This is a genomic window from Ramlibacter sp. (assembly GCF_036676645.1).
GTDB lineage: Bacteria > Pseudomonadota > Gammaproteobacteria > Burkholderiales > Burkholderiaceae_C > Ramlibacter.
This window is the reverse complement of record NZ_JAKFCM010000104.1, coordinates 166,210-221,846: the sequence shown is the minus strand read 5'-3', so window position 1 is coordinate 221,846 and position 55,637 is coordinate 166,210. Positions and strand designations below refer to the sequence as shown.

The window sequence follows — 55,637 nt, the reverse complement described above, 5'->3', positions numbered from 1 at the left end:
TTTTTATTTTTATACAGACGGCAACTGAACGACCCAGTCGTAAACCCTAGGTCAGCCAAAAAAAAGACGGCCGGTCGAATGGACTCCGCTTGTCCAACGGCGTGCCTTGTGCGTGCAGGTCACCAGAACGGCTGCTGGATCCGGCAACAATCCTTGTAGTGATCGAGCCGACGATCGTAGGCAGCGCGCTTCCTGGCGTCGGTCAGCACACTTTCGGCCTCCTCGAGGAGATCAGCCGAGATTCCGCCCACTCGCACCCAGAGCGTCCGCCAGCTGGCCTGGCAAAGGCACGAGCGCGCGCTCGCGATGGCCTTGCGTATGGCCCCATCGCTCGCGCCCGAGTCGAGGTTCAGCAACGCATAGAAGTCGGGAACGTGGCCGCAAATGGCAGGGACTGCGTGCGGCTCCGCCGCTTTCCGAGTGAAGCGGGACAAGGTGTTCCCCCGTGGGTTCTAGAAGGAAGTGATCTTCCACTCGTACTCGGTGGCGATCTCACCCGCTGCCCGCAGCCGTACGGCCGGGGTGTCCGCCATCGCGTGCAGGGCCTTGTGGCTCATGCGGAGCATCAATCGCTTCGCCGCGTCCACGAACTCTGGGCTCAACTCCTGGTCTTCGTACTTCCGCACGAATGCCTTGGCGATGCTGCCCACGATGAACAGAAGCGCCGCGTTCTCAGGGTCCGAGTTCATCAACTCGAACGACTCGCGGTAGAAAAACTTGAACGAATCCGTCGCGGACGGCGCCTGTTCGAATCTGCGCACCAGGTCTGGGAAACTCATGACGTCTGCTCCACTTCAGTGCTCAATAAGAACCTTTGCCACCATGCTCGAGAGACCAGCGGCGGGGTCCGGCAAGAAAATGCTCGAGTTCGCGTTGCGCTTCGTCGTCCAGCGAGCACGAGCTACGGGCGGCAGCGAGCACGTCGGCCCAGCTGGCCAGCGCGTTGGTCCGCACGCCGAGCGCCTCCAGGACTTCATCTGCGTTGAAGGTGCCGTAATCGAAGATCACGAACACGTCCCGGACCTCGGCGCCGGAGCCCTGGAGTGCGGCAATGAAGTCGACCTTCGTGACACCTGCGGCCATCAGATCGTCCACCAACAGAACCCGTTTGCCTCTCAGCGAAGGGCCTTCGGTGCGCTCGCTTCCGCGTGCCCGCTTGCGGATGATCTGCATCGGCAGGTCGAGTTCCTCTGCGAGCCACGCTGCAATGGGGATGCCGCTCACTTCGCAGCCGACCACGCATTCGACTCCAATCAGAGCTGCGCGTCCGCGCAGCAATTCGATGGCGCGGCGGATCAGGTCCCGGCGAATCCGGGGGAAGGCGGTGAGACGCCGGCAGTCCATGTACACGGGGCTTGCCCAGCCGGACGGAAGGCGGAAGGGCTCACCACGGCGCCCGGAAACGCATCCGGCGTCCAGAAGCATGCGTGCCACTTCGATGGCAGATCCGGCCTGAGGGCTCATGACCGGTCTTCAGCCGTGTCAAGAAGGGTCCAGGGCAGTACAGCCCCGTCGAGGAACACCTTCACGCTGTCGCCGGTCGGCATTTGCACCTCGCCGGGCCCGGAAGCCTCGCGGCGCTCGAACGTGATCCGCTCTTCGTTGAGCGGCAACCCGTAGAAGCGCGCCCCGTTGACACTGGCGAAGCCTTCGAACCGGTCGAGTGCGGATTCCTCTTCAAAGACCATCAGGTAGCTCTCCAGCGCAACCGGGGCATTGAACACACCCGCACAGCCGCAGGCGGCTTCCTTCAGCCTGCGAATGTGCGGCGCCGAGTCAGTGCCGATGAAGATCCGCTCAAATCCCGAGGTGGCCAACCGCCGCAGCGCAAGGCGGTGCCGCTCGCGCTTCAGCACGGGCAGGCAGTACTGGTGTGGCCGCAGCCCACCCATGAAGAGTGCGTTGCGGTTGAAGATCAGGTGCTGCGGGGTGACCGTTGCGGCAAGCCGGCCGCTGCGCTCCCCTGCCACGAAGTCAGCCGCTTCTTCGGTGGTGATGTGCTCGAGCACGACCTTGAGACGGGGGAAGTCACGCAGGAGCGGCTGCAGCGTTTTCTCGATGAAGACCGCTTCACGATCGAAAATGTCCACTGCGGGGTCGGTGCTCTCCCCGTGCAAGAGCAGGGGCATGCCAAGCTCCTGCATCGTTTCGAGCGTCCGCGCCACCCGGGCCATCGAGGTGACGCCGTGTTCCGAGTGTGTCGTCGCCCCCGCGGGGTACAGCTTCACGGCGGCGAGGATCCGCTCTTCGTAGCCGCGCCGGATGTCGGAGGGTTCGGTGGCATCGCAGAGGTAGGCGGTCATCAGAGGCTCGAACTGAGCGCCCGGCGGCAGCGCGGCCAGGATCCGGTTCCGGTAGGCCACGGCGTGGCCCGCGGTGGTGACCGGCGGCTGCAGGTTCGGCATGACGATCGCCCGGGCAAACTGCCTGGCCGAGTACGGCAGGACGACGTTCAGCATGGCACCGTCACGCAGATGCAGATGCCAGTCGTCCGGCCGTCGCAAGGTAATGGTCTGTCGCATATGTTCCAGCTCAGTCGAGCCGTTCCAGCGTGTTGGCGAGCGCTTCGACGCCCAGCATGAAATCTCCGATCTCCATTGCCTCGTGCGGGTTGTGCGACCCGTTGGCATTTCGCACGAACAGCATTCCGCTCGGTATTCCGGCATTCGCGAACAAGGATGCGTCGTGGCCCGCTCCGCTCGGCAGCAAGGCATGCGCCGCTCCCGTTGCTTCGCAGGCGCGGGCCAGCTTCGCGCAGAGTTCCCGATCCATGGTGGCCGGCTCGCTGAGAAGTCGCCTGTCGAATTCGAACTGGACGCCCCGCTGGCGCTCGATCGCGTTGCATTCCGCACGGATCACCTGATAGAAGGCCTCCAGCGTGTCGCTGCTCTTGCTCCGTGCTTCAAGGCTGAAAGACACCTTTCCGGGGATTCGCGAGATCGAGTGCTCCGCCGGATCGGTGGCGACGACACCGGTGGTGACCACCAGATCCGTCCCTCGCTCCAGCAGCGAACGCCAGTGGTCATCCAGCCGCATGACCAGATCGGCGACGGCGAACATGGCGTCTCGACGCAACCACCGGGGCACCACCCCGGAGTGCTGCGCATCGCCGGCGCACACGACGTGGTTGTGCCGGACGTTGCCACGGATGGCCGAAACGACCGCCACGGGAAGTTCGCGCGCGACCATGACCGGACCCTGTTCGATGTGCAGTTCGAGGTAGGCGCGGATCCGCGACGTGTCCACCAGGACCTCCTGCGCCCGGATCGCCTCCACGTCCGCGCCGCAGCGGCGCATGCAATCGGCCAGCGATTCTCCGGTGGACCGATGCGTCAGCAGGAGATCCGCTTCGCTCAGCTTCCCGAGCAAGGCGCCCGAGCCCATGTAAGCCTTGCCGAACCACGCACTTTCCTCGCCGCGGAACGCTACCACTTCGATGGGCAAGCTGCCGTGCGAGCCGCGGCGCTTTCGCTCCAGCAGGCAGAGCAGACCCGCCACCACCCCTGCGAGCCCGTCGTAATTGCCGCCGCGCGGCACCGAATCGATATGCGAGCCTACCCACGCGACAGGGGCATCGGACGGTGTCTCGGTCAGGCTGAACACCAGGTTCCCTGCCCGGTCCGCGCGCACAGCCAGCCCTTCGGCTTCGGCCAGCTTGCCGAGATAGCTCGCGGCCGCACTCTCGCCCGCACCGTAGCTGTCGCGCGTAATGCCCACGCCGTCGAACGCGAGCGCGCGCGTCTCGTCAAAGATTCTTTCGGCCACCGGCCGCAGGCAGGACAGGTTCATTCGCGGCAAGCGCTATTGACGTCATTCGCGATCGAACAGGCTGCCCAGCCTGGAGGCCGGTTCCTTCACTCCCAGGGTCCGGAACATGGACCACAGCATCGCCTGGTTGGTGGAGACCACGGGGCAGCCCAGGTCGTCCTCCAGCCGGGGAATGATTTCCATCGTCCTGAAATTCGTCGCCGCGATGAACACCGCCTTCGCTTCGGGCACCCACGCTTGCCGAGCCATGCGATAGGCCACGTTCGCAGGCTGCAAGTTCGTGTGGTACCAGTCCCGCTTGTCCTTGTACTCCTCGTTGAAATCGCGCCTCACGCTGCTGGCCACCCGGAAGCCCTGGCGCTCCAGGAACGCCTGCATCGCGTCCGCACTCGTTTGCGGATAGGGCGTGACGAGCGCCACGCTGTCCGCCCCGAGTGCCTGGAGAGCCTCGACCATGACACCGCTCGCCGTCACCGCAGGCAGCGAACATGTCTTCTGGATTTGCTCCTTGATGTACGCGTTTCCATCGACGCCCTTGAGGAAGCTGGTTTCGGCGCACGCGTAACCCACTGCATCCACGCCCATTTCGATGAATTGCTCGCTCAGCGCCACGCCGCGGACCGGCATCTGCGCGCGTTCGATGGTGTCCATCCGGACACCGTGGTAGCTGACACCTTCGAGGCCGAGCGAGTAGCACTCGGGCTCCATCACGGTGTTGTCCATTGGCAGAATCAGGCCAACGCGTGCTCTCCAGCCGTACATTCCTGTGCTCCTTAAAGATCGACTTCGATGCCAAGCCCGGCGGCTCGTGCCGCCTCACGCACCTGAACCGCAACCGCAAGATCCTGCGCCGCAAGGCCGACTGACTTGAAAAGCGTGATCGCATCGGCGGAACGCCGCCCCTTGCCCGGATCCGTGGCAATCGCCCCGATTTCCTCGATCTGCTCCAGCCGGATTTCCCCGGCGTGTATCGGCATCGAATAGTCTCCCGGCCTCACCCCGGAGGTGAGCGAATCGACCGAGCGGACCTGGGCGCGCAACACGCCGGCGGAGTCGATCTCGCGCCACTCGGGACGGTGTGCACCCGTGAGGTTCACGTGCGCGCCCTGCTGCAGGACTGCGCCATGGACCACCGGCTCGGGGCTCGCAGTCGCCGCGCAGACCAGCAGTGAATGCGCGACCGCGTCGTCCGGTGTATCCGTCACTTCGACGGCGACCTCCGGGTGCGCACGGGCAAGGCGGTCCGCGAATTCCACGGCGCGCTCGCGGGTGCGGTTCCACACGTAAGCGCGACGCACGGGACGGACCGTACGCATGGCCTGGTACTGGTCCCAGGCCATGCCGCCTGTGCCAAGGATCGCCACGGAGTCGGCGTCCTCGCGTGCCAGGAGGGCCGTGGCCATCCCGCTGCCCGCGCCAGTGCGCACTGCGGTAATGAGGCTGCCGTCCATCAACACCTCCGGCGTCCCCGTACGCGGATCGAGCAGGATGATCGCACCCTGCGTGCTGGGCAGATTGAACTGCCGGTTTCCCGTGAACGTGGAAACGACCTTGAGCCCGAGTGAAGGGAAGCCGGGCAAGTAGCCCGACATGACCAGCATGTCGCCGTCGCATTCGGGCACGTGGACGGCATGCCGCTCCGGCACCGTGGCCTGCTTCTGCGAGACGGCGACATAAGCGCGGCGACAGCCTTCGATGGCCATGGACATGGTGAGGACGCGTTCCACGTCCGTGCGCGTGAGGATGAGCATGAGCAGGCTTTACTGACTGATGAGTTGAACGATCTCGCGCACGCTGGCTTGACCGATTCCCAGTCTGGCCAGGTTCCGCCCCTTCGCGCGGAAGTCGACGCCACAGACGGTTGATCCAAGCGTGACGATCGCATCCAGCAGGGGGGTCTGCACGCCTGCCTTCGCTCCGAGTTCAGCTATCGGAGCCAGCGCGTCGCCGATGTTTTCCATCATGTAGCGCCCTCGGACGTCCCGCGGGCCATCCATCGCAGCGAAACCGGCGGCTCCCTGCGGCGACTCGAAACAGGCCCCTTCCAGGCTGAGCGGGCCATCGAATGCCTCGGACGGGAAGCTCGGGATTTCGCAGTCATAGGCTTTCGCCACCTGCATCATTTCCCCGTAAGCCCCGCGCATGACCGCAGCCACCGCAGGAGTGATGCCTTCCGAAAACAGGAAGAACTCGCCTTTCATGTGCTCGATGCGTGCTGCATTCAGCAGTGCGCCGATGCCATAGACCACCAGCGCCGGGTTGCAGAATGCGGCCGCCAGCACGTTGGCCACGGCCCGCGCTTCGGGGAAGAAGCGGCGCAGCAGGTCCGCCGCTTCCTCGCTGCGGGCGGCCGGTATCGCGCCCGCGATCAGGCGGGTCGATGTATAGAGGATGCGCACGCTGTCCGGCGCGGGCTTGCGCGCGCCGTACGGAAGGGTGTCGACCTCCACGATCAGCGGCAGCTTTCCGCCCGGCGACTGCGCGCGAATGAGCCTCAGCAGTTCGAGCGCGCCGAAGCGCCCGGCCCAGATGACCACCGTCTGCGATGGCCGGACCAGCCGCGCGAGCGCCGAGAGAAACGGTTCCTGCCCAGTGGAGGGAACCACCACGTTGATCAAATCCACCCCGGCGATTGCTGCCTCCAGGTCCGTCGTGACCAGGCGGACGGCAACTTCCTTCTCTCCCAGGGCGCCTGACATGCGGATCACTCGGCGGCCGAGGATGGCCCGGATGCCTTGCGCGAAGTCCGGGTGCTCGTAGAGGTGGACCGCGTGCCCGCGGGCACCCAGGTCCGCCGCCAGGGCGCAGCCACCATTGCCGCCGCCAAGCACGGCCACGGGTTGATCTTTGCTCATCGACATCATCTGCTCTTTTCTGTCCGTTGCCTGTGGATGCTCAAATCAGTGTCTGGCCGCCGTCGATCATGATCGAGGCGCCGACGCAGAACGAGGCCTGCTCCGACGCAAGGAAGATCGTCGCGCCGACGACTTCGTCCGGTTCGCCCAGCCGGCCAATCGGGATCTCGGAGACCCGTTTCGCGAGAAACGCCGGATCGCTCAGGTAGCTGCGATTCAGGTCGGTTTCGATGGTGCCGGGCGCGATGCTGTTGACGCAGATTCCGTGAGGAGCGAGTTCGGCTGCCATCGTGCGGTTCAGCATGTAGATCCCGCCCTTGGACGCGCAGTACGCGGTGTTGCCGTAATTGGCCTGCACCTGCCGGGTCGAACTCACGTTGACGATGCGGCCGTACGAGCGCTTCATCATCTCGCGCGCGCAGACCTGCGCCGCGCGAAAGTACCCCTTCAGGTTGGTATCGAGCACGCGATCCCACTCCCCGTCCGTCAGATCAAGGAATGCAGTCGTGTTCATGACGCCCGCGTTGTTGACCAGAATGTCCAGCCGACCGAAGCGGTCTACCACCCGCCCGGCCATGGCCTCCAGGGAAGGGCGCGAAGCCGTATCGACTTGAACCGCCATGGCACTCCCGCCAGCCGCCGTGATGCGACCGACCACCTCCGCAGCTTCCTGCTCGCCTGAGCGGTAGCACACCGCGACCGTGGCACCCTCCTGCGCAAAGGCCAGCGCGATGGCGCGGCCCAATCCCCTGCTTGCCCCGGTGACTACCGCCACCCTTCCGCCAAGTCTCATACCTGTTCCTACGTGAACTACTCGGGACACGTGATCGGCGCCCTGATTCGGCGCCGCGCCGCCCATGACAGGTGCGCTGGCAGAATGCCGACTCAACAAGGTTTTGCGATCAGTTCTAGTTTTTTGATGCTAATCTACTTTTTGAGACTTGACAAGCAAAGAGCGGCATCGACCGGCATGGGTCCCGGTACCCGTGCAACAGGAGTTCAGTGGGTGGTGTCGTCCCCGGTGCGCGAAAGCATCTCGCGGATCACCTGCGCGCCCGCGGCCCCCTTCTTCGCGTTCCGCCAGAGCCGTCCGATCATGGCCTCATAGAGACGAACGGCCTCGGGCGACGAAGTCACCATGGCGATGCCGTTGTGCATGTTCGGCAGTTCTCCCAAGCGGAACGGGCTGATCGCCAGAACCTTCCGCTCGGCGCTCGAGAAGACCTGGGATGTGGACGCCGGCATGGCGTCGTCGATCAGACCGATCTGCGCGTGGAAGTCGTCGATTTCCATCAGTTCGGCAATATGTTCCACCTCGGCCCGCGCAGCCGCGATCCGGCGCCCACGGATATTGCGGGGCAGCTTCACGCGGCCAGCCATGCCGACGCGCACGAATCGTTCCAGTTCCCGAATGCCCACCAGGCAGATCAGATGCGGCCTGCGTCTCTCGAAAGCCGCCTTGCGCTCGGCCATGATTTCGATGAAGTTTTCGATCTCTTGCAGCCGGCCCTCCTCCCCCTTCACGGGCAACATCTCGGCGAGCATCGCGCGCAAGTGGCGCAGATAATCGGGCGTGGTCAGCAGCAGCGAAAGAGGCTCGAAGTGGGCAATGATCCGGTCGGAGGTCTCCTCGAGCTGCCGATAGCGCTCGAACAATCCCAGTGCGCTGGTGTAGTACTCATGCTCCACCCCCAGCAGGGAGGCCAGAGATGTCCCAAGGAGCTCCGCCAGGCGCTCGAGCGTCTCGATCTTGACGATCTCTCCCTTCTCGAGCCGGTAGACGACCGCCCGCGAGATGCCCATCCGCTCGGCGATATCTTCCGCCAGCAGCGAAGCCCCGATCCGATAGGCACGGAGACGCTGTCCGATGGCAACGTAGTCGATCGAAGTGCGTGAACCCTCCGGCATGTCTCTTTTTCTGGACGAGAATTCCTGATTGTAGACCGCCGAAGGTACTGAGAGACCGGCCATCGAGCACCGGGGCGAATCGAGGTCCGCAATTTGCCCGAGGCTGTGGAAACACGCGCCATCCGCTTGAATCGCACTCCGCCGATCGTCATATCGCGCCGACTGCGCGGAGTTGGTCCAGCTCAGCCCTCGGAATTCCCAGGCGCTCCAGCACGTACTCGGTGTGTTCCCCGACACCGGGGCCACTGCGAGGCACGGCGCAAGCGCTTCCCGAGTAGCGCGGGACGACACAAGGCGCCGGCAGGCTGCCGAGGTCTGGGTCCTCCATGCGGACGATCGCGTTTCGTGCGCGGAACTGTGGCTCCTCGAAAACATCGGCGATCGAGTTCACCTTGTTGAACGGCACTTCGTTCTGCGCGAGCCCCCGGGCTATGGCGTCGAATGGCTGGCTGGCGCACCATGCCGCCACCTCCGAGTCGATGGCCTGCAAGTGTTCCACTCGCAGCTGGAGCGTAGCGAATCGGGGATCCTGGAGCAGGTCCTGACGCTCCATCGCGCAGCAGATCCGCCTGAAGATCGCGTCCGACGAGGCAACGATCGTCACCCAGGTCCCGTCGGCTGTCTTGTAGATATTCGAAGGCGCGGTGTAGGTCGCGCGGGCGCCCGAGCGCTGCCGGACGATGCCCAGTTGCTCGAACTCGGCAGGCAAGGTCTCCAGCAGTCGCAGCATGGCCTCCGTGGCCGACAGGTCGATCTCCCGGCCCGGTGCCTGCGGGCAGCGGCTGTGTTCGACCAGGGCGGCGGTGATCGAGAACGCACCGAAGAGGCCCGCGATCATGTCCCCGAGCGCGTAGTTCATGTGCTGCGGACTGCCGTCCGGCTCGCCGATCAGGTTCGCGAACCCGCTCATCGCCTCGAAGATCCGTGCAAAACCGGGGCGCCGTGCATACGGGCCCGTCTGGCCGAAGCCCGTCACGCGCAGGACGATCAGGCGAGGGTTGGCTGCATGCAAGGTTCTCAGATCCAGCCCCCAGGAGTCCAGAGTCCCCGTCCGGAAGTTCTCGACCAGCACGTCGAACGAGGGCAGCAGTCGCAGGAACACCGCGCGCCCGTCGGGTTTCCTCACGTCGAGCGTGATCCCCAGCTTGCCGCGGTTGCTCACCTTTGAATGGATCGGGAGGTCGCCCTTGACCGGTGCCAATGAGCGCAGCGGGTCCACGCCTGACGGCAGCTCGAGCTTGACGACTTCGGCTCCGAGGTCTGCGCACAGCGTCGCAGCGAACGGCGCGGCCAGGAACGTGGCCATGTCGAGGATGCGAACGCCGCTCAGGACCGGGGGCCGGCTCGAATCGTGGGGCTGTCTATCTTCAGGAAGTGGCATTCAATGCAACTCGCGGTGTTCGTACCGGTTGGCGGTGTGATTCGGAAGCAGCAAGCTCAGCCGCCTGTCCAGCGTGAATAGGCCTCGGCGAAATCGCGGCTGGCTTCGGCTTCAGGAGCACGCGGCTGCGGCGGGACGGTCCGGCTGAAGCGCGGCGCCGGGGCCGGTTGCACGACCCCGGCGACGTCGATCAGCACGCCTCGCGATTGCACGTGGGGATGCGCGGGCGCCTCGTCGAACGTCAGCACCGGCGCGAAGCATGCGTCCGAGCCCTCGAGCAGCTCGCACCACTCGCGCTGGGTGCGCTGCCGGAAGCGTTGCGCCAGCAGCTCCTTGGCCCGAGGCCACGCTGCCCGGTCGTACTGCTCGCCCACGGCTTGCGGATCCAGGTCGAGCTTCTGCAGCAGCTCGCGAAAGAATCGCTTTTCGATGGCACTGACGGAGATCCACTTGCCGTCGCGGCATTCGTAGACTTCGTAGAAGGGTGCGCCGGAATCGAGGATGTTGGTGCCCCGCTCGGTGTTCCACAGCCCGGCCGCCTTCAGGCCGAAGAAGGTGGTTGCCAGCGAGGCGGCGCCATCGACGATGGCGGCGTCGACCACCTGGCCTTCACCGCCCGCGCGCACGGCCATCATCGCCGCCAGCATGCCGAAGGCCAGGTAGAGCGCTCCGCCACCGAAATCACCGACCAGCGCGAGCGGGATCGAAGGGGGCTGGCCCGCCCGTCCGATCGCGTGCAGCGCGCCGGTCAAGGCGATGTAGTTGAGATCGTGGCCGGCTGCATTCGCCAGCGGCCCGGTCTGCCCCCACCCCGTGACCCGCCCATAGACGAGTTTCGGGTTGGCGCGCAGGCAGGCATCGGGCCCCAGGCCCAGGCGTTCGGCAACCCCCGGCCTGAATCCTTCGATCAATCCGTCGGCGGTCTCCAGCAACTGAAGGACCTGCCGGACGGCCTGCGGCTGCTTCAGGTCCAGGGCCAGCCGCTCCCGGTTGCGCAGCAGCGGGTTCAGGTGCGCCGGTCGCGGGATGCCGAGATCGGCTGGCTCGGTGCGCTCGATGCGCAGCACCGTGGCACCGAGGTCGGCCAACAGCATGGCCGCGAACGGCCCCGGGCCGATGCCGGCCAGCTCGACGATCTTGAGACCATGAAGCGGGCCCATCTCAATCCGCCTTGAACCCGATGGATTGCGCGAGCGATCGCCAGGTCTGGATTTCCTTGCGGATCATGGCCTCGGTGTCGGCGGCGCCGAGGAACGTCGGCGCCGCCCCCAGCGTCAGGAGGCGCTCCCGTACATCGGGAGCCGCCATGACCTGCCCGATTTCCCTTTCCAGGCGTTCGACGATGTTCTTCGGCGTCCGGGCCGGGACCATGATGGCGAACCATGGCGACACGCCGGCATCCGGGTAGCCCGCCTCCGCCATCGTGGGCGTGGACGGAAGACCCGGGAGCCGGTCCTTGCTGGCAACCGCCAGGATCTTGATGCGCCCGCTCTGAGCCAGGCTGCTCGCCACCGTGGCCGGGACGAAGGAGGCCGAGAGCCGCCCCTCGGCCAGGTCCGCAAGGATCGGCGGAGCGCCCTTGTAATGAACCGGGTCGACCTTGATGCCGCTCGCTTTCTTCAGCAGTTCGAAACCGAGGAACTGGCTGGAGCCGACGCCGCCGCTGCCGTACAACAGGGTGCCGGGCTGCTTTCTGGCCAGCGCCACGTACTCCTGCACGCTGGTCACCGGCGAACCGGGAGGCACTGCGAACGCATTGACCCCCGAGCCGTACAGTGCCACGGGCAGCAAATCGCGCAGGACGTCCTGGCGGTTGCCCTTCATGAACGTCATGTTGGAGGCGTTGCTGGTCGAGCCGACCAGCCAGGTGTAGCCGTCCGGGGGCGCCTGGATCACGGCATCAGTGCCGATCACGCCTCCGCCACCCGGCTTGTTCTCGACGGTCATGGCAACCTTGAGGGCCGGCTTGAGCTTGTCCACGACGATGCGCGTCATCACGTCGGCCACGCCGCCGGCCGGGTATGGAACCACGACGCGAATCGGTCGCTGCGGAAACTGCTCCTGGGCTCCAACGGCTGCCGGAGACGCCGCAATCAGACAAGCCGCGGTGCAGCGAAGCAATGCGCTCAAGAGTGGCACGTGGGCCATGGGAACATCTCCTGCAAGAGTGATCGATCGATTCCCGCGCCGGCGACGCGGCGCTCCAGGGGGACGGGGTCATCATAGGGAGCGCGGCACGTTCTGCGGACCCTTGTTCCGCTCTGCGGACTTTTGCGCGCCCTAGAATCCAGCCATGCAGCAGAGTCGGCGGAGCGTCCGAGCGGACGATCGAGGGCGCGATTTCGGTGTGGCGATCTCGCGTGCCTTCGACATCCTGCGTTGCTTCACGCCGTCCGATCCATTCCTGGGGCTGACGGACATCGCGCAGCGCACGGGGTTGCCCAAGGCCACCGTCTCACGAATCACGTCCACCCTGGAAGAACTGGGGTACCTGGCGCGGGTCCAGTCCATGCGCAAGTACCGCCTCGGCTGGGGCTTGCTCTCGCTCAACTACCCGCTGCTGTCGCGCCTGCCGATTCGCCAGGTGGTGCGGCCCGCCATGCACGCGCTGGCCACCTATGCCAAGGCCAATGTCAACCTGGCCACGCTGGACCGGACGTCCGTGGTGTTCGTGGAAAGCGTTCGTTTCGACGAGACGCACGTGACGCGGCCGGACATCGGCGCCTCCCGGCCCCTTCTGGTCGGCGCGATCGGACCGGCGCTGCTCAGCGGCATGCCCGAGGCGGCGCGCACCGCAGCGCTGAACCGGCTGAAGGTCGCCGATTCCACCGCTTACGCTTCCGGGCTGCCTCGCGTGGAACGGGCCCGCAAGTCGATTGCGCAGAAGGGCTACTACGTCGTCGCCGACGAGTTCGTGCGGGGCCTGTATTCGGTAGCCACCCCGATGCGAGTGGGTCCCTTCGACGAGCCTCTTGCATTCAACTGCGTCATGTCGGGGCCGCGACCCAGCAAGGAGCGCATCGAGAAGGACATCGCGCCGCGGCTGCTTGCCATGGTGCGCCAGCTCGAACTTCAGCTGGCGATCAATTGAGAGGGTGACGCAGCGCGCGGGAGGATGTCCTTCTTGAAGCTCAGCTCTGCTTCGACGACCGCTCGAGCAATCCCGCCGCGCGGACATTCGCGGCCCTCGAGATCTCGCGCTCATCGGCAATCGCCAGATCGCCCTGGCGGACGAGCACGCGCCCGCCCACCATCGTGAGGCTTGCCGGCCCATCATTGCCGGCGAAGAGCACCGCCCCCAACGGGTCCGTGGCGCCGGCACGCGCGACACGCTCCAGGTCGAACGCGTTCAGGTCGGCAGCCATTCCGGGAGCGAGATGCCCGATGTCGCTGCGCCCGAGGATTCCGGCAGCCTGCCGCGTGGCCATGTACAGGACTTCGTCGGGAAGCATCCAGTCGCTCTCGGGGTCATCGCGGCAGTCGCCATTGACGCGGTGCAGCAGCAGCGCGAGACGCATCTCGCCGATGAAGCTGCCGCCGTCGTTGCTCGCCGATCCATCCACCCCGAGACCGATGCGCACCTGGGCTCGCCGCAACTGCGCGATTCGCGTCATCGGGTAGCCGAGGCGAAGGATGGTGTGCGGGCAATGAACGACCGCCACCCCATGCCATGCGAACTGCGTGATCTCCTCGTCGTCCAGCTGCGTGCAGTGCGCCAGGAAGGTCCGCTCGTGCAGCCACCCCATCTCGCCCAGGAACTCCATCGGTGTCATTCCCAGCAGCTGTCGCACCAGTTCACGCTCGCCCGGACGAGGGTGGAAATGGGTGTGCAGGCCCAGCCCGCCCCCCTTCGCGATCGCCGCAATGCCCTTCATCACGTCGGGCCTGGCATAGGTGGGGGTCGTGGGGCCGAGCGACATCGTCAGGCGCGACAGCGGCCGCGGGTCGTGATAGCGGGCGACGTCGCGCTCCAGCGCCTGCATGATGCGATCTTCCGGGTCGATGATGCGCGCCAGCCGGTGGCCCAAACGCTCTTGCAGATCGCCTTCCACCGTGGGCAGGCAACCGCGTATGAGGTGCAGCCGGATTCCGCTCGCCCGTGCAGCCTCGACATGTTGTGTTCCACGATGAGCAACGTCGCGCCCGTGGCCGAATTCAGCCCGATCAGCAGGTCCGAAATACCCTTGAGTTCTTCCTCGCTCACGCCCGACACGGGCTCGTCCAGCAGCACCACGCGCGGGCGTGAGACGATGGCCCGCGCGATTTCGAGCCGCCTCTGGTTTCCAAGCGACAGTGTGCCTGCGAGTTGGCCAGCCGCATCGGCCAATCCGACGTCGCGCAGCGCTTTCATGGCCAGGTGACCCGGCTCGGGAAGGCCTGCGCGTGGCTGTCCGCTTCGGTGATGGCGAGTGGCCGCATCTGCGGGTCAAGCCGCTGCTTCAGCCTACCGTCTTCCCGGTGTGCAGTCCTGCCTATCTGCAGGAGCACGGACGCATCGGCTCTGTGCAGGACCTGGTGACACACACGCTACTGGACCGGGAGCCGGAAATCGCCGGGTCCTTCGGAATCGGCTGGACCCAGTGGCTGGCGCACGCGGCAGAGGCCGAGGCCTGCACGCGCAACCGGATTTACTTCAACAGCTATGAAATCGTGATCCGCAGCACCTTGGCTGGCCAGGGTGTAGCGCTTGGAGTGGACGTTCTGGTGGCGGACCTGATTCGACAGGGGCTACTGACCTGCGCTGTCGACACCAGGATTGGCTGGAAGGAGGGATACCACCTTGTCTCGCCGAAGAACGAACCGGTCACGAGGCCGATGAAGCTTTTCTCAGACTGGCTGCTTGCGCGGGCAACTGAGGTCACGCAGTGAGTGCCTATTCGATTTGTTGATGGCTGGCGTGACAGCGGCGAGGTTTCGACCGGCTCGATCTCCCATACCCGCACTTCTGGAGGAGAAAGCGGCACTGCGTGTATCACGAGCGGCATTGGGAGATTGCAGCACCAATGTGCGGTGCCGGCTCCAATCCCCGCCAGGCACTCTCCCGGATAGGCTGCGGTTTCAGCCGGCCTTTAGCAGCAGGACCGCGGCCAGGACGATGACCGCAATGAACATCGTCTCCGATGCCAGCATCAGCACGGGCTTCCATCCAAGTTTGAGGAGATCGACGAAGGCCGTCTTGATTCCGGCAGCGGCAATGGCCACGACCAGAAGCGCCTTAGAGGCGTCTCCGGCCAGCGCAGTCAACGACGCAGGAAAGACGTGGGCGCTGCCCAGGAGCATCAAGACGACGAAAGCCACCAGGAAACCTGGAATCAGCGGAATAGCCAGGGGTCTCCTTGTCGGCTGCGCCGGCCCCCGGAATGCCATGGCGACCAGCAGGGCAACTGGCATCAGCAGCACGACACGGAACAGTTTCACCACGGTGGCCACCTCGCCAGCCTCAGGCCCGATCAGCATCCCCGCCGCGACGACTTGCGCGACGTCGTGGATCGTTCCGCCGAGCACGATGCCGGAAGCTTTTTCGCTCAGTTGCAGAAAGCCGAGCGCAAATGGATAGACCACCATGGCGAAAGTCGACAGGACGGTGACGCCGACGATGGTCAGCAATGTGAATCGTTCGTTTTCCCGGGTGGGAGGAAGCACGGACGAGATCGCCAGTGCGGCCGAGGCGCCGCAGATCGCGACCGCCCCGCCAGACAGGACGCCCTGCGAAGGCGCAACGCCCAGAACGCGAGCGAGGGCCAGCCCGAGCAGGATCGTTGCTCCGACTGCGACGCCCATGATCAGCGCCGTCTCGAACCCCAGTCCCAGGACCTGCGATACGGTGATCCGCATGCCCAACAGCGCGACGCCCAGTCGCAGCAGGGTCCGGGAGCAAAAGTCGATGCCAGGCACGATCCTGGACTGATCGACCAGGAAGTGAAGCGAGAGCCCTATGAGGAGCGCGTACAGCAACTGGGGGCCGCCGAACTGCTGCGCCAGGAACGTTGCAGCCATTGCAACCACAACGCAGATCAGTGCCCCGGGGAAAACCGACGCGGTGCCGGCCCACTTTTCACTGAATCGGGCAACGGTCAAAACTCTTGCCTGCATGGACATGGAAGTTTTCAGAAGCGGAGTGCCGCGCGCGGCCCGGTCTTTTCAGGCTTGGCGGAATCGACCTGACAGGGACAGCAGAAGCAGGACTCCGGTAGCCGCGCAGACTGCCGCCACGGCGAACGGCAGTGCGTAGCTTCCGCTGGCGTCCCGGGTGATGCCACCCACCCAGCTGCCCCCGCCCGCGGCAAGGAACGCGAAGAAATAGATCTCCGCAAGGCGCCTTCCGGCCTGAGCGGCAGGAAACAGTTCCCGCACCAGCACGGCGTAGGCAGGGACATAACCTCCGAAGCCGATACCGATCAGCAGCACCGAAAGAATGATCGACGCCTGGCTGTCTGCAAGAGCAAGGAGCACGACGCCCGCGAGATGCACGAGCGAAACGGCGACCAGCGTCCGGAAATGTCCGAAGCGAATCGTCAACGGCCCGATCGACAGGCGCAGCAGCAGGGTGGCGCCGAGCATCACCGACACGAAGGCCGCAGCAGCGGCGGGCGCGAATCCCTTTTCCTCACCGAATGCCGTGAGGTGGCCGATGGCGATGAATGCCGCAAGATTGGACAAGGCCATGCTCGATCCCAGGAGTGCGAACCCCTTGCGGTCGAGAGTCCTGTTCGCCGTCGCCCCGTGCGCCGGGCCCGGAGCCGACAGCCGGGGCGGCGCACGCCGGAATGCGAAGGCGCAGGCGCACAGGACCAGGCCGGCCGCGATGCCGTAGCTTTCGATCGTCTGGCGCCAGCCGTACGCCTCGGCACTCCATCTCAGCACGGGTGGCAGCGCGAGCCCGCCGACGCTCTGGCCGCAGGCGGCAAGCGCGATGGCCAGCGCGCGGTGCCGGTCGAACCACTGGCTGACCGCCGCCGCGAGGGGACTGAAGAACGCCCCCTGCCCAATACCGCCCACCAGGACCCCGTAGGCAAAGTGCAGCGTCAGCAGGTTGCTGGCCGAAGCCGCGAGAACCAGGCCGCCACCGGTCGCTGCCGCAGCCAGCAGCGAAATCCCGAAAAACCCGAACCGGTCCAGCAGGCGGCCGAGCAGCAGGCTGCCCACGCCCGCACCGACCATCGCCGAGGTATGGACCAGCGCGATGGTGCTGGCGCCTGCTTGCCAGTCGCTGGCCAGTGGCTTGAGCAGGACCGGGATGCTGGTCACGGCACCGAAACTGATCGAAGCGATGACGAGGGTGATGCAAGCCACCCACCAGCTGTACAGGCTCTGGATGGAGGCAGGACCGCCCGCCCCGACTGGCTGAAGCCGGGGGCGACCGCGCGTCAGCAGCACGTGGTTCCGCCGTGCCTCAGTCGCTCCATGTTCACCAGGAGCTTGCCGCCCTCCAGGCGAACCGGGGCGACCTTGAGGCGCTCCTCAGCCAGGCCGATCGGGTCGCCGGTGCAGAGATCCCACTGCCACAGGTGTTTGGTGCAGGTGAGGACGTTGCCGTCCACCATCCCGTGGGCCAGGCGCTCCTCCATGTGGGGGCAGAGTGCGGGGCACGCGACAATGCCCTCAGGGGTGCGCACCAGGAGGATGTCCTGGCCGTCCACGCGGCACTCGAGGAACTCCTCTCCTTCGAAGTCTTCCGCATGGCAGGCCATCTGCCAGCTCTCTTGTTCGTTTCGTACGTCCATGTCTCTGCGCTCAGGAAAAACTGTCGTAGCGGATCTTGGTGGGGCTCAGCTTTGCCGTGAGCATCAGCATGCGCAAGCTGGCCTCGACCATCGGTGCCGGCCCCGCGACGAACACCGCCCGCCTCTTCCATTCATCGACGGGCAGGGCCCGGGAGGCGACAACGTGCGCCAACCCCTGTTCGAAGCGCAGCCCCGGCTGCTCGTTCGGCTCCGGCCCGGATGGCTCCGAAAGAGCCACGACGATGCGGACCCTGCCGGGAGCAGCCTCGGCAGCCGCCTCCAATCGCCCGATCACCTGCCTCGAGCCGAGGGTGCGCAGACCGCAGACGATGTCCATGCGATTGCGCGCCAGGTGCCCGCTGGCAGTCGCCCAGTCAAGAAGCGAAAGCGCCACGCCTGCGCCCGAGCCGCCTGCCAGGACTGCAATATCCCGATCCTCCGCCGGGTGCACGTGGGCGGTCCCCAAAGGCCCGAAAACCGTCACCGGCATCCCCATCCCGCGCCCGGAGCAGAGCAGCGGCGACATGCCGCCGCCCTCCTTCTCGCGCACCACGAGGGCGAGTCTGGATACGTCTGCGCCATCATGAGCCGGCGAATAGGCTCGAAAGCCCTGCACCCCGGGCGCCGCCACCAGCACGAACTGGCCTGCATGGAAGCGCATGGGGCGTTGCAGTTTCAGCACGACCCAGGCGAGCCCATCTTCATCACGGTCCACCGAGGACACGTGCCCTTGATAGGACTGTGCGAGCTCGCGCGGATGGTTGCAGCTCCCATCACGTGCCTCGAGGACACAGTCGCTGTGCGGCGTGGACTGGCACAGCAGGATCTCGCCGGGCTTGCGCAGTGCACGGCGGCCCGGCGCATCGTTCCAGGCGGGCTCGACCGAGCCCGCCAGAAGGGTGGCCTTGCAGTTCCCGCAGGTGCCCGTTGCACAGCCGTAGGCCAGGTTGGCCCCGGCACGCAGACCTGCGTACAGCAGGCGTTCGCCACGTGCGCAGCGGAACGACTGCGTTCCCCGGGCGCCACGGATTTCGACCAGCGCGTCCATCATCGCAATCCGCGGCTCAGGCAGCCTTGCGCATTGCCTGAGCGAGTCGCTGCGCTTCCTCGATCACCACGTCTTCTTGCGCCGCGACGACCTTCCGCTCGCCCAGACGCAACACCAGTTCGCGCGGATCGCAGCCGTACTGTTCGGCTGCGTGCCTGACCGGATGGATGTAGCCCCCGTACACGTTGGCGTACCCCATCAAAATCGAATCGTTGTCGATCACGGGCATGGGCTGCGGCGCGACCTGGCGGCTGAACACGTCCGCCGCATCCATGATGCCGAAGAGGTCGGCGTTCACCTGATGGCCCGCCCGCTTGAGCGCGGTGATGGCCACTTCCGTCTGTGCATTGCCCGCACCGCCGCCGAATCCCTTGAGGCTCCCGTCGATGAAACTTGCGCCCTCCTCCACCGCCGCGAGGATGTTGCCGATCGCCAGGCCCAGGTTGTTGTGCGGATGGAATCCGATCGGGATCTTCACCGCCTTGTGCACCGCCCGAACTCGCGCAGCCACTTCGGAGGGTACGAGGTGGCCTTGCGATTCGGCGAGATTGACGTAATCGGCGCCATAGGACTCGAGCTTGGCTGCCTCCTCCGCGAGCTGCTCGGGAGTAGCCATTCCCGCGGAGACAAGATAGCCGACGGTGAACATGCCCAGTTCCTTGGCTCGGCGCAGGTGTTGCTCCGTGATGTCGGCTTCGGTGCAGTGGGTGGCGATGCGCGCCACCTTCACACCCGCGTCGGCCGCCATCTCGAGGTCGCCGAACAGTCCGAAGCCCGGCAGGGCAAGGATGGCGACCTTGGCATTGCGGACCGCCCGGCAGGCCGCTTGCAGCAGGGCCTGGTCGCTGGCGGCGGCGCGGCCCACGTGCAGGCTGCTGCCCCCCAGACCATCGCCGTGGCCCACTTCAATGATGTCGACTCCGGCCCGATCGAGCGCCGCAGCCGTCGCCGAGACGATTTCGGGCGTGAACTGGTGCCGATAGGTGTGGTTGCCGTCGCGCAGCGTGACGTCGACGAAAGTGATGGCGGCCATGGTGTCCTCCTCAATTCAGCGTGGCTGCGTAGCGCTCCGCGACGGCGACGGCCGCTGCGTTGATGATGTCCAGGTTGCCGGCGTAGGGAGGCAGGAAGTCACCCGCGCCTTCGACCTCGACGCCGATCATGAAGTGGTCCCCACGATTGAAAGGCTCGACCGTCAGCCGGTAGCCGGGCACATAGCGCTGAACGGCCTTGACCATCTCCAGGACCGAGTGCTTCACCAGCTGCTCGTCAACCTCGCCATCGACCATCGTGTAGACGGTGTTGCGCATCATGAGCGGTGGATCGGCAGGGTTCACGACAACCAGTGCCTTGCCGCGCCCGGCGCCGCCAACCTCGGCGAGCGCCTTCTGGGTGGTGAGGGTGAATTCCTCGATGTTCTGACGGGTGCCCGGGCCAATGCTGCGACTGGAGACAGTAGCCACGATCTCCGCGTACTTCACGTTGGCGACCCGGCTGACGCCGTGCACGATGGGAATCGTCGCCTGCGCCGCGCAGGAAATGAGATTCACGTTTCCAGCGTCGAAGCTACTGTCGCCGTTGACGCAAGGAACTACGCTGGGCCCCACCTTGGCCGGCGTGAGGTCGATTGCGAAGATGCCGGCCTTCTTGAAGCGCGGCGCATTGGCGATATGGGCACGCGCCGAGGTCGCCTCGAAAACGATCTGCAAGCCCTTTTCCTCGAGGATGGCCTCGGCACCGTCGGTCGAGGTAGGGCAGCCGAGCTCGCGGGCGCGTGCCAGTCCTTCGGACGCCGGGTCGATGCCTGCGAGCAGGCGAAGATCGAACATCGGGTTGCGGCGGATCTTGTACAACAGGTCAGTGCCGATGTTTCCGGAACCGAGAATGGCAACGGGGATAGGCGGAATGGATTGGTTCATATGGGATCCCTGTGTGATGGCCGGCTTCAGCGGCTGGGAAGGAAGGAAAGCGTCAAGTCGGGAGCGGCAACGACGATGGCCCAGGCGATCAGCAGCGGCACAAGGAAGATTGCAATGCGCTTGACGAGCTGCGCATAGGGAACGCCCATCACGGCCGATGTGACGAACAGGTTCAGTCCATAAGGCGGCGTGATGAATCCGATGGACGTGCCGATGACAAATGCAACACCCCAGTGCACCGGGTCGACACCCAACCCCACGGCGACGGGCCCGAGAATGGGCGCCAGGATCAGGACGACGGCGACCGACTCGGTGATGCAACCGACCACGAGGATGATTCCCATCATGGCCACGATCGTCATCGACGGTCCGTGGGTCGCCGCGAGGCCGGACAGGAAATCCTGCACGGCACTCTGGATCTCGAGGACGGAAAGAATCTGCTGGAACTGGAGCGAGAACGCCACCATCGGCGCAATGATTCCGGTCACGGCCGCACTCGCCTGCAGTACCGTGGGGATCTTCCGCCAGCCGATCCTGCGGGTCACGAACAGGCCCACGAGCAAGCAGTAGATGGTGGCAACGCCTGCAGCCTCGGTCGAGCTGAACCAGCCCAGATAGAGCCCGAAGAAGAGCAGTGCAACCGCAATCAGTCCGAGCGTGGCGCCGGCGGCTTCCCGGCCGATGTTCCGCAGCAACGTGAACGGCTCGAAGCGGTCGGCAGGTTCGTTCCGGCGTGTGAGCCAGATACAGAACGCCATCATGAACGACATCATCAGCAGCCCCGGGAGCAGGCCGCCCAGGTTGAGATCGACCGGCGAAACACCCATGGTGATGCCATAGATGATGAAGATCGTGCTCGGCGGAATGACCACCCCGAGCGTCCCCCCGGACGCCACGATCGCGCCCGCGAGGCCATCGGGCACCCCGGCCTTCTTCATTTCCGGTCCGACGAGTTGCCCCATGGTTGCCGCCGTGGCGGCATTGGAGCCGCTCACCGCGGCAAACATGCCGCTCGCGAGCACCGCGGTGGCAGCGGTGCGCCCTGGCAGGAATGCCACCAGACTCTTCGCAAGTCCGATGAGCCGCTGCGACAAGCCACCCGCCGTCAGGAAATCACCCGTGCAGATGAACAGTGGCACCGCCAGGAAGGCGAAGCTCTTGAGCGAGTCCAGGGCCGATAGACCCATGTTGGTCAAAGGGAAGTCGATCACCCAGTACGACGTCGCGGCCACCCACAACGCAATCAGCAGCACGATGGGGGTCCCCAGCACGAACATCAGCACCGCCGCGAGCGAGATGAAGGTCAAAGCCATGAGGTTTCTCCCTTACAGGTTGAGGAAGCCGCCGCTGCGTTCCGTCTTGAGCTGGTTCCAGGCCAGCATCACCATGGCCGCGCGCTGAAGAATGCGCACCATCGAAAAGGCCCACCCCACGGGAACGGCCAGACTGGCCGCTGCGAGCGGAATCCGGGTCCCGAAAACCGTCTGCCCCATCTTGATCTGGTTTTCGACGACGCCCCAGGACGTGACGATGATGATCACACCCACCGCCAGCCACAGCGCGCAATCGATCAGTTCGAGTGCCTGCTGCCAATTCATGGGCAACCGTTGTCGCAACTCGGAGAAGGCGAGATGCGTTCCGTATCGGCCGTGTTTCGCCATTGAAAACCAGGACAACCAGACGAATGCATATAGCGCGACTTCTGGCCCCCATACTTCCTGAACACCCGTGACGGCGCGACGCAGCGTCTCGACGCCGACGACGAGGATCAGCGCGAAATAGCTGATCAGGATGACGCCGTTTTCCGCGCGTCCGAGCATGCGATCAACCAGCGCCATCGATGCGGCAAAGCCGCTCGCCGATGGCGTCGGGGCGACGTCGGCGGCAGCCGTGTGAGACATCTCCATCACGCCCACCACTTGGCCGGCTGCAGGGGCTTGCCTGCGAACCTGGCAGCCGCTTCCTTCATTGCGCCATAGACATCAAAGCCGGCAATCTGGTCCAGCTTCTTGCGCGTGGCGTCGTAGATCTGGGGATTCCTGTCGACGCTCCCGATGGCGCGGAACTCGTCACGCTGCGCCTGCGTGAGGCGGTTGTACTTGATGTTGCTCCTGGTGTAAGCGGAGTCGGCGGCCGGATTCGGCCCGTTACCCACGAGCTTGTCCTGCGTCTGGCCCACGCCGTCGTACGTGATGCGCATGGCCTCGTGCGCAGCCTCCATGAATACCGTCTTGATCTTGTCCGGAAACTTGTCGTAGGTGCGGGCAGAAATGAAGATCAGCGAGAAACCGGGGGAGAACTTGAGACCGATATCCTGAGAAAGGACACTTTGCATGCCGAACCCGACGGCTGCGCCAGGCCATGTCTCGGCCGCATCGACCACACCGGACTTCAGCCCTTCCAGCAGCTCGGTCCACGCGAGCGGGATGGGATTCATCTTCATGCTTTGGGCGAACCCCGAGATCATTTCGCTGTTGGTGATGCGGATCTTGGCGCCCTGCAGGCCGGCTGGGCTGACGATGGCCGGCTTGTCGCTGTACTTCAGGCCCATCATCACGTCCCGCATCTCGCCGCTCCCATACAGCGGTACGATGTTGTAGGCCTTGCGCATCACGTCGCGGTAAAGGCGATTCGAATCCTTGCTGAAAAGAAAGTTGATGTACTCGGTACGGTCGTCCCACAGGAAGGGCCAGTCGAGTGCGATCGAGTAGGGCATCACGGCGCCCAGGTTCTGGGGCGACGAAGAGCCGATGTGGAAGACATTGTTGGCCACGCGCTCCCCGCAAGTGGTCTCGGCGCAGCCCTGGGACTTGTCGATGACCTGGATGGCCACCTCGCCGCCCGATCTCTCTTCGACGAGCCTCACGAAGTCATAGAGTCCAGACCGCACGAGCGGCTCGTTGGTCGGCGTCATGACGCTTGCGCCGAAGCGCAACCGGTACTTGGCTTTTTCCTGGGCGCGCACTTCCTTGACCACGAAGTCCGAAAGGCCCGGCACGATGCCTCCGGTCACCCCGGCAGCCGTGGCGAACAGGGCGGCCTTGAGGCCGTAGCGTCGGGCGATGTTGACCTGGTCCGCGCGGGAGAGGCTCTGGTTGTGGCGCATCGTTGTCTCCTATGAATTGCCAGAGTGATGACAAGACCTCCCGCATGCATGCGCGGGATTTGTTCTGGTCGAAATGGGGAAATGCGTCGCTAGACGGGCACGTGCAGGCCTGGCCCCAGGTCGCGCGTTTCCAGGCGGACCACGCGCTCGAGCAATCGGGGCGAGTCGCCCGAGGTTTCGATCACGTCCTCGTAGTGCCCGGCAGCGAAGAGCCTGGAACTGCCCTCGAGGTCGGTGTACACGAGCAAGACGCTGGAGTGGGCACGGGCTCGCCCTTCGCTCGCCGCGTCCACGGAGTACACGCTCACGTGCCGCTTGAACCGCCCCTTGATGCGGACGTGCTGGGCCAGCATCGCGAAGAGGTCCTGCATCCCCTTTCGGCCGTGCTCCAGCCAGACCATCTCCTGGCCGAGTTCAGGGCTGTAGGCCCGAATCGAGTACTTGAACTCTTCACCGCATTGGCGCAGGAACCCCTTGAAATCCTCGGCGTCGAGCTTGAGCGCGGCGCCATAGATCAGTCTTGCGATTGCTTCGTTGCTCATTTTTCGTCTCGCTTCTCAGGCGCGTCGCGCAATCGCCCCTGCTTGTTGCTGCCTGATACCCAGCGGGTCGGAGGCCCGGCGGCCCATGTGCGCTCCCCAGGTCCTGTAGTACGCCCGCATGATCTCGTCGTCCTGCGACATCAATTGCTCGTGCCTGGCGATGATTCCGAAGCGGGAGGCACCTTGGCGATTGGCGGCCTCGACCGCCTCGACGAACAGGACGTCCTCGGCCAAGTTGCGGCCGAACGGGCCCCAGAACTGGTTGTGGTGCTGCTGGCGATGGGAGCGGTCCTGGGCCGATTCGCCCTTGATCCCCAGTCCACGCTGTTCGAGCAGCGTCAGGCCGGGGGCGATCGGAATGCTCGTGTCGATGCGGATCGTCGTCGCACGCACGATCACTGTCGTGTTGGGGAAGAGGTCGACGACCCGGAATTCGCCCGGCGCAAGGCCCGCCAGCGTGAGGTTGTCCCGTTGATCCCAGCCCTTGTAGTTGCCGTACTGCACCTTCAGCGGCTCGAGCGAGCCATGGCCGTTGGGGTGGATCTTCCACTTGCGATCGTGGTAACCGGGCACCGCCACGCTCGTCGTGCGGTTCACCACGTGGCCCCACTCGTGGTAGAGCTCCATGTTGGTCTCGTGCCACTGCTTCCAGTTGGCTCTCATCAGGACGCGGTGGTAGTGGAAGACTTCCATCGGCTGGGCGCCCATGGGCTCCAGGAGGTCCTCCAGCGAGTTGCCGACGTAGCTGTCGAAGTCCTCGGCGTCATCGTCCAGGTTGATGAACACCATCCCGAGCCTGACTGCGGTTCGCACGCTGCGCAGACCGCAATCGTCCTTCTTCAGGCCGCACTGCTCGTAACCCTCCTCGCGGGTAATCTCGATGCACCGCCCCTGCGTGTCGTATGACCAGAGGTGGAAGAAGCAGGTGAAGTTCTTCGACGTTCCGCGCGGCTCGGTCACCAGCTTGGCGCCTCGATGGGAGCAGGAGTTGAAGAAGGTACGCACCGTCCCGTCCGGCCCTCGTACCACGACCAGAGGAATGCCGACGTGTTCCACGGACCGGAAGTTGCCGGGATCCGGCAATTCGCTCTCGTGACAGACGAACTTCCACGTACGCGCGAAGATTCTTTCGCGCTCCTCCTCGAACACCTGCCGGTCGGTGTACACCGTCGAATCGACGTAGTGATCCTCGGGCAGTCGTGGCGGGTTGAGCCACTGGATGGCATTGCGTGTCATTGCTTGCTTCCTCGTTGGAGCCTTGATCAGGCGGGGACCGAGCCGGAGCGACGGGTCGTTCGGACAACCCATTGCCGAAACACCTGCATCGTCGGGGCGCCGTTGATCAGCAGGGTGGTCGCGGCGCGCAGTTGCTCCGCGATTCTTTGCTCGGCCTGCGGGGGCAGGGAGTTGCTGGCGGCCGAAACGACCAAGCAACCTATGGGGCGGGCGTCGCGCTGGAATGCCAGCGGGACACCTAGAGCGACGAGGCTCTCGTAAGCGTCCTCTCGCGCTACCGCAAAACCCTGCTGCCGGACCACGGCCAGATCAGCCGCGAGGACTTCGGGAGAGGTGATCGTTCTCGGGGTATGCGCCGGATAAGGCCCTGGGCCCAGCAACTCGGCCCTTTCGGCGTCCCCCATCCAGGCGAGCAGCAACTTGCCGGAGGCCGAGCCGTGGAGCGGGCTCTTCAGCCAGGTGTCGTAGTACGCGGACAAGGGATGACTGCCGCGGACGAAATCCACCACCATTCGCTCGTGGCCAAGGAAGAGCACGAACGCGCACGTCTCTCCGATCTGCGACTTCAGGAACTCGAGTACCGGTACGGCCTCCCGGCGCAACTGCGTCACCGGGTGGAACAGCGACAGAGGCGAAAGCGCGCGGGGGCCCGGCAAGTAGCGCTTCAGCGCGTCATCCCGGACCGCATGGCCGCTTTCGACGAGGCTTTGCAGGAGTCGATGCGCCGTACTGGCATCGAGCCCGGTCTCCGCGACGATGTCGGACAAGGCAAGCCACCCGGGCGCTTGCGTCAAGACGTCGAGGATCTGCAGGCCGCGCGAAAGCGAGCCGACTGCGACTCCCTCCTCCCGATCGACTCTCGTCGGCGGACGGCCACGCCGGTGCTCCACTCGGTCTGCGCGGCCAACGTCTTCCATGGTCTTCCCAGTCGTCCCAGTTGTCATGCCATCTATTCTGATGTTGTTTTGATTTTTCGCAACGTTCATTTCGATATTAGGGATAGGTGTTTTCACCAGTGCACTCGCCTTAGTACTGACGACTTCACACCCAGTTGCGCTAGATGAGAGCGGGCGAGTCTGGAATTCGCGCCAGCTGCCTGGCACGAGCACAAGTAGCGCTTGCGGCCTGCTATTCAGGAGCACCCGGCCGTTGCGGTTGGGCTGACGTACCTGTCTGCTTGGTGCATGCCAACGGCGGCAGGTCGAGCTGGTCGGAGGCTCCGGAAGCACTGTCGCGCAGGGCGCCCCACTTCGTTAGCCGCTGGGATTCAATCCGCAAGGCAGACCCCGAACGCCTGCGATGCGGCGCGGCAGGTTCGACGCATCCCGCGCCGGCATTAGCCAACGCGACCGGCGCCGCGCCCGCTTGTGGTTCACGCTGGCGAACTCGTGGGCCTCCAGATCGCCGGCGTGCATTGGGGACCTCGACGAGTTTGGCGCCATCTCGCTTTCCTCTCCGGCGGGTGGCAATGTCTGTGGCGGGAGAGCCCCACGAGGCGGCAGGCGCGACGCTCGGACAGGTGGAACCAGGACCTTGATCACCGCGCGTGGGGCTGGCGCTTCACCGCGAAGGGCCTCTGAGCGCGTGGATGCCCAAGCGGGCCTCTGCGCTCCGTTTCTTCAGCTGGCGTTCTGGAAAGGGAAAAGGGCTTGACGCTCTCGTATTCGTAGCATCAAGCCCTTGTGACTGGCGGAGCAGGAGGCAGCAGTATCGGGCGCCTAAGTACCTGACAACAAAGCAGTTTTTCGACTGCGCGATTGGCAAAATACCCTCCAGCTTACCCTCTTAACAATCCAGTCGCAAATTGCCACAGTCTTGGAGGGCAGTCATCGAACGCTGTCCGGGACTCCGAGGAGATGAAGCGGGCGATCCGCTCATCCGACTTCGTCCGCTGGGCAACCAATGGGCGAAAGCGGGAGGACATCGCTCCCTCCACACGCGGCAGTGCAAGTAGCCGCCTGACCTGGAGCGGGCGGTGCATCAGGCGTTCTGAAGAATGAGCCACTGCAGAAGGTCAACGCAAGGGCAATTGCGCAAGTAGCTGCCAGCAGGGCTGGATTTCCAAGCGCCACCGCGGCTCGAGATGAGCGCCTCCTAGTTTTCCTCGAGATCCCGAACGGCAGTCACGACCACCTCGATCAGTACGCCGGATGCTAGCCCGGCCTGTACGCAGGAGCGCATCGGCCAGCGGGAACTGTCTTGCGGCACCCAGCGATCCCATGCGAGATCGAGCTCGGCCTTGCGTCCGATGTCCGCGAGGTACACCGCCACGGTGATGATGCGATCGGACGCCGATCCGAGCTCTTGCAACAAGGCATCGATCTTGGTGAAAGCCTGTGTTGCCTGCCGTTCGACACCCTCGGACCGGTCGTCCGCCGTGGCCACCGCCCATACGAGGTCCTTGTAAGCGCTGGCGCCACTGCGCCGCCCGGCGCGAGCGGGAAGTCGTTCGATTCTCATTTGCGACGCACCTTCACCAGGCCGGCGTCGAGCAGCAGCGGATAGAGAGACTTGTCGGCGTCGGCCCAGACCTGCCCGGCCTCCTTCACGCCGCCGGCCGAGACGAAGAAGCCGCGCGCCTTCGCGCGTTCGACGAACTCGGGCTCGGCCATGGCGCTGCGGAACGCCTGTTCCAGCACGGCCAGCCGGTCGGCCGGGATGCCCTTCGGGCCCGCGACCGTGCGCCACGAGCCGACCAGCACATTGAAACCCTGCTCCTTGAACGTGGGCACCTCGGGCAGCATGAAGTGGCGCGTCGGCCCCGAAACTCCCAGCACGCGCACCTTGCCGGCTTTGTGGTGTTCGGCCACGTCGGGCACGGCGATGGAGATGGTCTGCACCTCTCCGGAGAGCAGCGCGGTGATGGCGGGCGCATAGCCGGCGAAGTTGACCTTTTTGATCTTGATGCCGAGCTGCTTCTCGTACAGCGAGATGAAGGTGAAAGCCGCGCCACCGGGCTGGTCGTTGCCGTTGCGGATGCTCTCGGGCGCCGCCTTTGCGGCTGCGACGAATTCGGAGAGCGTCTTGTACGGCACGACGGCGCTGGCGGTGATGGCCGCCGGGTCCTCGCCGAAGAAGGCGACGGGCTGCAGGTCCGACAGCGCGTTCGCATTGGGGTTCATGTACTGCGCGGCGACGGCGCCGGAGCCGATCATGCCGACCGTGTAGCCGTCCGGGGCGGCGTCGGCGATCTCCTTGATGCCGATCGCGCCGCCGGCGCCAGGACGGTTCACCACCACGATGGGCTGCCCCAGCTTCTTGCTGGCGGCCTCGGCCACCAGCCGCATGGCGACGTCACTGCCGCCGCCCGCGGGCCAGGGCATGACAAACGTTATGGGCTTGTCGGGGAAACCTGCCGCAGCCGCCGGCACCGCCAGCAAGACACCACAGCACGCGGCTGCAAACGCACGACGAGAGAGTCGGACCAACATGAAGCCTCCTAAGCGGTCGAGTCCTGGTGGAAATAGCGTTGCCGGCTCCTTCGCAGGGCCGGCAGCGCGGAAGCGATCAGCACGCCCACGGCGCAGGCGAGCAAGGCAGCGCTGATCGGACGGGTGAAGAAGACACTGAAGCCGCCCGAGACGCTGACGGCGCGGCGCAGGTTCTCCTCGAGCATCGGCCCGAGCACCAGGCCCATGAGCAGCGGCGCCGCTTCGATGCCGACCTTGTTGAAGCCCCAGCCGGCCAGGCCGAACACGGCCATGATCACAACGTCCGCCACGCTGTTGGAGACGGAGTACGTGCCGATGCAGCACAGCGCCACGATCGCGGGATAGAGCAGCAGGTACGGCACGCCCAGCAGCCGCACCCACAGCTTGATCAGCGGCAGGTTGAGCACCACGAGCATGGCGTTGCCGATCCACATGCTCACGACCAGCCCCCAGAACAGCGCGGGCTGCTTGGCGATGAAGCTCGGCCCCGGGGCGGTGCCGTGGATCATCATCGCGCCGATCATCAGGGCCATCAGCGCGCTGGGCGGGATGCCCAGGCTGAGCATCGGGATGAACGAGGCCTGCGCCGCCGCGTTGTTGGCGGCTTCGGGTGCGGCCACGCCCTCGATGGCGCCGCGGCCGAAGCGCTGCGGCTCGCGCGCGATCTTCTTCTCCAGCCCGTACGCGGAGAACGCGCCGATGGTCGGCCCGCCGCCGGGCAGGATGCCGAAGAACGATCCCAGCGCCGTGCCGCGCAGCGCCGGCGCCAGGATCGCGCGGAGCTCCGCGGGCACCGGCCAGATGCGGGCCACCGGCGCCGGCTTCACGCCCGATCCGCCGGTACGGTTCAGGTTGCCGATGATCTCGGCCAGGCCGAACAGGCCCATGGCGACCGGAACGAAGCCGATGCCGTCGACCAGGGACGCGATCCCGAAGGTGAGCCGGTATTCGCCCGTGCTCACATCGGTTCCGACCAGCCCGAGCGTCAGCCCGATCAGCACCGCCGCGATGGCCTTGAGCACCGAGCCGTGCGACAGCGCGATGGCCGCAACCAGCCCGAGCACCAGGATGGCCACGTAGTCCGCGGACTGGAACTTGAGCGCGACGCTCGCCAGCGCGGGCGCGCCCGCCGCGAGCAGCACCGTCGCGATGCAGCCGGCCAGCAGCGAGCTGAGGGCGGCGGTCGCGAGCGCCACCCCGCCCTTGCCTTCACGCGCCATCGCATGGCCGTCGAGACAAGTGGGCACGGAGGCTGCCTCGCCGGGCAGGTTGAGCAGGATAGCCGTGGTCGAGCCTCCGTACTGCGCTCCGTAGTACACGCCCGCCAGCATGATCAGCGCCCCCGCGGGCGTGAGATGGAAGGTGAGCGGCAGCAGCATCGACATCGTGGCCAGCGGCCCGATGCCCGGCAGCACGCCGATGGCGGTGCCGAGCAGGCAGCCGACGAAGCAGAGCGCCAGGTTCTGCGCCGTGGCGGCCACGCCGAAACCCAGTGCGAGGTTGCCGAGCAGGTCCACGGCCGCCTACCGCAGGAAGACCGGCAGTGCCGGCATGTGAAGGCCCAGGCCACCGATGAAGATCGCGGTGAGCACCAGTGCCAGCGCGGCGCTCAGCACGAGGGCCGTGCGGTGCGAGACCTCGCCGGCCCGCGTCGAGAGCCACACCGCCGCGAGCACGGCAAGCGCCAGGCCGCCGCTCTTGAGCAGCAGCGCGAAGAGCAGCGCCGAAGCCGTGACCGCGGCGGCGCGCCATGCATCGCTGCCCACGCGCAGCCGGCCGGGTGCGTCCCGCCGTGCCGGGAGTTCGCGCAGGCCCAGCGCGAGCAGGACCAAGCCCACCACGCCTAGCAGCACACCGCAGAGCGCTGGGAAGAAGCCGGGGCCGATCTCGCCGTTCCCCAGCTTGGCGAGGTCCCAGGTGGCGGCAAGCACCAGCGCCGCCAGGGCGAGCAGGGAACCGCCGGCCAGCATGTTCATCGCTTGCTGCCCCACACGCACGCTTGCACGCGGGCGAGCAGCACCGCCACCAGGCCGATGCAGGCCGCGACGGCGAGCGCCTGCAGCAGGTCCCACTCCGGCGCAAGCCGCCGCAGCACCACGCCGCACACGGCCGTGACGGCGAGGAACAGCAGCGCGCTCCCCTTCACGCAGGCGCCTTGTCGAGCAGGTCGGCCAGCCGTGAAGGCGTCAGCGGCACAAGCGTCGGCCGCACGCCGCACGCAAAGTCGACCGCGTTCAGGATGGCCGGGGCCGTGGGGATCAGCGCGGGCTCGCCCACGCCCTTGGCGCCGAAGGGCCCGAGCGGCTCGGCCGACTCGACGATGAAGACCTCCACCTCGGGCATGTCCCCCACCGTCGGGATCAGGTAATCGTGCAGGTTGTCGGTCTTCCCGGGGAGGTATTCCTCCATCAGCGCGAGGCCCACGCCTTGCGCGATGCCGCCGTGGATCTGCCCTTCCACCTGCGTCGGGTTGATCGCGCGGCCCACGTCGTGGGCGGCCCAGATCTTCTTGACCGTCACCTTGCACAGCCGCTTGTCGACCTCGACCAGTGCCATCTGCGCGCCGAACGCGTAGGTCGCGTAGGGCACGCCCTGGTAATCGGCGTCGAGGTCTGTGGTCGGCGGGTTGTAGTGGCCGACGCCCCACAGCAGCATGCCCTCCGCATCCGGCACGAGTCCGCTCAGGTCGAGTGCCTTCTCGCCCGCGGCCGTCTTCAGGCGAACGCCCCCCGGCCCGAACGACACCTGCGCACCCTCCTCCACCTTCGCATGCTGGCGAATCCCCTTGAGGAGCTGCTCGGCCGCGAGCTTGACGGCGTTGCCCGAGATGAAGGCCTGGCGCGATGCCGAGCTCTTTCCCGCGTCGAACGTCCTGTCGGTGTCGCCCACGACGAGCCGGATCGCGGCGGGCTCCACGCCCAGGCTGTCGGCGCAGACCTGGGTCATGATGGTGTTGACGCCCTGGCCGATGTCCACGGCGCCGCTGAACAGCGTGATGCGCCCTTCGCGGTCGATGCCGATGCGCATCGTCGAGGGGTTCGGCTGCGAGGTGTTGCCGATGCCGTACCACATGCAGCCCACGCCGATGCCGCGCCGCACGTGCTCGTTCGCCGCGTTGAACGCCTGCACCTCGGCCTTCTGCGCATCCCACACCGGCTTGAGCTTCTGCAGGCACTCGAGCATGCCCACGCTGTGCTCCAGCTTCTGGCCGGTGGCGGTAGCGTCCCCGGGGCGCAGCGCGTTGCGCAGGCGGAACTCGAACCGGTCGATGCCCATGTCGTCGGCCAGGCGGTCCATCAGCGCCTCGTGCACGACCGCGGCCTGCGGCACGCCGAAGCCCCGGAACGCGCCCCCGATGGCGTCGGTCGTGTGGATCGCGCGGGTGATGCAGCGCACCGCCTCGAACTTGTACGGACCCATCGCGTGGATCGGCACGCGGCTGGCGATGATGGGGCCGCAGGAGGAATACGGTCCCGTGTTGAAGTCGCCCCGCATCTCGTAGGTGGCGAGCCGCCCTTGCGCGTCGCACGTCAGGGTGGCGGTGATCGCGGAAGGATGGCGCTTGGTGGTGCAGCGCATGCTCTCGCTGCGCGAGTAGACGCAGGCCACGGGCCGGTCCAGGTGCCAGGCCGCCACCGCGATCATCGGCTGCAGCGACATGTCGATCTTGCCGCCGAAGCCGCCGCCGACCGCCGTCGGGAGGACGCGGACGCGGTCGGGCGCGATGCCCAGCACCCACGCGATCTCGTCGCGGTTCATGTAGGGCGCCTGCGTGGACACCGCGATCTCCAGGCGGTCGCCCACGCGCCGCGCGACGCCCGCTTCCGGTTCGATGTAGGCGTGCTCCACGAACGAGGTGACGAAGCTGATCGTCGCCGTGTTCGAGCCGCGCGACTTCCCGACGTCGCCGCGGATCTGGTTGACCTCCATCAGCTGGTTGCCCGGGCGGTGCGCGTGCAGGTCTGGTGCATCGGGGGCGAGCGCCGCGGCCATGCCCGACAGGGGCGGCAGCACTTCCCAGGTGACGGGGAAATCGCGCTCCTCCAGCGCCTCGATGGCCTCGCGCTCGCCGACCACGCCGGCGAACGCCTCGCCCATGTACCGCACGTAGCCGTCGGAGAACACGGGCTGGTCGCGCAGGCGCGCGAAGATGCCGTAGACGTTGTTGCCCGGCACGTCGGCCGCGGTGAAGACGCGCACGATGCCCGGGTGCCTGGAGACGAAGCCGCCGAGATCGCCGAGGCGGAACTTCGCGTGCGGATGCGGCGAGCGGATCGCCTTGAAGTGCAGCGCGCCTTCCATGCGCACGTCGGCGCCGAACTTCGCCGAACCGTCGGCCCGGGCCGCCCCGTCCACCTTGCGGATGCGCGCGCCGACCGACTGCCCGGCACCGGCCTTTTCCGCTGCTACGCGGGGCCGCAGCCCCAGGTAGCCTTCGATCGCCTCGACGATCTTGATGTAGCCCGTGCAGCGGCACAGCACGCCGCCCAGCCGATCCAGGATCGCCTCGCGCGTGCGCACCGCCGGATCGAGCACGATGTCCGCCGCCGCCACCAGCATGCCGGGCGTGCAGATGCCGCACTGCGCGGCGCCCGCTTCCACGAAGGCGTCCTGCAGGCCCGCCAGGCGCTTGTCGCGCGCGATGCCCTCCACGGTCATCACCGGCTTCCCGGCTGCATGCGCCACGGGCACCAGGCAGCTGCACACCTGCTGGCCGTCCACCAGCACGGTGCACGCACCGCAGTCTCCCGCGTTGCAGCCCACCTTGGTACCGGTCAGTTCGAGGTCGTCGCGCAGCACGTCCACGAGCCGCCGGCCGCCGCCGCAGGCGCCCAGTTCCCGCTTGTCGCCGTTGACGAGCAGCAGCGGCTTCCAGTCTTTCTTCATAGGATCAATTCAGTTCGGATTGCAGTTGCCGGGCCATGGCGCGGATGTCACGCTCGACCAGCTCGCGCGCCATGCGGCGCCGGAAGGCGGCGGTCGCGCGCACGTCGTCGATGGGCGTCAGCACTTCGAGCTCCGCGTCGGTGAGCGAGAAGGCCGCGGCCTGCGCCAGGCCCATGCCCTTCAATCGCGCTTCGGCTGGGAAGAGGCGCAGGGAGCGCGGAGCGCACGCGCCCACGGCGATGCCGCAGCCGGTTACCCTTCCACGGGCGTCCGCCTCGATGAAGGAGGCGGTCATCACCAGCGAGATCACCAGGTACCTGCGGCTGCCGTGCTTGCTGAAGGCCGACGCGTGCAGGCCGCCCGCCGCGCGCACCTTGACGCTCACGACGAGCTCGTCGGCCCTGGCCGCCGTCTTGCGGTTCCCGAGTACGAACTCGTGCAAGGGCACCTCGCGCTCGCCAGCCGGCCCTGTGACGACCACGCGTGCATCCAGTGCCATCAGCGCGGTCACGCCGTCCGCCGCGGGCGATGCGTTGCAGATGTTGCCGCCCACCGTGCCCTGGTTCTGGATCTGCCTGCCGCCGACCTCCGCGGCCGCTGCCCGCAAGCAGTCGAATTGAGGCGGCAGCTTCGCTTGCGCGACCTGCGTCCAGGTGGTCATGGCCGGGATGACCCACCACCCGCCCTGCGGGCGGATGCCACCCGACAGCTCGGCCAACCGCGAGATGTCGAGCAGGCCCTTGGGCCGCCAGCCGTGCTCCAGCGCGGGGTAGACGTCGGTCCCGCCCGCCAGGAAGGCGTAGCCCGTTTCCTTCTGCAGCCGAACGGCATCGGCCAGTGTTTCTGCCAGGACGTAATTCATCATTCAGAGACGGTGCCGTGGCGGTCCGGGCGGTCCCAGAACACCACGCGTGCGTGGATCAGGCGAATGAGCTGCGTGCCGACGATCCCGATCGCGGCCAGGCCGATGAGCGAGGCGAACATCGTCGCGAGGTCGACGTTGCTCTGCGCCACTTGGATCAGGTAGCCGAGCCCGCGCGAGGACGCCACGAACTCCCCCACGACGGCGCCGATGAGGCTGAGCACCACCGCGATCTGCAGCCCGGCGAAGATGTGCCCCAGCGCGGACTTCACCTTCACGTGCAGGAACACGTGGAAGCGCGAGCCCGAGAACGACCGCATCATGTTCACCAGGGCCGACGGCGTCTGGCGGATCCCCACGATGGTGTTGATGAAGACCGGGAAGAAGCACACCAGCGCCACCATCACGACCTTGGACGACATGCCGAAGCCGAACCAGACGATCAGCACCGGCGCGAGCGCCACCTTGGGCATCGATTGCAGCGCCACCACGAACGGGTAGACGAAGCGCTCGAACGTCTTGGATTCCGCCAGCAGCGCTCCGAGCAGGACCCCCGCGCCGCACCCCATGGCATAGCCGACGAGCGTAGCGGAGAGCGTCGCACCCACGTCCTTCCAGAAGGCGCCCTGCACATAGCCCTTGACCAGCACTTCGAGCACCGCTTCGGGGCGCGGCAGGATGTAGTTCGGGATCTGCAGTGCGACCGTGAGGAAGAACCACAGCCCGATCAGGACCGTGAGGGTGATCAGCGGGAAGACCACCGCCTGCGTGCGACCGTTCATGGGCGAACCTCCGTGCTGCGCGCGCTCATGCCGGCACCTCGAGCCGGTCGAAGAGCTTCCTCAGGTAGTTGCAGGCCTCGGCGAACCGGGGCTGCGCCATCGTGTCCACCGTGCGCGGCCGGCCGAGGTCCACGCGGACCTCCTCCACGATGCGGCCCGGCACGGGCGACATCACCACCACGCGATCGGACAGCATCACCGCCTCGGGGATGCTGTGGGTGATGAACAGCACCGTCTTGTCGGTGCCGCTCCAGACGTGCTGCAGTTCCACCCCCATGCGCTCGCGCGTCATGGCGTCGAGGGCGGCGAACGGCTCGTCCATCAGCAGCATCTCGGGGTCGTGGATCAGCGCCCGGGCGATGCCCACCCGCTGCTGCATGCCGCCGGACAGTTCGTGCGGGTAGTGGTCGCGGAACCGGGACAGGTTGACGAATTCCAGCAGCTGTTCGGCCCGCAGCCGGTAGTCGGCCACCGGCAGCCGCATGGCGACGATCGGCAGCAGGATGTTGTCGATGACCGACTTCCAGGGCAGCAGGTTGGCCTGCTGGAACACCACGCCCACGTCGCGGCGCGGCCCGATCACCGGCGTGCCCGCGATCCGCACCTCGCCGGCGGTGGCCTTGAGCAGCCCCGCCACGATGGACAGCACGGTCGACTTGCCGCAGCCGGAAGGACCCAGGACGGAGACGAACTCGCCCTTGCCGACCTGGAGCGAGAAGTCCTCCACGGCCTTGAACGGTCCGCGGGTGGACGCGTAGGTGACACCCAGGCCGCGCACGTCGAGCATCCTGGGCGCAGCCTGCGCCACCGGGCCCTTTGCCGCGGTGGCGTCCTCCTGCCGGAACTCCTTGTAGACGACGCTCATAAGGCTCACGGCATGGCCCGCTGCTGGCGGGACTCGGCACGAACCTTCGCCTCGTCGAACTTGTTGAATTCGTCGACGAGCGCGTTGGTGTACAGGGTGGACGTGTCGATGTTGGTCGTGCTCAGCTGGCCGCCGTCGTGGAGCACCTGCACGTAGCGCTTCCACACGTCGGGCGAGTACAGGCCGAACTTGCGCTGGTTGCCCACGTCGGAGAAGTCGAGGTTGCCGCGCTGTCGCGCGCCCAGCATCTGCAGCGCCGCCGCCATCTTCTCCTCCTCGGTGCCCTGCTGCGGCTTGCTCTGCGGATAGTGCTTCCAGAAGGTGGACACGCACCAGCGCGGGTTCTCGTCGCAGGCGATTACGCCCTTGGTGGCCGCGCGGCCGAAGCCGGCAAGCATCTTCGGGTTGTTGCGCACGTTGTCCTCGTGCGTGACGTAGCCGTTGGACATCAGCTGCTGGTACTTGGCCGGGATCTCCAGCTTGCGCACCTTGATCCCGCTGGCGAGCATCTGCGCCGCGTTGACATCGAAGGTGTTGTAGACGTCGACCTGGCCGGTGGTGAGGGCGTTGTAGGCCGGCGCGCCCACGCCGATGGTCTGGAATTCGAAGTCCTTGCCTTCGACGAGGCCCATCTCCTTGAACAGCGCACGGGTGATCGGGACGTTGCCGTTGGCCAGCGCGGCGATGCCGATCTTCTTGCCCTTGAGGTCCTTGATCGACTTGATCGGGCTGTTCTCCGGCACGTAGAACTCCCAAATGGAGCTGCGGATCGCGTTGTAGAAGAACCTGGCCGGCAACGGGTCCTTGCCCGGCTGGCGCGTGAGGATCAGCGTGTCGGCCGCGGGATAGCCGATGGTGACCTGCTTGGTCGCGATCTGCGGCATGAGCACGGCGGTCCCCACGAACTCGCGGATCTGCAGGTCGATGTCCTCCTGCTTGAAGTAGCCGAGTTCCATGGCCGCCACGAGCGGCGCGTAGCCGAGCGTGATGCGCGTGACGGTGCCGAAGACCACGGTTTCGGCGGCGCTGGCGGACAACGCTGCCCCGGCGAGCAAGGCGCCGAGGGCGAGGGATTTGATGCGCTGGATCATGGGAGAAGCTCCTGTGAGGGGGATCAATGGATCTGCGGCAGCGTCTCGAGGCTCTGGAGGCGCTGTTCCTTGTTGCCGACGAGCGAGAGGACGATCTCCTCCAGCCCGGCGTCGAGGTACTCGCGGACGCGGCGCCGGCAGGTGGCCGCGTCGCCGAAGATCGTGAGCTGGTCGATGGCCTCGTCGGGCACGAGCTTCGCGGCGGCGGCCGTGTCCCGGCGCGCGATGGCGGCCATCACCGCTTCCTGGTCGACGCGGATCCCGGAGTACGCGAGGTTCTCCTTGATCTTGTCGTTGCGGAACAGGAACGCGAGCTTCTCGCGCACGGTCTGGCGGGCGGCGCTCCCGCCGGGGTCGACCATGAAATACACGTAGCTCGCCTTGCGCACCTGGGCCGGGTCGCGCCCCGCTTCCTTCGCCGCGCCGGCCACCGCGTCCAGCTGGTGCTTCGAGTACTGCGTCGACAGCCCTGCGGAGAGCAGCACGCCGTCGGCAACCGCGCCCGAGAGCTTGAGCATCGCCGGCCCCATGGCGGCGACGTACAGCGGCACCGGTTGCGGGCCGGTGAACGCCAGCTTGGCGCCGTCCAGCGAGAAGGTCTGCCCCTGCGTGTGCTGCGGCTGCCCCGCCAGCAGGCCGCCCAGCGCGGCGAGGTAGTCGCGCACGGCGGGCACGGGCTTCTCGGCCGCCAGTCCGTTCTCCTTGAGGAACAGCGGATTGCCCACCCCGACGGCGACGCCGGCACGGCCCGGCGCGAGCTCGTCGAGGCTCGCGAGCGCCATGGCCATGGGCATGGGATGCCGCAGGTAAGGGCTGATCGCCGTCGGGACGATGCGCCCCGTGCGGGTATGCATCGCGATGGCCGTGGCGGTGCTGAACGCCTCGCGGTAGCCCAGGTGCTCGGCGATCCAGTAGGACCGGGCGCCGAGCGCCTCGGCGCGCTGCGCGATGGACACCGCCTCGCGGATCGGCACGAAGCCGTCGAAGCTCACGCCGAACGGGATCACGTGACGAACCCCTCGCGCACGGTGCGGCGCACCTGGGCGGCATCCATGCCGGCGAAGCCCATGCGCGCGAGGTTCAGTCCCTTCTCGCGGTACGGCTGCCCGCGCAGCGCGGAGGCCAGGGTGATCACGGCGTCGATCGCCTCGGTACGCGCGCCGCCCAGGCGGCCGAGCTCCGAGAACGGCACCAGCCCGAACGGGATGTCCTCGTTGAAGAAGCGGTGGTCGATGCTGGCCGGCGCCTTGATCCAGCGGTTCGGCTCGCTGTTCTGGAACGTGGCGTACGCGGTGCCGCCTTCCTTGCCGCCGGGGCCCGTGTAGCCCATCTCGAAGAAGTAGTCGGCCAGCTTGGGCACCTGGCAGCCGAAGGCCGCGGCGGCGGCGAGCCGTTCGCGATCGAGCGTGTCGATCAGCCCGCCCACCGAGGGCGTGATGCCCTCGAAATAGTGGCAGTAGTCGCCGCCGGTCGCCTCGATCCGGCCCACGTTGCACAGCAGCGCCGGCGGGTGGTGGATGGCGTTGGTGTAGCGGAACAGCGCATCCAGCACCGTCGGCACCGGAAAGAGCGGCGGGAACACCTTGCGCAGGCGGGCGGCGAGTTCCTCCGTGTGCAGCGCCGGGAACGACGAGAAGATCAGCTTGGCCGAGGCCCGCGACACCTTGACGCGGTCGGGCGCGACCTTGCGGCAGATGTACGGCAGGGTCGACGTGCCGCAGGTGACCGGGTTGCGGTGTCCCAGGCGGCGCAGCGTGTTGGGGATGAGTGTCAGCGTGTGGCCCGGCGCGGCCAGCACGACCTGGTTGTCGGCCAGGTGCGGCGCAAGCTGGGTCGCGATGTTCTCGTGCGCATGCGCCGGTGCCATCACCACGACGACATCGGCACCGAGCATCGCCTCCTCCATCGAACGCGTGATGGTCGGGACCTTGACGAAGCCCTCGCCGAAGATGCCCTCGTACTCGATGCCACCGCGCTTTTGCAGCGGCTCCACTGTCTCGGGGCTGCGGCCGTAGAGCCGCACTTCCAGGCCGCGCAGCGTCAGGTCGACGGCGGCCGCGCAGCCGCCGTTGCCGGCGCCGAGCAGCGCCACCTTGTTGATTTCCTTCACGGGTGTCTCCTTAAAGGGCCACGCTGTATTTCTGGAGCTTGGCTTCGTCCACTTCGATGCCCAGGCCGGGACCGTCTGGCACGACCAGGTGGCCGTCCTCGTAGGCGAAGGGCTGGCGCACGATGTCGTCCAGATACTTGCGGCCGGCGACCTTGGTGCGCTGCACCTCGGCGGTGGACGTCACCGGAATCGTGCCGGCCAGCGTGATCTCGGGCGACGCCGCCGCGAGGTGCACGTTGGCCGCGTTGCCCACGCCCATCTCGCCCGACCCGTTGATGTCGCACTGCATCTGGAAGGCGCCGGCCACCGCCAGCAGGCGCTTGGCGGGAACCAGGCCGCCGGGCTTGGTGTAGTAGACCGAGAGGTACTCGGCCGCGCGGCGCTGGGCGATCTCGACCACGTCCCGGTCCGTCCAGGCGCTTTCGTCGGCCATGACGGGCACGTTGCTGCGCGCGGCGATCTCGGCCATGCCGGCCAGGCCGTCAACGAGCTGCTCGGCATAGAGGATGTCGAATTCCTCCATGCGCTTGACGGCTTCGGCGCCCTCGCGCCAGGTCCGGTAGCCCTGGTTCGCGTCCACGCGGATCCGCGCGGCGGGGCCGATGGCCTGGCGAACGGCACGCACCACCTTCACGTCGCGCTCGATGTCCACGCCGATCTTGACCTTGAGCGTCCTGATGCCTTCGGCCACGACGTCGGCGGCTTCGCGCGCCGCCGCCTCGGCGTCCATCAGCCCGATGCTGTGCGCGAGCGGGATGCGGTCGCGCACCTTCCCGCCGAGCAGCTGGTAGACCGGCAGCTTGAAGCTGTGGCCCAGCGCGTCGAGCAGCGCCACCTCGACCGCCGCCTTGGCGTAGGGGTAGCCGCGCAGGGCGCGGTTCATCTTCTGGTGCACCAGTTCCAGCTGGCGCACGTCCACGCCTGTCAGGGCGGGTTTGAGACAGTCGTGGATCAGGGTGACGGTCGTGGCCGGCGTCTCGCCATAGCGGCGCGCGTTGTCGCCGCCCCAGGTGCGGATCGCCTGCGCCTCGCCCCAGCCGACGCTGCCGTCCGAGAGCAGCATCTTCGTCACCACGTAGCCGTTGCCCGCCGGGGAATCGAGCCCCACCCACAGGTGGGGCCGCCGCGGCGGCAGGGCCACCACGTAGGTCTCGAGCCTTTCGATGGAAAGCGGCTGGCCCATCAGCCCACCTCGATCAGCTCGTCGTTGCTGCAGATGGTTCCCGTGATCGAGTCGAAGCCGCGCTCCGTGATCACGTACATGTCCTCGGCGTGGAAGCCCATCTCGCCGGGGAGCATGTACAGCGGCTCCATCGTGAAGGTGATGTTCGGCTCGAACACGATGGTGCGCGTGTCCGTGATGTACGGCTCCTCGTGGATGGTCTGCCCGATGCCGTGGCCGAGGAACTTGAGGGTGGGTTCGATGCCGCTCTCGCGGCAGGTCGCGACGTAGGCCTTGTAGACGTCGGCCACGGGCACGCCCGGGCGCAGCATCGTCTTGCACAGCTCGCGCGCCCGGATCAGCTTGCCCCAGATGTCCTTCTGGCGCTCCGTCGGCTTGCCGGCCACCGCCGTGCGCGTGACGTTGGAGCGGTAGTTGTCGAAATCGCCCAGGACCTCGATGCGGATGACGTCGCCCGCCTCGATCCGCTTGTTGGTGGTGCCGCAGTTAGTCACCGAACTGTTCACGCCCGAGCCGACGCGGTACTTGAACTGCGCCGAGCCGGCCGCGATCATCTGGTCGACGATCTGGCGGGCCACGTCCACCTCGGTCATGCCGACCTTGATCTGCTTGAGCACGTCGTAGATCACGCGCTCGGTCACCACGCCGCCGCGGCGCAGGATGCCGATCTCCTCGTCGGTCTTGATCATCCGCGCGTTGAAGAACAGGTCGGCGCAGGGCTCGAACTTCGCGTTCGGCAGGCGCTTGCGCAAGATCAGGAAGTCGGCCGCCGGAATGAAGTCCAGCTCGATGGCGATGCGGCCTTCCGCCACGCCCGCCTCGATCAGCGCGTCCGCCAGCACGTCCGCCGGCTGCTGCGTGAACTGGTTGTAGGCGCGCACGTCGTCGAAGCGCGATCGGGCCTTCGCCTGCAGTTCCTCCACGTTCACCACGATCTGGGTGCCGAAACGGTCGCCCGCGAGCACCGCGATCGTGCGGCGGAAGCGGTTGGTGGCATGGCTCGGCACCAGGAAGCCGGCGGTGTACGTGACGTTGTCCTGCGACAGGGCGACGAGCGCGTCGTAGCCGCCGGCCTTCATGGCCGTGCGCAGCTTGGCCAGCGTCTCGTGCTCGGGCCGTCTGCCGGCATTTCCGGCCGCTGCGTTGGACTGCGTGAGAGCCGATTCCGCGGGCTCGTGAATGATCTTCAAGGGAAGTTCTCCTGTGGTCGCCGCGCAGGTGTCGAAGGCGCGCGGCACGGGAGAAAGTCTAGGAACCGGTGCGCTCACGCGATTGCGATCTCGCACGCACTGCGCACATCCGCTGTCGATCGGAGCCGCTGCAGCAGCAGGAAATTTCGCGGTGAGGAATTCGATTTAAGGAGGAACCCTCGGATGCATCCCGGTGAGGATGCAGCGGCCGCTTCCCCAGATCAGGCACCGTCGAACCGCCCGTTCAAGAGCGAGCGCAGCGGGAACGCCAACGACCGCTTGACGTTCTTCACCTCCACCACGGAGGCGTGCGTCTTGACGCCGATGTTCATCTCCATCATGGAGCGCAGCAGCTCGGCGTAGTGCTCCATGTCGCGCGCGACGATCTTCAGCAGGTAGTTGTAGTCGCCGCTGATGGCGCTGCACTCCAGCACTTCGGGGATCTTGAGCACCGCGGCCTCGAACGCGGCCAGGTGGCGGGTGGTCTGCTCCACCAGCCCGATGCTGCAATGGACGACCACGTACTGCGTGAGGCGCCGCAGGTCGACCACCGCGCTCACGCCCTGGATGTAGCCCTGCGAGCGCAGCTTGCGCACGCGCTGCAGGCATGGGCTGGGGGAAAGGCAGATCGCCTCGGCTAACCGCAGGTTGCTGATGTCCCCCTCGTGCTGCAGCACTTCCAGGATCCTCAGGTCCACGGTCGACAGAGGCTTGTCCAATCCCGTCCTCCTAGATGGCGAGCCGTTCCTTGGCCTGGCCGACACGCATGCCGGGCGGAACGTCCACCCCGTTCTTCACGGCCAGGATCTCGGCCATGATGCTCACCGCGATCTCCGCGGGCGTCTTGCTGCCGACGTAGAGCCCGACCGGCCCGCGCAGCCGCGCCGCCTCGGCGCTCGTCAACTCGAAATGTTCCTGCAGCCGCTCGACGCGCGCCGCATGGTTCCTGCGGCTGCCGATCGCGCCCACGTAGAACGATGGGCCGCGCACCGCTTCCAGGAGCGCCAGGTCGTCCAGCTTGGGATCGTGCGTCAACGCGACGATGCAGGTGCGCCGGTCCGCCCGGAACGACGCCACCACGTCGTCGGGCATCTCCGTCGCAAGCTTCGTGCCGGCAACGCTCCACGAGCGGTGGTACTCGGACCGCGGGTCGCACACCGTCACCTCGAAGCCGCTGAACGTCGCGATCGTGGCGAGGTACTCGGTGAGCTGCCCCGCCCCAATCAGCAGCATGCGATAGGCGGGGCCGAAGGTGTTCGCGATCCAGGTGTCGCCGCGCGCGAGTTCTTCCGGCTGCGCCGTCTCGCGCAGGGTCGCGGCGCCCGTGCGCAGGTCCACTTCGCGGCGCACCAGCCGCCCCTCTTCGAGGGACTCGACCAGCACGCCGAGCGAACCCGCATCGGGGTCGTGCTCCAGCAGCAATTCCATCGTGCCGCCGCACGGCAGCCCGAACCGGTGCGCCTCGTCCGCGGTGACGCCATAGCGCACCAGCTTCGGCGGGCCGGCGGCGGGCTGGCCCACGTACTTGTGGATCAGGTCGTCCTCGATGCAGCCACCCGAGACGGATCCCACCACACTGCCTTGCGCACTGATCGCCATGAGGGACCCTACCGGCCGCGGGGACGATCCCCAGGTGTTGACGACGGTCGCGAGCAGCACGGGGACGCCGGCCGCCCGCCAATCGCGCACCTGTCGCAGCACCCTTACGTCGAGGCTTTCCATGAAGGCTCCGTCGCGACGGCTTGGAGGATGCGCGAGACCTGCTGCGCGTCCACTGCGCCGGCGAGCACTGCTTCGTCGAGGCCGGCCTGCTGGTAGGCCCGCAAGCGGCTCGGGATGTCTTCGGCCGTGCCCGCCAGCGTGTGGCGGCGCACGATGTCGTCGGTGACGAGCGCGGCCAGGGTGGCCGTGTCGTTCTCCGCCATCGCCTTCGACAGCCGCGCCTGGTCCAGCACCGAGCCGGCCAGTTCCAGGTTGCGCGTATGGTGCGGGCCGCGCAGGACGATGCCCAGGGTGTGCCGCACGCGAGCGCAGGCCCTGGCGGGGTCGTCGTCGACGGCGCCGTAGGCTAGGCCATGAACCCGCACCGTGCGCCCGCCGGCGCCGCGCCGAACGTGGTCGACCGACCAGCGGACGAATTCGACGGAGCTCCCGGCGGTGATCAGCACCCCATCGGCCGAAGCACCGGCCAGCTCCAGCATCTGCGGCCCGGAAGCAGCCAGGATGAGCGGGATGCGCGGATGGCCGTTGCCCAGCACGCGCCCGCGCACCTGGAAGCTCTGCCCTTCGAAGTGCACGGTCTCGCCCGAGAACAGGGCGCGCGTGAGCTGGATCGCCTCGCGCATCACGCCCAGCGGCTTCGATCCGTCGATCCCGACGGACTGCAGGTCCGCCGGCGCGCCGGCGCCCAGGCACAGTGACACGCGGCCGGGGAAGAGCTCGTCCAGCGTCGCGGTGCTCATCGCCGCCTGAACCGGATGCTGCGTGAACGGGTTCACCGCCATGAGCACGACGCGCAGCTGCGGGCAGCGCTCGAGCGCCGCGTGGGCCAGCGTCACCGGGTCGCGCTGGAACAGGTGGTTGGCGACCCACAGCGTGCGCACGCCGGCTTCGCAGGCGGCCTCCACCTTGGCCAGGATGTCCGCGACCGGCTCGCGCGCGTCGGTGCTGATGGAAAGTTCAGGCAAGGCGCTTGACTCCTTCGACGATCTTCACGTAGCCCGTGCAGCGGCAGAGGTTCCCCTCGAGGAAATGGCGGATACGCTCGTCGCTCGGCTTGGGATGCATTTGCAGCAGCGCCGTGGTCGCCATCACCATGCCCGGCGTGCAGAAACCGCACTGGATGGCGCCGCACTCCACGAAGGCCTGCTGCACTGGGCCGGGCCGGCCGCCGCAGGACACGCCTTCGATGGTGGTCACGGCCTTCTCGTCGACGTCGGCCGCCAGCGTGGTGCAGCTGCTCGCGGGCAGGCCGTCCACCAGCACGGTGCAGGCGCCGCAGATCTCGACGTCGCAGGACTTCTTGGTGCCGGTCAGCGCGAGGCGGTCGCGCAGGACGTCGATCAGCAGTTCGTTCGGGCGGATGTCCAGCTCGGTCGGCCGTCCGTTGAGCGTGAACGCGATCCGCAGAGTGTCGTTGGTGGGGGTCATGTCTGTGCCTGCGCCTGCCGCCGCGCCGCGGCGTCCACCATGCGGCCGACCAGCACGGCCGCCAGGTGGCGCTTGTAATCGGCGCTGCCGTGGATGTCGTCGTGGGCTTCGAGCGTGCCGGCCGCCGCTTCGGCCGCACGGCGCGCGACGGCTGCGGCTTCGCCGGCCGGCGCCCCTTCCAGGGCGCGCTCCACGCGGTCGAGCCGCACCGGCCGGCCCGCGATGGCGCCGACCCAGACCTCGAAGGCCAGCCCCGATCCGGCCGGACGGCAGCCCACCGCGACGCCGACCGCCGGACGCTCCAGGTGCCCGAAGTTCGCGTAGGCGAAGGACGCGCCGGCCACAGGACGCGGAATGTCGATCCGCGTGAGCAGCTCGCCGTCTTCGCGCGCCGTGGTGAAGTCGCTGGTGATGAAGTCCTGCATCGGCACGCGGCGGCTGCGGCCCGGGCGCTCGAGCACGAGCTGCGCACCCAGAGCGCACAGCAGCGCCGGCGGATCGGCGTGGGGCTCCGCAAAGCACAGGTTGCCGCCCAACGTGCCGGCGCAGCGCACCCGGATGTTGGCGATGTTGTCGCTGAGCGCCGCGTAGGCGGGCAGGTGCTCGCGTACCACCGGATGGTTGGCGAGCTCGTGATGGGTGCTCAAGGCGCCGATGGCGATGCCGCCCGCGGCGTCGATGCTCGCGCCGCGCAGGCCCGCCACCTTCTTCAGGTCGACGAGGTGCTCGTAATGCAGCACCCTCGCCTTCAGTGCGACGAGCAGCTCGGTGCCCCCGGCGATGGGGCTGGCGTCGTCGCCGTGCTCCTCGAGCAGCGCGAGCGCTTCCTCCAGGGTCCGGGGGCGGTGCAGCTGGAACGGTCGGATGGCCATGGCGGCATCAGGCTCCCGTGGAAAGCGGCGTGCCGTCCGCGTGCGGCTCGGCCCCGACGGGTGCCGCCCCGGTGGCCGGCGTCGCCTGCAGGTCGGAGCACTCCTCAAGCACCTTCAGCAGGCGCGTGCGGAAGTCGGCGAAGTTCTCCTCGGCCTTCTTCTTGATGACCGAGTAGCCGAGCGAGGCGAGCTTGCCCGCCACCTGCGTGTCGCACTCCGCGACCATGTGCGAGTGGCCCGGCGTGGTGTCGCGCAGGTCCATGCGCAGCGTCACGTCGATGCGCGTGCCCGTGAAGCGTTCGGTTCCCGCCGCCACGGCCTGGATCCAGTTCGGCTCGCGCACTTCCTGCACGGCGATGGTGGCGGGGAGCGCCACCTTGAACGGCCCGAGCTTCTGCTTGAGCACCGCCGAATAGTCGGCCAGGCGCACGCGCTCCTGGACCTCCTCGCAGCCGGGGATGCAGCCGGCGATCTTGGGGATGTCCACGAGGACCGCCCACACTTCGCTGGCGGCACGCGGGATGGCTGCTTCCACTCTGAATTCCATGTCACTGTGCCTTTTTCTGTTCCTGCAGGGCGCGCCACACCTTTTCGGGGGTGATGGGCAGCTCCTTGATGCGGATGCCGTGCGCGCGCGCCAGCGCATTGGCCACGGCGGGCGCGAGCGGCAGGATCGCGCCTTCGCCCATGCCGCGCGCGCCGCCCACGCCGGGGCCGTCGCCGCTTTCGATCAGCACGGTATGGAAGTGCCGCGGCACGTCGGCGATGGTCGGCACGTGGTAGTCGATCATGCTGGCGTTGAGCGGCTGGCCGTCCTCGTACACCAGCTCCTCGCTCAGGGCGTGCCCGAGCGCCTGCACCGCCGCGCCTTCGTCCTGGCCTTCGGCAGCGCTGCGGTTGATGACGCGGCCGACGTCGGCGCAGCTCACGTAGTCATCCACCCGCACTTGGCCGGTGTCCTCGTCCACGTCGATCGTGCAGGCCCCCGCGGCGGTTTCCCAGAACAGCGGCGCCTGCGACAGCGATCCGCCCTTCGACTGCGGCGTGATGCGTCCGATGCCGATCAGCTCGCCGCTGTCGACGCGGTAGGCGCGGTGGATCAGGTCCGCGAACGTCCAGGTCGTCTCCCCGTCGGAGACGCCGCCGGCCACCACGCAGAAGCGTTCGCCCGCCACGCCGAGCTGCTGCTGCGCCATCTCGCGCAACTGCCGCACGATGTCCTCCGCCGCCTCCTCGATGGCCAGACCCATGATCACGGTGGACCGGCTGGCGCCCGTGCCCCAGTCGAAGGGAGCTGTCGCGGTATCTGGCGTGAGCACATGCACCGCTTCCACCGGCTGGTTGAGCGCTTCGGCCGCGTAGCGCCGCAGCACACCGCGCACCCCCTGCCCGATCTCCACGCTGGCCGACGAGACCAGGACCGAGCCGTCCACCTTCAGGCGCAGCATGGCCCCACCGATGGGCAGGATGCCCGGGTCCGAGGCGCCGAGGGCACAACCCACCGCCTTTCCGCCTGCGTGGCTCAGCGAGGTGAGCGCCGCGTCGAGCATGCCGGGCATGTCAACATCGATCGGCCGCAGGTCAGGCCGCACGTGCTCGCCCTTCCGAACCATGTTGCGGCGGCGCAGCTCGACCGGATCGATGCCCAGACGCGCCGCGATTATGTCCATTTGCGACTCGGTGGCCCACACGGCCTGCGGTCCGCCGATGGAGCGGAAGGCCGCGCCGGGCACCGTGTTGGTGTAGACGGCTACCGATTCAAGGGCGAGATTCGGGATCCGGTAAGGGCCTATGCTGCGGTTGGCCGACTTGACGGCAATGGCCGGGCCGGTATCGGCATACGCGCCGCCGTTCATAAGAATGCTCGCGTGCTTGGCGACGATGACGCCGTCCGAGCGGACCGCGGTCTTCAGGCGCACGGTGGCATCCAGGCGGCGGCAGGTCAGCATCGACTCGCTCGACGAGAAGCACAGGCGCACCGGGCGCCGCGCTTTCCAGGAGATCGCCGCCGCGAGCGGATCGATCTTGACCGAGGCCTTGCCGCCAAAGCCGCCGCCGACATAGGGCGTGATGACGCGGATGCGCGCGAGCGGCAGGTCGAACACCTTGTGGATCACCTTCTGGATCGCCGCGGGCGATTGGCCGCAGCTCCAGAGCGTGAGCCCGTCGTCCTCCCAGGAGGCCACCACGCAGTGCGGCTCCATGGCCATGTGCGACACCATCGGGAAGCCGAACTCGTCCTCGAACACGTGGTCCGCGGTGCGGAATGCCTGCTCGACATCGCCGTGGCTGTACGCATAGCGCTGGAAGACGTTGGTCCCCTCCTGCGCCCTGGTCTGGCCCGAGAAGTAGAAATCCTTCAGCGTCTCCATGCGCTCGTGCACGAGCGGCGCGCCGTCGGCCAGGGCTTCCTTCGCGGTGGTGACATACGGCAGCAGCTCGTAGTCCACGTCGATGCACTCCGCGGCCTCCTCGGCGGCCGCCTCGGTGTCGGCGGCGATGGCCGCGACCGGCTCGCCCACGTAGCGCACCTTGCCCAGGGCAATGACGGGGCGGTCCTTGAGGTAGAGGCCCCAGTGCGCGTTCAGCCCCTCGAGGTCCTCGCCCGTGAGCACCGCGTGCACCCCCGGCAGGGCCAGCGCCCGCGACACGTCGACCCCCCGGATGCGCGCGTGCGGCACGGGGCTGCGCAGCAGCCTGGCGTGAAGCATGCCGGGCACGCGCACGTCCGTGACGTATTGCGCCTGCCCCAGCGCTTTGTCTAGCAGATCCTCGCGATAGCGATCCATTTGATCCTATAATCGGAACGACGTTCCAATAAATACAGATTTTAGGAAGACAGGCCACGACCGTCAAGGCAGCCGCGCCGGGAACGGCACAATCAGTCAGCCGAAAAGAAGCAGATGAGCACCGCCAACAAACGAACCGCCGGCAACCGCCCGGCATCTCCCCCCACCAAGCCCCGTTCCAGTGACATGATCAAGGGCGGTGGCAACCAGTCCCTCGCCCGTGGATTGGAGATCCTCTCGCAGCTCGCGAGAGACGAGGAAGGTGTTGGTGTGCGCGATCTGGCGCGGCAGCTGAATTTGAGCCCGTCGATCACCCACCGGCTTGTGAAGACACTCGCGGAGTTCGGTTTCCTCGAACAGGACGAGGCCACGCAGCGCTATCGGATCGGCCACCGAGCCTTCGAGGTGGGCAATACCTATCTGCGCCACAACAGCCTCGAGACCGTGGCGCCCCCCATCGTCAGGGCCTTGGCCCAGGAGCATCAGCTGAACGCCTTCATTGGCGTCATGCGCGGCCGCCACATCGTCTACACGATGGTGTTCGCGAGCTCCGCTCCGGTAGCCGTGATGTCCTCGCCCGGCACCCGAGCACCGCTGCACACAATGGCTCAGGGCAAGGCGATCCTCGCAGATCAGCCGGACGACGCCATCCTGGAGCTGCTCGGACCGGAGCCCTATCCCAAGCTGACCGAGACGACGATCACGCGGGGGGCCGACTTCCTGAAGGACGTGGCCGAGTGCCGCAAGCGCGGGTATGCCACAGGCGACGGCGAGTTCGTGCCGGGAGTGTTCAACATCGCCGCGGCCATCCGCGACCGCAGCGGCGCGGCCGTGGCCGCCCTGAGTGGGTCCTTGCCCCGGCACCTGCACCGCCGGTCCGACACGCCCAAGATCGCAAAGTCCATTGTCGAAGCTGCCCAGAGGATCTCGCGCGCGCTCGGCGCGCCCTGAGGCGGTCCGCGGGCGGCTCAAACCCGGACTGAGTCCCACTCCGTTGCGACGAATGCCGCGCGTTCGCCGGTGTGAACCACCGGGTCGCGCCGCAGCCCGAACACCACACTGGGCACCTCCGCTTCGAAGGATTCGATCTGCTCGCCAAACAGGTTCGTGGTGCGGCCAATCACGGTGCCGGCCTCAACTGTCGCACCAGCCTCAATCTCGGGCGTGAACAGGCCGCCCTTCTCGAACGTGACCCAGTTGCGCTTTGTGACGCGCCGAACGCTCGCGGGCGCCTCGTCGCCCTCCAGCGCGGGCAGAATGCCGAGCTGCGCCGCAAGTCGCCGGAAGCCCAGCACCGCGGCTTCCACGTTGTGCGACTCGTAGCGGCTGCCCCCGCCAAGCTCCACCATGAAGGCCGGTATACGCGTCGCGAGCGCCTGGTAATCGATCCCGCCCGCAATGTTGCCTGGCAGTTCGCCCGCGCCGGTCACGTTCTGGCGGCACGCCACGTTCGGGTTGAAGACCGACAGCGCCTTGAGCTGGTCCTGCTCGGAAACGCCGCTGTCCGGGTGGACTTTGTAGACGCAGTACAGCTTCGAGTCGAACAGCGGGTTCATCGTGTGCAGGCTGACCAGCATGTCGGCCACCTCGCGGATTTGCGCGAACAGTGCGTGCGACAGGCGCTCGGAGATCAGCCCCCTGCCGCTGCCGGGGAAGGTCTGGTCCAGGTCGAGCTCGTCGTACGGGTTGCGCTTGCGCCTGGCGTCCAGGGCATGCGGGTTGGCCGTGGGCGTGACCACCACGTTGCCGCGCAGCTTCTTGGCGTCCAGCGCGCGGGCGAAGCGCAGCGAGGCGATCATCCCGTTGATCTCGTCGCCGTGGACCTGCCCGTTGATCCACAACGTCTTGCCGCGCTCGGCGCCGCGCACCGCCACGTAGGGCAGGTCCACGCTCATGCCGGAGGCCATGGAGCCCACGGGAATGCGGCCGCATTCGACCTGCGGGCCGCCCGCTGCCTGGAGGAAATCACCGATCCTGGACATTGCTCGTTCCTTCGTGGAGAAAACTGTTTCAGCGCAGCGCCGCGCGGCAGGCCGTGAACGCCCGCTGCAGGTCGGCGATCTGCGCTTCGTGGCCTTCCAGCCCGATGGACAGGCGCACGACGGCCGACTGTGTGACGGGGTGCAGGCGCAACGCCTGCTCGGCCGCCGGGTAGTAGCCGGCGAGGCTGTGCACGCTGCCCCAGCTCGCGCCGATCGCGAACACCTGGAGCGCATTGAAGAAGGCCTCCATGGCCTTGTCCGGAACGCCCGGTGCGGTGGCGAAGGACATCACGCAACCGCCGGTATGGAAGTCGCGCTTCCACAGGTCGTGCCCGCGGGACTGCGGCAGCGGCGGGTAGAACACCTCGGCCACTTCCGGCTGCCCGGCCAGCCAGGTCGCCACTTCGGTGGCGGCGCGGCCCTGCGCCTGGACGCGCACCGCGAGCGTCTCGAGCCCTCGCAGGACCAGGAAGCAGTCGTCAGGGCTGACCGGCAGGCCGATCACGCTCTGCGAGCGCCGTAGCTTCTCGTAGAGCGGCCGCTCGCGCGTGGTAATGGCGCCGAGCAGCACGTCGGAGTGGCCGCCGAACTGCTTGGACGCCGCCTCGACCACGATGTCCACGCCGGTCGCCAGCGGTCGAAAGCCCAGCGGCGTGGCCCAGGTGTTGTCGACGACCGAGAGCGCACCGACGGCCCGGGCTGCGGCGGCGATGGCGGGCACGTCCTGCATTTCCATGGTCACGGAGCCGGGCGACTCCATCATCACGAGGCGCGTGCGCGGCGTGATCAGCCTGGCGATGTCCGCGCCGATGGCGGGCGGATAGAAGCCGCATTCCACGCCCAGTCCCTGCATCCATTCGCGCGCGAAAGTCTTCAGCGGGCCGTAGGCACTATCGGCGATCAGCACATGGTCGCCGGCACGCGCGAAGGCCAGCACGACGAGGCACAGCGCCGCCTGGCCCGAGGGCACCACCACGCAGTGGCTGCCGCCTTCGAGCTCGGCGATCCGCGCCTCGAGTTCGCGGCTGGTGGGCGTGCCGGTCGTGCCGTAGGTGTAGCCGTCGTAGAGGTTTTCCTTGCGGCGGGCGAACTTGCCCATGTCGTCGAAGACGACCGTCGACGTGCGCCATACGCCCGGCACGAGGCTGTTGAAGCCTGCCGGCGCCCGGTTCCTGTTGCTGCCCATCGCTCTACTCCACCGCCTTGGCCATGTCCTCGACCACCTTCTTGGCGTCGCCGAAGACCATCATGGTCTTGTCCATGTAGAACAGCTCGTTGTCCAGGCCGGCATAGCCCGCGGCCATCGAGCGCTTGTTCACGATCACCGTCTTGGCCTTGTAGGCCTCCAGGATCGGCATGCCGTAGATCGGGCTGCCCTTCTGCAGCGCGGCCGGGTTCACCACGTCGTTGGCACCGAGGACGATGGCGACGTCGGCCTGGCCGAACTCGCCATTGATGTCCTCCATCTCGAACACCTGGTCGTACGGCACCTCGGCCTCGGCCAGCAGCACGTTCATGTGCCCGGGCATGCGGCCGGCCACGGGGTGGATGGCGTACTTGACCGTCACGCCCTGGTGGGTGAGTTTCTCGGCCAGCTCCTTGACGGCATGCTGCGCCCGCGCCACGGCCAGGCCGTAGCCGGGCACGATGACCACGGTTTCCGCGTTGCCCAGGATGAACGCCGCGTCGTCCGCGCTGCCGCTCTTGACCGTGCGCTGCACGCCGCCGCCGGCCGCGACCTGGCCCGCCTCGCCGCCGAAACCGCCCAGGATCACGTTGAAGAACGAGCGGTTCATCGCCTTGCACATGATGTAGCTCAGGATCGCGCCCGAGCTGCCCACCAGCGAGCCGGCGATGATCAGCATGCTGTTGTTCAGCGAGAAGCCGATGCCCGCGGCCGCCCAGCCCGAATACGAGTTGAGCATCGACACCACCACGGGCATGTCGGCCCCGCCGATCGGGATGATGATCAGCACGCCCAGCACGAAGGACAGCGCCAGCATCAGGAAGAACGCGAACCAGTTCTCGCTGAGCATGAACATGAGCCCCAGGCCGATGGTGGCGATGCCCAGCGCCAGGTTGAGCAGGTGCTGGCCGGCGAACACCACCGGCGCGCCCTGGAACAGGCGGAACCTGTACTTGCCCGACAGCTTGCCGAACGCGATGACCGAGCCGCTGAAGGTGATCGCGCCGATGGCCGCGCCCAGGAACAGCTCCAGCCGGTTGCCGCGCGGGATGGGCGTGCCCTTGTCGGCGATGCCGAAGGCGTGCGGCTCGGCGACGGCGGCGATCGCGATGAACACCGCGGCCAGGCCGATCATGCTGTGCATGAAGGCCACCAGCTCGGGCATCTTGGTCATCTCGACGCGCTTGGCCATGATGGCGCCGGCTCCGCCGCCGACCACCAGCCCGAGCAGCACCCAGGCCATGCCGCGCGCCGCGCCGCCGGACAGCTCGACGATCAGCGCGGCGGTGGTGAGCACGGCGATGCCCATGCCCACCATGCCGAACAGGTTGCCGCGGATGGAGGTGGTGGGATGCGACAGGCCCTTGAGCGCCTGGATGAAGCAGACCGACGCCGCCAGGTACAGCAGCGTGACGACGTTCATGCTCATTGCCCGCCTCCCGCCTTGCGGTCCTTCTTGCGGAACATCTCCAGCATCCGCCGGGTGACCAGGAAGCCGCCGAAGACGTTGACCGCGGCCAGCGCGACGGCCAGCACGCCCATGGTCTTGCCCAGGCCGCCTTCGGTCAGCGCGGCGGCCAGCATGGCGCCCACGATGACGATGGCCGAGATCGCGTTGGTCACCGCCATCAGCGGCGTGTGCAGCGCGGGCGTGACGTTCCAGACCACGTGGTAGCCCACGTAGATGGCCAGCACGAAGATGATGAGGTTGATGACGGTGTGGCTGATTTCCATGCTCAGGACTTCCTCGTGACTTCCCCGCCGCGGGCCATGAGGCACGCGGCCACGATGTCGTCGTTCATGTCGATGTTCAGCTGGGCTTCCTGGGTGACGATGAGCTTGAGGAAGTCCAGCACGTTGCGGGCATACAGGGCCGAGGCGTCGGCGGCCACCAGCGCCGGCAGGTTGGTCTCGCCCACCAGGGTGACGCCATGCCTGACCACGGTGCGGCCCGCCTCGGTCAGCGGGCAGTTGCCGCCCTGCGGCGCGGCCAGGTCGACGATGACCGAGCCCGGCTTCATGGACCGGACCATGTCCTCGGTGACGAGAACCGGCGCCGGCCGGCCCGGGATGAGCGCGGTGGTGATCACCACGTCGGCCTGGGCGACGCGCTTGGCCACTTCGGCCTTCTGGCGGTCGAGCCAGCCCTGCGGCATCGGGCGCGCGTAGCCGCCCACGCCCTCGGCGGCTTCCTTCTCCTCGGCCGTCTCGTAGGGCACCTCGATGAACTTCGCCCCCAGCGACTCGACCTGCTCCTTGACCGACGGGCGCACGTCCGACGCCTCGATGACCGCGCCCAGGCGCTTGGCGGTGGCGATGGCCTGCAGTCCGGCCACGCCCACGCCCAGCACCACGACGCGAGCGGCCTTCACCGTTCCGGCGGCCGTCATCAGCATCGGGAAGAACCGTTGGTAGGCGTTGGCCGCCAGCATCACGGCCTTGTAACCGGCGATGTTGGCCTGCGAGGACAGCACGTCCATGCTCTGCGCGCGCGTGGTGCGCGGCGCCGCCTCCAGCGCGAACGCGGTCAGGCCCGCCGCCGCCAGGCGCTGCAGCCCGGCCGCGTCGAACGGGTTGAGCATGCCCACCAGCGTGGCGCCCGGGCGCATCGCGGCCAGCTCCTGCTCCTGCGGCGCGCGCACCTTGAGCACCAGCTCGCAGCCGAGCGCACCCGTCTGGTCGGTGATGTCCGCGCCGGCCGCCACATAGGCGTCGTCCGGCGCGCTGGCCGCCAGGCCCGCGGCCGACGCGACGCGCAGCGTGTGGCCCTGCGCCTTGAGTTTTTTCGCCGTTTCGGGCGTGACGGCAACGCGCCGCTCACCGCCCGACGTTTCGGCCGGGACGCCGATGATCACTCCGTTTTTCCTTTCTGGTTCTTCTGTTCTTGTGGTTCTTCAGGCAGCCAGCAGGTCGCCGTAACGTCCGTACAGCCGCAGCTGCAGCGGTTCATCGAGGTCGTCGCGCAGGCACGTCTGCCCGACCACGCGCACGTTCACGTCTTCTTGTGCGAGCAGCCGCACGTGGCGCGCGAAGCTGCCCTCGCCATAGGCAAAGGGGATCCCGCACGAAGCGGGGATGCGCAGGAAATTGGTGCCCTGCCCGGCACGGTCCGGAACGATGAGGGCTTCCTCTACCGGGCACGACGCGAGCACCTCGCGTAGGGCGGCCTCGCCCACTCCGGGCAGATCGACCGGCAGGATCGCCATCGATCGGGGCGACACCGAGTGCACCACGTGCGCCCTCGCCTGCTCCAGGGCTTCGTTCAGGCCGGGCGGAACGCCGCCTTCGCGGATGAAGCACAAGCCCGCGGCGGCGGCGACTTCCTCGACACCGGCGCAAGCCGAGACAACGTACGTGTTCCCGCTGCCGAAGACGGCGGCGGCCGCATGGAGGGTCTGCCGCAGCTGCGCCAGATTGAGCTCCTGTCGCCGAGAAGGCGACAGCACGTTCCTCAGGCGAGACTTGCCATCGGCGACGCCCTTGGCGGGGATGAGGACGACGTCAGGCCGCACTCGCGGCTCCGCATTCGGCCAGGAGTGCCAGGCAGGCGCGCGCCACGCGCCGGCTCGAGCCGCGGTCGGGCATCAGGGTGTCGCAGATCGCCACCCGCAGACCGCGCTCGAGCAGGGCGGGCGCGAACGCCTCGTCGCGTGCATCGAGAACGAAGCCATCCAGCAGGTCTCCGTAATGCTCCGCGATCGCCACCGGCGTGAGAGGCCGTCCCAGCTCCCGCAGCATCTTCGCGAGCGGGCCTTTGACGGCATCGCCGC

58 protein-coding genes (1 of these 58 running past the window's edge) are annotated in these 55,637 nt (G+C 67.1%); 3 read left to right on the top strand and 55 right to left on the bottom strand.

All coding sequences use genetic code 11. The features are described from left to right. Window positions 1–119 precede the first annotated feature (119 nt). The 13 genes from V6M57_RS16300 to V6M57_RS16240 all read right to left on the bottom strand — a co-directional run bounded on the left by V6M57_RS16300 (window position 120) and on the right by V6M57_RS16240 (window position 12,060). A complete protein-coding gene (locus V6M57_RS16300; protein WP_332816050.1) occupies window positions 120–434 on the bottom strand; it encodes a hypothetical protein in 315 nt (104 codons plus the stop codon). 18 nt (window positions 435–452) lie between these two features. After that, complete coding sequence (locus V6M57_RS16295) at window positions 453–779, bottom strand: hypothetical protein (protein WP_332816049.1); 327 nt, start codon at window positions 777–779, stop codon at window positions 453–455. 22 nt (window positions 780–801) lie between these two features. Further along, window positions 802–1,425 carry an orotate phosphoribosyltransferase gene (locus V6M57_RS16290; protein WP_332816048.1) on the bottom strand — a complete coding sequence of 208 codons (624 nt, stop codon included), beginning with the start codon at window positions 1,423–1,425 and terminating at the stop codon, window positions 802–804. Window positions 1,426–1,460: 35 nt separating this feature from the next. Beyond that, window positions 1,461–2,522, bottom strand: a complete 1,062-nt coding sequence (gene pyrC / locus V6M57_RS16285) for a dihydroorotase (RefSeq protein WP_332816047.1) — start codon at window positions 2,520–2,522, stop codon at window positions 1,461–1,463. A gap of 10 nt (window positions 2,523–2,532) precedes the next feature. After that, window positions 2,533–3,789: a hydantoinase/carbamoylase family amidase gene (locus V6M57_RS16280; RefSeq protein WP_332816046.1), complete on the bottom strand. Its 1,257-nt coding sequence runs from the start codon at window positions 3,787–3,789 to the stop codon at window positions 2,533–2,535. Between the two features lie 21 nt (window positions 3,790–3,810). Then, the gene (locus V6M57_RS16275) at window positions 3,811–4,491 is read right to left on the bottom strand and encodes a maleate cis-trans isomerase family protein (protein ID WP_332816045.1); all 681 of its coding nucleotides are present in this window, start codon (window positions 4,489–4,491) and stop codon (window positions 3,811–3,813) included. A 50-nt stretch (window positions 4,492–4,541) separates the two neighbouring features. Next, a complete protein-coding gene (locus tag V6M57_RS16270; protein WP_332816044.1) occupies window positions 4,542–5,519 on the bottom strand; it encodes an ornithine cyclodeaminase family protein in 978 nt (325 codons plus the stop codon). Between the two features lie 9 nt (window positions 5,520–5,528). Continuing rightward, on the bottom strand, window positions 5,529–6,629 hold the full coding sequence (locus V6M57_RS16265; protein ID WP_332816043.1) for an NAD/NADP octopine/nopaline dehydrogenase family protein: 1,101 nt from the start codon (window positions 6,627–6,629) through the stop codon (window positions 5,529–5,531). Between the two features lie 34 nt (window positions 6,630–6,663). Next, complete coding sequence (locus V6M57_RS16260; protein ID WP_332816042.1) at window positions 6,664–7,416, bottom strand: SDR family NAD(P)-dependent oxidoreductase; 753 nt, start codon at window positions 7,414–7,416, stop codon at window positions 6,664–6,666. Window positions 7,417–7,622: 206 nt separating this feature from the next. Then, a complete protein-coding gene (locus tag V6M57_RS16255) occupies window positions 7,623–8,531 on the bottom strand; it encodes a helix-turn-helix domain-containing protein (RefSeq protein WP_332816041.1) in 909 nt (302 codons plus the stop codon). Window positions 8,532–8,679: 148 nt separating this feature from the next. After that, a complete protein-coding gene (locus tag V6M57_RS16250) occupies window positions 8,680–9,912 on the bottom strand; it encodes a CaiB/BaiF CoA transferase family protein (RefSeq protein ID WP_332816040.1) in 1,233 nt (410 codons plus the stop codon). Window positions 9,913–9,968: 56 nt separating this feature from the next. Beyond that, a complete protein-coding gene (locus tag V6M57_RS16245; protein WP_332816039.1) occupies window positions 9,969–11,072 on the bottom strand; it encodes a CaiB/BaiF CoA transferase family protein in 1,104 nt (367 codons plus the stop codon). Between the two features lies 1 nt (window position 11,073). Next, on the bottom strand, window positions 11,074–12,060 hold the full coding sequence (locus tag V6M57_RS16240) for a Bug family tripartite tricarboxylate transporter substrate binding protein (RefSeq protein ID WP_332816038.1): 987 nt from the start codon (window positions 12,058–12,060) through the stop codon (window positions 11,074–11,076). A 199-nt stretch (window positions 12,061–12,259) separates the two neighbouring features. On the opposite strand from V6M57_RS16240, the gene V6M57_RS16235 reads away from it, so the two are divergent. Continuing rightward, complete coding sequence (locus V6M57_RS16235) at window positions 12,260–13,003, top strand: IclR family transcriptional regulator (RefSeq protein ID WP_332816037.1); 744 nt, start codon at window positions 12,260–12,262, stop codon at window positions 13,001–13,003. Between the two features lie 40 nt (window positions 13,004–13,043). Here the strand turns inward: V6M57_RS16235 and V6M57_RS16230 are convergent, their stop codons facing one another. After that, window positions 13,044–13,895, bottom strand: coding sequence for an amidohydrolase family protein (locus V6M57_RS16230; RefSeq protein ID WP_332816036.1), 852 nt, complete (start codon window positions 13,893–13,895; stop codon window positions 13,044–13,046). Next, window positions 13,835–14,263 carry an ATP-binding cassette domain-containing protein gene (locus V6M57_RS16225; protein ID WP_332816035.1) on the bottom strand — a complete coding sequence of 143 codons (429 nt, stop codon included), beginning with the start codon at window positions 14,261–14,263 and terminating at the stop codon, window positions 13,835–13,837. Before V6M57_RS16225 ends, V6M57_RS16230 begins: the two co-directional genes overlap by 61 nt. Before the next feature lie 32 nt (window positions 14,264–14,295). Between V6M57_RS16225 and V6M57_RS16220 the strand changes: the two genes are divergently transcribed. Further along, window positions 14,296–14,781: a LysR substrate-binding domain-containing protein gene (locus V6M57_RS16220; protein ID WP_332816034.1), complete on the top strand. Its 486-nt coding sequence runs from the start codon at window positions 14,296–14,298 to the stop codon at window positions 14,779–14,781. Window positions 14,782–14,970: 189 nt separating this feature from the next. Here V6M57_RS16220 and V6M57_RS16215 read toward each other — a convergent pair whose 3' ends face one another. The 33 genes from V6M57_RS16215 to V6M57_RS16055 form a co-directional block, all read right to left on the bottom strand. Continuing rightward, on the bottom strand, window positions 14,971–16,011 hold the full coding sequence (locus tag V6M57_RS16215; RefSeq protein ID WP_332816033.1) for a YeiH family protein: 1,041 nt from the start codon (window positions 16,009–16,011) through the stop codon (window positions 14,971–14,973). Window positions 16,012–16,053: 42 nt separating this feature from the next. Beyond that, entirely contained in the window at window positions 16,054–17,289 is a 1,236-nt protein-coding gene (locus V6M57_RS16210; protein WP_332816032.1) for an MFS transporter, read from the bottom strand. Further along, the gene (locus tag V6M57_RS16205; protein ID WP_332816031.1) at window positions 17,280–17,636 is read right to left on the bottom strand and encodes a Rieske 2Fe-2S domain-containing protein; all 357 of its coding nucleotides are present in this window, start codon (window positions 17,634–17,636) and stop codon (window positions 17,280–17,282) included. Before V6M57_RS16205 ends, V6M57_RS16210 begins: the two co-directional genes overlap by 10 nt. Before the next feature lie 10 nt (window positions 17,637–17,646). Further along, window positions 17,647–18,684: a 2Fe-2S iron-sulfur cluster-binding protein gene (locus V6M57_RS16200; protein ID WP_332816030.1), complete on the bottom strand. Its 1,038-nt coding sequence runs from the start codon at window positions 18,682–18,684 to the stop codon at window positions 17,647–17,649. Between the two features lie 16 nt (window positions 18,685–18,700). Continuing rightward, the gene (dmpG, locus tag V6M57_RS16195; RefSeq protein WP_332816029.1) at window positions 18,701–19,717 is read right to left on the bottom strand and encodes a 4-hydroxy-2-oxovalerate aldolase; all 1,017 of its coding nucleotides are present in this window, start codon (window positions 19,715–19,717) and stop codon (window positions 18,701–18,703) included. Window positions 19,718–19,727: 10 nt separating this feature from the next. Then, window positions 19,728–20,603: an acetaldehyde dehydrogenase (acetylating) gene (locus V6M57_RS16190; protein WP_332816028.1), complete on the bottom strand. Its 876-nt coding sequence runs from the start codon at window positions 20,601–20,603 to the stop codon at window positions 19,728–19,730. 26 nt (window positions 20,604–20,629) lie between these two features. Continuing rightward, window positions 20,630–21,916, bottom strand: coding sequence for a TRAP transporter large permease (locus tag V6M57_RS16185; RefSeq protein WP_332816027.1), 1,287 nt, complete (start codon window positions 21,914–21,916; stop codon window positions 20,630–20,632). A gap of 12 nt (window positions 21,917–21,928) precedes the next feature. Then, entirely contained in the window at window positions 21,929–22,510 is a 582-nt protein-coding gene (locus tag V6M57_RS16180) for a TRAP transporter small permease (protein WP_332816026.1), read from the bottom strand. Next, window positions 22,510–23,709, bottom strand: a complete 1,200-nt coding sequence (locus V6M57_RS16175; protein ID WP_332816025.1) for a TRAP transporter substrate-binding protein — start codon at window positions 23,707–23,709, stop codon at window positions 22,510–22,512. Before V6M57_RS16175 ends, V6M57_RS16180 begins: the two co-directional genes overlap by 1 nt. An 89-nt stretch (window positions 23,710–23,798) precedes the next feature. Continuing rightward, the gene (locus V6M57_RS16170; RefSeq protein WP_332816024.1) at window positions 23,799–24,251 is read right to left on the bottom strand and encodes a hydroxylase; all 453 of its coding nucleotides are present in this window, start codon (window positions 24,249–24,251) and stop codon (window positions 23,799–23,801) included. A gap of 15 nt (window positions 24,252–24,266) precedes the next feature. After that, window positions 24,267–25,487, bottom strand: a complete 1,221-nt coding sequence (locus V6M57_RS16165) for an aromatic ring-hydroxylating oxygenase subunit alpha (RefSeq protein ID WP_332816023.1) — start codon at window positions 25,485–25,487, stop codon at window positions 24,267–24,269. A gap of 26 nt (window positions 25,488–25,513) precedes the next feature. After that, window positions 25,514–26,473 (bottom strand): IclR family transcriptional regulator, encoded by a 960-nt coding sequence (locus V6M57_RS16160; protein ID WP_332816022.1) that lies wholly within the window; start codon window positions 26,471–26,473, stop codon window positions 25,514–25,516. A 1,108-nt stretch (window positions 26,474–27,581) separates the two neighbouring features. Continuing rightward, the gene (locus V6M57_RS16155) at window positions 27,582–27,947 is read right to left on the bottom strand and encodes a Rid family hydrolase (protein ID WP_332816021.1); all 366 of its coding nucleotides are present in this window, start codon (window positions 27,945–27,947) and stop codon (window positions 27,582–27,584) included. Further along, window positions 27,944–28,810, bottom strand: a complete 867-nt coding sequence (locus V6M57_RS16150; RefSeq protein WP_332816020.1) for a tripartite tricarboxylate transporter substrate binding protein — start codon at window positions 28,808–28,810, stop codon at window positions 27,944–27,946. Before V6M57_RS16150 ends, V6M57_RS16155 begins: the two co-directional genes overlap by 4 nt. A 116-nt stretch (window positions 28,811–28,926) precedes the next feature. Then, window positions 28,927–30,435, bottom strand: a complete 1,509-nt coding sequence (locus V6M57_RS16145) for a tripartite tricarboxylate transporter permease (RefSeq protein WP_332816019.1) — start codon at window positions 30,433–30,435, stop codon at window positions 28,927–28,929. Window positions 30,436–30,441: 6 nt separating this feature from the next. Beyond that, entirely contained in the window at window positions 30,442–30,894 is a 453-nt protein-coding gene (locus tag V6M57_RS16140) for a tripartite tricarboxylate transporter TctB family protein (protein ID WP_332816018.1), read from the bottom strand. Further along, entirely contained in the window at window positions 30,891–31,064 is a 174-nt protein-coding gene (locus tag V6M57_RS16135; RefSeq protein WP_332816017.1) for a hypothetical protein, read from the bottom strand. The genes V6M57_RS16140 and V6M57_RS16135 overlap by 4 nt, the downstream gene beginning before the upstream one ends. Further along, entirely contained in the window at window positions 31,061–33,805 is a 2,745-nt protein-coding gene (locus V6M57_RS16130) for a molybdopterin-dependent oxidoreductase (RefSeq protein WP_332816016.1), read from the bottom strand. The genes V6M57_RS16135 and V6M57_RS16130 overlap by 4 nt, the downstream gene beginning before the upstream one ends. Before the next feature lie 4 nt (window positions 33,806–33,809). Continuing rightward, window positions 33,810–34,670 carry an FAD binding domain-containing protein gene (locus V6M57_RS16125; RefSeq protein ID WP_332816015.1) on the bottom strand — a complete coding sequence of 287 codons (861 nt, stop codon included), beginning with the start codon at window positions 34,668–34,670 and terminating at the stop codon, window positions 33,810–33,812. Beyond that, on the bottom strand, window positions 34,667–35,449 hold the full coding sequence (locus tag V6M57_RS16120; RefSeq protein WP_332816014.1) for an ABC transporter permease: 783 nt from the start codon (window positions 35,447–35,449) through the stop codon (window positions 34,667–34,669). The genes V6M57_RS16125 and V6M57_RS16120 overlap by 4 nt, the downstream gene beginning before the upstream one ends. A 25-nt stretch (window positions 35,450–35,474) precedes the next feature. Then, window positions 35,475–36,236 (bottom strand): ABC transporter ATP-binding protein, encoded by a 762-nt coding sequence (locus tag V6M57_RS16115; protein WP_332816132.1) that lies wholly within the window; start codon window positions 36,234–36,236, stop codon window positions 35,475–35,477. 83 nt (window positions 36,237–36,319) lie between these two features. Further along, window positions 36,320–37,405: an ABC transporter substrate-binding protein gene (locus tag V6M57_RS16110; RefSeq protein WP_332816013.1), complete on the bottom strand. Its 1,086-nt coding sequence runs from the start codon at window positions 37,403–37,405 to the stop codon at window positions 36,320–36,322. Window positions 37,406–37,428: 23 nt separating this feature from the next. Continuing rightward, window positions 37,429–38,412 (bottom strand): LLM class flavin-dependent oxidoreductase, encoded by a 984-nt coding sequence (locus V6M57_RS16105; RefSeq protein WP_332816012.1) that lies wholly within the window; start codon window positions 38,410–38,412, stop codon window positions 37,429–37,431. Beyond that, window positions 38,409–39,515 (bottom strand): NAD/NADP-dependent octopine/nopaline dehydrogenase family protein, encoded by a 1,107-nt coding sequence (locus V6M57_RS16100; RefSeq protein WP_332816011.1) that lies wholly within the window; start codon window positions 39,513–39,515, stop codon window positions 38,409–38,411. The genes V6M57_RS16105 and V6M57_RS16100 overlap by 4 nt, the downstream gene beginning before the upstream one ends. A 10-nt stretch (window positions 39,516–39,525) precedes the next feature. After that, the gene (locus V6M57_RS16095; protein ID WP_332816010.1) at window positions 39,526–40,698 is read right to left on the bottom strand and encodes a mandelate racemase/muconate lactonizing enzyme family protein; all 1,173 of its coding nucleotides are present in this window, start codon (window positions 40,696–40,698) and stop codon (window positions 39,526–39,528) included. After that, window positions 40,698–41,888 (bottom strand): Xaa-Pro peptidase family protein, encoded by a 1,191-nt coding sequence (locus V6M57_RS16090; RefSeq protein ID WP_332816009.1) that lies wholly within the window; start codon window positions 41,886–41,888, stop codon window positions 40,698–40,700. Before V6M57_RS16090 ends, V6M57_RS16095 begins: the two co-directional genes overlap by 1 nt. Window positions 41,889–42,109: 221 nt before the next feature. Then, entirely contained in the window at window positions 42,110–42,607 is a 498-nt protein-coding gene (locus V6M57_RS16085) for an Lrp/AsnC family transcriptional regulator (RefSeq protein WP_332816008.1), read from the bottom strand. Between the two features lie 10 nt (window positions 42,608–42,617). After that, window positions 42,618–43,610: an XdhC family protein gene (locus tag V6M57_RS16080; RefSeq protein WP_332816007.1), complete on the bottom strand. Its 993-nt coding sequence runs from the start codon at window positions 43,608–43,610 to the stop codon at window positions 42,618–42,620. Continuing rightward, a complete protein-coding gene (locus V6M57_RS16075; protein WP_332816006.1) occupies window positions 43,592–44,575 on the bottom strand; it encodes an LLM class flavin-dependent oxidoreductase in 984 nt (327 codons plus the stop codon). The genes V6M57_RS16080 and V6M57_RS16075 overlap by 19 nt, the downstream gene beginning before the upstream one ends. After that, window positions 44,568–45,038: a (2Fe-2S)-binding protein gene (locus tag V6M57_RS16070; RefSeq protein WP_332816005.1), complete on the bottom strand. Its 471-nt coding sequence runs from the start codon at window positions 45,036–45,038 to the stop codon at window positions 44,568–44,570. The genes V6M57_RS16075 and V6M57_RS16070 overlap by 8 nt, the downstream gene beginning before the upstream one ends. Further along, window positions 45,035–45,910: an FAD binding domain-containing protein gene (locus tag V6M57_RS16065; RefSeq protein WP_332816004.1), complete on the bottom strand. Its 876-nt coding sequence runs from the start codon at window positions 45,908–45,910 to the stop codon at window positions 45,035–45,037. Before V6M57_RS16065 ends, V6M57_RS16070 begins: the two co-directional genes overlap by 4 nt. 7 nt (window positions 45,911–45,917) lie before the next feature. Next, the gene (locus tag V6M57_RS16060; RefSeq protein ID WP_332816003.1) at window positions 45,918–46,457 is read right to left on the bottom strand and encodes a CoxG family protein; all 540 of its coding nucleotides are present in this window, start codon (window positions 46,455–46,457) and stop codon (window positions 45,918–45,920) included. A 1-nt stretch (window position 46,458) separates the two neighbouring features. Beyond that, window positions 46,459–48,699, bottom strand: a complete 2,241-nt coding sequence (locus V6M57_RS16055) for a xanthine dehydrogenase family protein molybdopterin-binding subunit (protein ID WP_332816002.1) — start codon at window positions 48,697–48,699, stop codon at window positions 46,459–46,461. A 114-nt stretch (window positions 48,700–48,813) separates the two neighbouring features. On the opposite strand from V6M57_RS16055, the gene V6M57_RS16050 reads away from it, so the two are divergent. After that, window positions 48,814–49,650, top strand: coding sequence for an IclR family transcriptional regulator (locus tag V6M57_RS16050; protein WP_332816001.1), 837 nt, complete (start codon window positions 48,814–48,816; stop codon window positions 49,648–49,650). A gap of 17 nt (window positions 49,651–49,667) precedes the next feature. On the opposite strand, the gene V6M57_RS16045 is transcribed toward V6M57_RS16050, so the two are convergent. From V6M57_RS16045 to cofD, 7 genes are all read right to left on the bottom strand, one after another. After that, complete coding sequence (locus tag V6M57_RS16045; protein ID WP_332816000.1) at window positions 49,668–50,594, bottom strand: M14 family metallopeptidase; 927 nt, start codon at window positions 50,592–50,594, stop codon at window positions 49,668–49,670. A gap of 115 nt (window positions 50,595–50,709) precedes the next feature. Then, the gene (locus V6M57_RS16040) at window positions 50,710–51,867 is read right to left on the bottom strand and encodes a trans-sulfuration enzyme family protein (protein ID WP_332815999.1); all 1,158 of its coding nucleotides are present in this window, start codon (window positions 51,865–51,867) and stop codon (window positions 50,710–50,712) included. Window positions 51,868–51,871: 4 nt separating this feature from the next. Then, entirely contained in the window at window positions 51,872–53,296 is a 1,425-nt protein-coding gene (locus tag V6M57_RS16035; RefSeq protein ID WP_332815998.1) for an NAD(P)(+) transhydrogenase (Re/Si-specific) subunit beta, read from the bottom strand. Beyond that, entirely contained in the window at window positions 53,293–53,601 is a 309-nt protein-coding gene (locus V6M57_RS16030; RefSeq protein ID WP_332815997.1) for an NAD(P) transhydrogenase subunit alpha, read from the bottom strand. The genes V6M57_RS16035 and V6M57_RS16030 overlap by 4 nt, the downstream gene beginning before the upstream one ends. Before the next feature lie 2 nt (window positions 53,602–53,603). After that, window positions 53,604–54,722, bottom strand: coding sequence for a Re/Si-specific NAD(P)(+) transhydrogenase subunit alpha (locus tag V6M57_RS16025; protein ID WP_332815996.1), 1,119 nt, complete (start codon window positions 54,720–54,722; stop codon window positions 53,604–53,606). A 39-nt stretch (window positions 54,723–54,761) separates the two neighbouring features. Beyond that, the gene (gene cofC, locus V6M57_RS16020) at window positions 54,762–55,379 is read right to left on the bottom strand and encodes a 2-phospho-L-lactate guanylyltransferase (protein ID WP_332815995.1); all 618 of its coding nucleotides are present in this window, start codon (window positions 55,377–55,379) and stop codon (window positions 54,762–54,764) included. Next, window positions 55,369–55,637, bottom strand: partial view of a 2-phospho-L-lactate transferase gene (gene cofD / locus V6M57_RS16015; RefSeq protein ID WP_332815994.1) — the final stretch only. Its footprint extends 685 nt past the window's final position; only the last 269 of its 954 coding nucleotides appear in the window; the start codon falls outside the window, past its right edge; it ends in the stop codon at window positions 55,369–55,371. Before cofD ends, cofC begins: the two co-directional genes overlap by 11 nt.

What these genes read in the sequence shown, in the direction of transcription:
- V6M57_RS16295 (WP_332816049.1), bottom strand. Translation starts at nt 779, where the DNA reads ATGAGTTTCCCAGACCTGGTGCGCAGATTCGAACAGGCGCCGTCCGCG.
- V6M57_RS16290 (WP_332816048.1), bottom strand. Translation starts at nt 1,425, where the DNA reads ATGCTTCTGGACGCCGGATGCGTTTCCGGGCGCCGTGGTGAGCCCTTC.
- pyrC (WP_332816047.1), bottom strand. Translation starts at nt 2,522, where the DNA reads ATGCGACAGACCATTACCTTGCGACGGCCGGACGACTGGCATCTGCAT.
- V6M57_RS16280 (WP_332816046.1), bottom strand. Translation starts at nt 3,789, where the DNA reads ATGAACCTGTCCTGCCTGCGGCCGGTGGCCGAAAGAATCTTTGACGAG.
- V6M57_RS16275 (WP_332816045.1), bottom strand. Translation starts at nt 4,491, where the DNA reads ATGGACAACACCGTGATGGAGCCCGAGTGCTACTCGCTCGGCCTCGAA.
- V6M57_RS16270 (WP_332816044.1), bottom strand. Translation starts at nt 5,519, where the DNA reads ATGCTCATCCTCACGCGCACGGACGTGGAACGCGTCCTCACCATGTCC.
- V6M57_RS16265 (WP_332816043.1), bottom strand. Translation starts at nt 6,629, where the DNA reads ATGTCGATGAGCAAAGATCAACCCGTGGCCGTGCTTGGCGGCGGCAAT.
- V6M57_RS16260 (WP_332816042.1), bottom strand. Translation starts at nt 7,416, where the DNA reads ATGAGACTTGGCGGAAGGGTGGCGGTAGTCACCGGGGCAAGCAGGGGA.
- V6M57_RS16255 (WP_332816041.1), bottom strand. Translation starts at nt 8,531, where the DNA reads ATGCCGGAGGGTTCACGCACTTCGATCGACTACGTTGCCATCGGACAG.
- V6M57_RS16250 (WP_332816040.1), bottom strand. Translation starts at nt 9,912, where the DNA reads ATGCCACTTCCTGAAGATAGACAGCCCCACGATTCGAGCCGGCCCCCG.
- V6M57_RS16245 (WP_332816039.1), bottom strand. Translation starts at nt 11,072, where the DNA reads ATGGGCCCGCTTCATGGTCTCAAGATCGTCGAGCTGGCCGGCATCGGC.
- V6M57_RS16240 (WP_332816038.1), bottom strand. Translation starts at nt 12,060, where the DNA reads ATGGCCCACGTGCCACTCTTGAGCGCATTGCTTCGCTGCACCGCGGCT.
- V6M57_RS16230 (WP_332816036.1), bottom strand. Translation starts at nt 13,895, where the DNA reads ATGCAGGCGCTGGAGCGCGACGTCGCCCGCTATCACGACCCGCGGCCG.
- V6M57_RS16225 (WP_332816035.1), bottom strand. Translation starts at nt 14,263, where the DNA reads ATGAAAGCGCTGCGCGACGTCGGATTGGCCGATGCGGCTGGCCAACTC.
- V6M57_RS16215 (WP_332816033.1), bottom strand. Translation starts at nt 16,011, where the DNA reads ATGTCCATGCAGGCAAGAGTTTTGACCGTTGCCCGATTCAGTGAAAAG.
- V6M57_RS16205 (WP_332816031.1), bottom strand. Translation starts at nt 17,636, where the DNA reads ATGGACGTACGAAACGAACAAGAGAGCTGGCAGATGGCCTGCCATGCG.
- V6M57_RS16200 (WP_332816030.1), bottom strand. Translation starts at nt 18,684, where the DNA reads ATGGACGCGCTGGTCGAAATCCGTGGCGCCCGGGGAACGCAGTCGTTC.
- dmpG (WP_332816029.1), bottom strand. Translation starts at nt 19,717, where the DNA reads ATGGCCGCCATCACTTTCGTCGACGTCACGCTGCGCGACGGCAACCAC.
- V6M57_RS16190 (WP_332816028.1), bottom strand. Translation starts at nt 20,603, where the DNA reads ATGAACCAATCCATTCCGCCTATCCCCGTTGCCATTCTCGGTTCCGGA.
- V6M57_RS16185 (WP_332816027.1), bottom strand. Translation starts at nt 21,916, where the DNA reads ATGGCTTTGACCTTCATCTCGCTCGCGGCGGTGCTGATGTTCGTGCTG.
- V6M57_RS16180 (WP_332816026.1), bottom strand. Translation starts at nt 22,510, where the DNA reads ATGGAGATGTCTCACACGGCTGCCGCCGACGTCGCCCCGACGCCATCG.
- V6M57_RS16175 (WP_332816025.1), bottom strand. Translation starts at nt 23,709, where the DNA reads ATGCGCCACAACCAGAGCCTCTCCCGCGCGGACCAGGTCAACATCGCC.
- V6M57_RS16170 (WP_332816024.1), bottom strand. Translation starts at nt 24,251, where the DNA reads ATGAGCAACGAAGCAATCGCAAGACTGATCTATGGCGCCGCGCTCAAG.
- V6M57_RS16165 (WP_332816023.1), bottom strand. Translation starts at nt 25,487, where the DNA reads ATGACACGCAATGCCATCCAGTGGCTCAACCCGCCACGACTGCCCGAG.
- V6M57_RS16160 (WP_332816022.1), bottom strand. Translation starts at nt 26,473, where the DNA reads ATGAACGTTGCGAAAAATCAAAACAACATCAGAATAGATGGCATGACA.
- V6M57_RS16155 (WP_332816021.1), bottom strand. Translation starts at nt 27,947, where the DNA reads ATGAGAATCGAACGACTTCCCGCTCGCGCCGGGCGGCGCAGTGGCGCC.
- V6M57_RS16150 (WP_332816020.1), bottom strand. Translation starts at nt 28,810, where the DNA reads ATGCCCTGGCCCGCGGGCGGCGGCAGTGACGTCGCCATGCGGCTGGTG.
- V6M57_RS16140 (WP_332816018.1), bottom strand. Translation starts at nt 30,894, where the DNA reads ATGAACATGCTGGCCGGCGGTTCCCTGCTCGCCCTGGCGGCGCTGGTG.
- V6M57_RS16130 (WP_332816016.1), bottom strand. Translation starts at nt 33,805, where the DNA reads ATGAAGAAAGACTGGAAGCCGCTGCTGCTCGTCAACGGCGACAAGCGG.
- V6M57_RS16125 (WP_332816015.1), bottom strand. Translation starts at nt 34,670, where the DNA reads ATGATGAATTACGTCCTGGCAGAAACACTGGCCGATGCCGTTCGGCTG.
- V6M57_RS16120 (WP_332816014.1), bottom strand. Translation starts at nt 35,449, where the DNA reads ATGAACGGTCGCACGCAGGCGGTGGTCTTCCCGCTGATCACCCTCACG.
- V6M57_RS16115 (WP_332816132.1), bottom strand. Translation starts at nt 36,236, where the DNA reads ATGCTCGACGTGCGCGGCCTGGGTGTCACCTACGCGTCCACCCGCGGA.
- V6M57_RS16110 (WP_332816013.1), bottom strand. Translation starts at nt 37,405, where the DNA reads ATGATCCAGCGCATCAAATCCCTCGCCCTCGGCGCCTTGCTCGCCGGG.
- V6M57_RS16095 (WP_332816010.1), bottom strand. Translation starts at nt 40,698, where the DNA reads ATGGGCCAGCCGCTTTCCATCGAAAGGCTCGAGACCTACGTGGTGGCC.
- V6M57_RS16080 (WP_332816007.1), bottom strand. Translation starts at nt 43,610, where the DNA reads ATGGAAAGCCTCGACGTAAGGGTGCTGCGACAGGTGCGCGATTGGCGG.
- V6M57_RS16070 (WP_332816005.1), bottom strand. Translation starts at nt 45,038, where the DNA reads ATGACCCCCACCAACGACACTCTGCGGATCGCGTTCACGCTCAACGGA.
- V6M57_RS16065 (WP_332816004.1), bottom strand. Translation starts at nt 45,910, where the DNA reads ATGGCCATCCGACCGTTCCAGCTGCACCGCCCCCGGACCCTGGAGGAA.
- V6M57_RS16060 (WP_332816003.1), bottom strand. Translation starts at nt 46,457, where the DNA reads ATGGAATTCAGAGTGGAAGCAGCCATCCCGCGTGCCGCCAGCGAAGTG.
- V6M57_RS16055 (WP_332816002.1), bottom strand. Translation starts at nt 48,699, where the DNA reads ATGGATCGCTATCGCGAGGATCTGCTAGACAAAGCGCTGGGGCAGGCG.
- V6M57_RS16050 (WP_332816001.1), top strand. Translation starts at nt 48,814, where the DNA reads ATGAGCACCGCCAACAAACGAACCGCCGGCAACCGCCCGGCATCTCCC.
- V6M57_RS16045 (WP_332816000.1), bottom strand. Translation starts at nt 50,594, where the DNA reads ATGAGCGTGGACCTGCCCTACGTGGCGGTGCGCGGCGCCGAGCGCGGC.
- V6M57_RS16040 (WP_332815999.1), bottom strand. Translation starts at nt 51,867, where the DNA reads ATGGGCAGCAACAGGAACCGGGCGCCGGCAGGCTTCAACAGCCTCGTG.
- V6M57_RS16035 (WP_332815998.1), bottom strand. Translation starts at nt 53,296, where the DNA reads ATGAGCATGAACGTCGTCACGCTGCTGTACCTGGCGGCGTCGGTCTGC.
- V6M57_RS16030 (WP_332815997.1), bottom strand. Translation starts at nt 53,601, where the DNA reads ATGGAAATCAGCCACACCGTCATCAACCTCATCATCTTCGTGCTGGCC.